The organism is Bernardetia sp. MNP-M8 (assembly GCF_037126285.1).
In the GTDB taxonomy this organism is placed as follows: Bacteria; Bacteroidota; Bacteroidia; order Cytophagales; family Bernardetiaceae; genus Bernardetia.
The window spans coordinates 2822056-2879726 of sequence record NZ_CP147012.1; the positions used below are offsets into that span (position 1 = coordinate 2822056).

At 31.0% G+C, this 57671-nt stretch carries 53 protein-coding genes (2 of these 53 only partly in view); 25 read left to right on the top strand and 28 right to left on the bottom strand.

From position 1 onward, the window contains the following. The 4 genes from V9L04_RS11590 to V9L04_RS11605 form a co-directional block, all read left to right on the top strand. Window positions 1-617 carry the 3' portion of a porin family protein gene (locus V9L04_RS11590; RefSeq protein ID WP_338789968.1) on the top strand. It extends 115 nt beyond the left edge of the window, so the window shows 617 of its 732 coding nt (coding positions 116-732); its start codon lies beyond the left edge, outside the window; the stop codon is at window positions 615-617. 162 nt (window positions 618-779) lie between these two features. Next, window positions 780-2621 carry an MXAN_6640 family putative metalloprotease gene (locus V9L04_RS11595; RefSeq protein WP_338789969.1) on the top strand — a complete coding sequence of 614 codons (1842 nt, stop codon included), beginning with the start codon at window positions 780-782 and terminating at the stop codon, window positions 2619-2621. A 280-nt stretch (window positions 2622-2901) separates the two neighbouring features. Beyond that, window positions 2902-3282 (top strand): Hsp20/alpha crystallin family protein, encoded by a 381-nt coding sequence (locus tag V9L04_RS11600; protein ID WP_338789970.1) that lies wholly within the window; start codon window positions 2902-2904, stop codon window positions 3280-3282. Between the two features lie 97 nt (window positions 3283-3379). Next, window positions 3380-3736: a hypothetical protein gene (locus V9L04_RS11605; RefSeq protein WP_338789971.1), complete on the top strand. Its 357-nt coding sequence runs from the start codon at window positions 3380-3382 to the stop codon at window positions 3734-3736. 15 nt (window positions 3737-3751) lie between these two features. Here V9L04_RS11605 and V9L04_RS11610 read toward each other — a convergent pair whose 3' ends face one another. Together V9L04_RS11610 and V9L04_RS11615 are read right to left on the bottom strand one after the other, a co-directional pair. Beyond that, window positions 3752-4804: a TraB/GumN family protein gene (locus V9L04_RS11610; RefSeq protein WP_338789972.1), complete on the bottom strand. Its 1053-nt coding sequence runs from the start codon at window positions 4802-4804 to the stop codon at window positions 3752-3754. A gap of 170 nt (window positions 4805-4974) precedes the next feature. Next, entirely contained in the window at window positions 4975-5556 is a 582-nt protein-coding gene (locus V9L04_RS11615) for a 7-carboxy-7-deazaguanine synthase QueE (RefSeq protein ID WP_338794197.1), read from the bottom strand. An 893-nt stretch (window positions 5557-6449) separates the two neighbouring features. Here V9L04_RS11615 and V9L04_RS11620 point away from each other — a divergent pair. Next, window positions 6450-7604: a hypothetical protein gene (locus V9L04_RS11620; RefSeq protein WP_338789973.1), complete on the top strand. Its 1155-nt coding sequence runs from the start codon at window positions 6450-6452 to the stop codon at window positions 7602-7604. An 83-nt stretch (window positions 7605-7687) separates the two neighbouring features. Here the strand turns inward: V9L04_RS11620 and cysD are convergent, their stop codons facing one another. From cysD to V9L04_RS11635, 3 genes are all read right to left on the bottom strand, one after another. Further along, window positions 7688-8590, bottom strand: a complete 903-nt coding sequence (gene cysD / locus V9L04_RS11625; protein WP_338789974.1) for a sulfate adenylyltransferase subunit CysD — start codon at window positions 8588-8590, stop codon at window positions 7688-7690. A gap of 26 nt (window positions 8591-8616) precedes the next feature. Next, window positions 8617-9888 carry an ABC transporter ATP-binding protein gene (locus tag V9L04_RS11630; protein ID WP_338789975.1) on the bottom strand — a complete coding sequence of 424 codons (1272 nt, stop codon included), beginning with the start codon at window positions 9886-9888 and terminating at the stop codon, window positions 8617-8619. A 114-nt stretch (window positions 9889-10002) separates the two neighbouring features. After that, window positions 10003-10890 carry an ABC transporter permease gene (locus tag V9L04_RS11635; RefSeq protein WP_338789976.1) on the bottom strand — a complete coding sequence of 296 codons (888 nt, stop codon included), beginning with the start codon at window positions 10888-10890 and terminating at the stop codon, window positions 10003-10005. Between the two features lie 864 nt (window positions 10891-11754). On the opposite strand from V9L04_RS11635, the gene V9L04_RS11640 reads away from it, so the two are divergent. The 5 genes from V9L04_RS11640 to V9L04_RS11660 all read left to right on the top strand — a co-directional run bounded on the left by V9L04_RS11640 (window position 11755) and on the right by V9L04_RS11660 (window position 17119). After that, window positions 11755-12456 carry a porin family protein gene (locus V9L04_RS11640; protein WP_338789977.1) on the top strand — a complete coding sequence of 234 codons (702 nt, stop codon included), beginning with the start codon at window positions 11755-11757 and terminating at the stop codon, window positions 12454-12456. Between the two features lie 187 nt (window positions 12457-12643). Beyond that, a complete protein-coding gene (locus tag V9L04_RS11645; RefSeq protein WP_338789978.1) occupies window positions 12644-13678 on the top strand; it encodes an acyl-CoA reductase in 1035 nt (344 codons plus the stop codon). A 213-nt stretch (window positions 13679-13891) separates the two neighbouring features. After that, a complete protein-coding gene (locus V9L04_RS11650; protein ID WP_338789979.1) occupies window positions 13892-15034 on the top strand; it encodes a DUF3298 domain-containing protein in 1143 nt (380 codons plus the stop codon). A gap of 65 nt (window positions 15035-15099) precedes the next feature. After that, window positions 15100-15969: an RsiV family protein gene (locus V9L04_RS11655; protein WP_338789980.1), complete on the top strand. Its 870-nt coding sequence runs from the start codon at window positions 15100-15102 to the stop codon at window positions 15967-15969. Window positions 15970-16096: 127 nt separating this feature from the next. Further along, window positions 16097-17119, top strand: coding sequence for a radical SAM/SPASM domain-containing protein (locus V9L04_RS11660; RefSeq protein WP_338789981.1), 1023 nt, complete (start codon window positions 16097-16099; stop codon window positions 17117-17119). A 6-nt stretch (window positions 17120-17125) separates the two neighbouring features. Here V9L04_RS11660 and V9L04_RS11665 read toward each other — a convergent pair whose 3' ends face one another. The 6 genes from V9L04_RS11665 to V9L04_RS11690 all read right to left on the bottom strand — a co-directional run bounded on the left by V9L04_RS11665 (window position 17126) and on the right by V9L04_RS11690 (window position 23224). After that, window positions 17126-19177, bottom strand: coding sequence for a SpoIIE family protein phosphatase (locus tag V9L04_RS11665; RefSeq protein WP_338789982.1), 2052 nt, complete (start codon window positions 19175-19177; stop codon window positions 17126-17128). 129 nt (window positions 19178-19306) lie between these two features. After that, window positions 19307-20056: a DUF697 domain-containing protein gene (locus tag V9L04_RS11670; protein WP_338789983.1), complete on the bottom strand. Its 750-nt coding sequence runs from the start codon at window positions 20054-20056 to the stop codon at window positions 19307-19309. Between the two features lie 318 nt (window positions 20057-20374). Next, window positions 20375-21604, bottom strand: coding sequence for a tetratricopeptide repeat protein (locus tag V9L04_RS11675; protein WP_338789984.1), 1230 nt, complete (start codon window positions 21602-21604; stop codon window positions 20375-20377). 179 nt (window positions 21605-21783) lie between these two features. Beyond that, window positions 21784-22305, bottom strand: a complete 522-nt coding sequence (gene xrtK / locus V9L04_RS11680; protein WP_338789985.1) for an exosortase K — start codon at window positions 22303-22305, stop codon at window positions 21784-21786. 2 nt (window positions 22306-22307) lie between these two features. Continuing rightward, on the bottom strand, window positions 22308-22571 hold the full coding sequence (locus V9L04_RS11685; RefSeq protein WP_338789986.1) for a hypothetical protein: 264 nt from the start codon (window positions 22569-22571) through the stop codon (window positions 22308-22310). Between the two features lie 5 nt (window positions 22572-22576). After that, entirely contained in the window at window positions 22577-23224 is a 648-nt protein-coding gene (locus V9L04_RS11690; protein ID WP_338789987.1) for a MarR family winged helix-turn-helix transcriptional regulator, read from the bottom strand. Window positions 23225-23421: 197 nt separating this feature from the next. On the opposite strand from V9L04_RS11690, the gene V9L04_RS11695 reads away from it, so the two are divergent. The 5 genes from V9L04_RS11695 (at window position 23422) to V9L04_RS11715 (ending at window position 28348) form a co-directional block, all read left to right on the top strand. After that, the gene (locus tag V9L04_RS11695) at window positions 23422-23544 is read left to right on the top strand and encodes a hypothetical protein (RefSeq protein WP_338789988.1); all 123 of its coding nucleotides are present in this window, start codon (window positions 23422-23424) and stop codon (window positions 23542-23544) included. 212 nt (window positions 23545-23756) lie between these two features. Continuing rightward, entirely contained in the window at window positions 23757-26273 is a 2517-nt protein-coding gene (locus V9L04_RS11700; RefSeq protein WP_338789989.1) for a TonB-dependent receptor, read from the top strand. Between the two features lie 185 nt (window positions 26274-26458). Then, window positions 26459-26881: an STAS/SEC14 domain-containing protein gene (locus V9L04_RS11705; RefSeq protein WP_338789990.1), complete on the top strand. Its 423-nt coding sequence runs from the start codon at window positions 26459-26461 to the stop codon at window positions 26879-26881. A 132-nt stretch (window positions 26882-27013) separates the two neighbouring features. Beyond that, on the top strand, window positions 27014-27703 hold the full coding sequence (locus V9L04_RS11710) for a methyltransferase domain-containing protein (RefSeq protein ID WP_338789991.1): 690 nt from the start codon (window positions 27014-27016) through the stop codon (window positions 27701-27703). Window positions 27704-27769: 66 nt separating this feature from the next. Further along, a complete protein-coding gene (locus V9L04_RS11715) occupies window positions 27770-28348 on the top strand; it encodes a YdeI/OmpD-associated family protein (RefSeq protein WP_338789992.1) in 579 nt (192 codons plus the stop codon). 125 nt (window positions 28349-28473) lie between these two features. Here the strand turns inward: V9L04_RS11715 and V9L04_RS11720 are convergent, their stop codons facing one another. The 4 genes from V9L04_RS11720 to V9L04_RS11735 all read right to left on the bottom strand — a co-directional run bounded on the left by V9L04_RS11720 (window position 28474) and on the right by V9L04_RS11735 (window position 32493). Next, window positions 28474-28788 carry an HPF/RaiA family ribosome-associated protein gene (locus tag V9L04_RS11720; RefSeq protein ID WP_338789993.1) on the bottom strand — a complete coding sequence of 105 codons (315 nt, stop codon included), beginning with the start codon at window positions 28786-28788 and terminating at the stop codon, window positions 28474-28476. Between the two features lie 138 nt (window positions 28789-28926). Continuing rightward, window positions 28927-29619 (bottom strand): YggS family pyridoxal phosphate-dependent enzyme, encoded by a 693-nt coding sequence (locus V9L04_RS11725; RefSeq protein WP_338794198.1) that lies wholly within the window; start codon window positions 29617-29619, stop codon window positions 28927-28929. Window positions 29620-29674: 55 nt separating this feature from the next. Beyond that, on the bottom strand, window positions 29675-30253 hold the full coding sequence (locus V9L04_RS11730) for a hypothetical protein (protein WP_338789994.1): 579 nt from the start codon (window positions 30251-30253) through the stop codon (window positions 29675-29677). Window positions 30254-30285: 32 nt separating this feature from the next. Then, window positions 30286-32493, bottom strand: a complete 2208-nt coding sequence (locus V9L04_RS11735) for a 7TM diverse intracellular signaling domain-containing protein (protein WP_338789996.1) — start codon at window positions 32491-32493, stop codon at window positions 30286-30288. Window positions 32494-32646: 153 nt separating this feature from the next. Between V9L04_RS11735 and V9L04_RS11740 the strand changes: the two genes are divergently transcribed. The 3 genes from V9L04_RS11740 to V9L04_RS11750 are packed head-to-tail and all read left to right on the top strand — an operon-like array spanning window position 32647 to window position 36520. Further along, window positions 32647-33501 (top strand): glycosyltransferase family 2 protein, encoded by an 855-nt coding sequence (locus V9L04_RS11740; RefSeq protein ID WP_338789997.1) that lies wholly within the window; start codon window positions 32647-32649, stop codon window positions 33499-33501. Between the two features lie 14 nt (window positions 33502-33515). Further along, the gene (gene asnB / locus V9L04_RS11745) at window positions 33516-35432 is read left to right on the top strand and encodes an asparagine synthase (glutamine-hydrolyzing) (protein ID WP_338789999.1); all 1917 of its coding nucleotides are present in this window, start codon (window positions 33516-33518) and stop codon (window positions 35430-35432) included. 17 nt (window positions 35433-35449) lie between these two features. Next, on the top strand, window positions 35450-36520 hold the full coding sequence (locus tag V9L04_RS11750) for a glycosyltransferase family 1 protein (protein ID WP_338790000.1): 1071 nt from the start codon (window positions 35450-35452) through the stop codon (window positions 36518-36520). A gap of 24 nt (window positions 36521-36544) precedes the next feature. On the opposite strand, the gene V9L04_RS11755 is transcribed toward V9L04_RS11750, so the two are convergent. The 9 genes from V9L04_RS11755 to V9L04_RS11795 all read right to left on the bottom strand — a co-directional run bounded on the left by V9L04_RS11755 (window position 36545) and on the right by V9L04_RS11795 (window position 48582). Beyond that, on the bottom strand, window positions 36545-37120 hold the full coding sequence (locus V9L04_RS11755; RefSeq protein WP_338790001.1) for a sigma-70 family RNA polymerase sigma factor: 576 nt from the start codon (window positions 37118-37120) through the stop codon (window positions 36545-36547). Between the two features lie 240 nt (window positions 37121-37360). After that, on the bottom strand, window positions 37361-38536 hold the full coding sequence (locus tag V9L04_RS11760) for a hypothetical protein (protein WP_338790002.1): 1176 nt from the start codon (window positions 38534-38536) through the stop codon (window positions 37361-37363). A 162-nt stretch (window positions 38537-38698) separates the two neighbouring features. Further along, the gene (locus V9L04_RS11765; protein ID WP_338790003.1) at window positions 38699-42265 is read right to left on the bottom strand and encodes a CHAT domain-containing tetratricopeptide repeat protein; all 3567 of its coding nucleotides are present in this window, start codon (window positions 42263-42265) and stop codon (window positions 38699-38701) included. A gap of 201 nt (window positions 42266-42466) precedes the next feature. Then, window positions 42467-43066, bottom strand: a complete 600-nt coding sequence (locus V9L04_RS11770; RefSeq protein ID WP_338790004.1) for a hypothetical protein — start codon at window positions 43064-43066, stop codon at window positions 42467-42469. Between the two features lie 9 nt (window positions 43067-43075). Further along, window positions 43076-43708: a hypothetical protein gene (locus V9L04_RS11775; RefSeq protein ID WP_338790005.1), complete on the bottom strand. Its 633-nt coding sequence runs from the start codon at window positions 43706-43708 to the stop codon at window positions 43076-43078. 3 nt (window positions 43709-43711) lie between these two features. After that, window positions 43712-44194, bottom strand: a complete 483-nt coding sequence (locus tag V9L04_RS11780; protein WP_338790006.1) for a hypothetical protein — start codon at window positions 44192-44194, stop codon at window positions 43712-43714. Window positions 44195-44352: 158 nt separating this feature from the next. Then, entirely contained in the window at window positions 44353-47247 is a 2895-nt protein-coding gene (locus tag V9L04_RS11785; RefSeq protein ID WP_338790007.1) for a class I tRNA ligase family protein, read from the bottom strand. Between the two features lie 221 nt (window positions 47248-47468). Further along, on the bottom strand, window positions 47469-47636 hold the full coding sequence (locus V9L04_RS11790) for a hypothetical protein (RefSeq protein WP_338790008.1): 168 nt from the start codon (window positions 47634-47636) through the stop codon (window positions 47469-47471). A 139-nt stretch (window positions 47637-47775) separates the two neighbouring features. Next, entirely contained in the window at window positions 47776-48582 is an 807-nt protein-coding gene (locus tag V9L04_RS11795; RefSeq protein ID WP_338790009.1) for a nicotinamidase, read from the bottom strand. Between the two features lie 193 nt (window positions 48583-48775). On the opposite strand from V9L04_RS11795, the gene V9L04_RS11800 reads away from it, so the two are divergent. The 3 genes from V9L04_RS11800 to V9L04_RS11810 all read left to right on the top strand — a co-directional run bounded on the left by V9L04_RS11800 (window position 48776) and on the right by V9L04_RS11810 (window position 50053). Further along, the gene (locus V9L04_RS11800; RefSeq protein ID WP_338790010.1) at window positions 48776-49189 is read left to right on the top strand and encodes a hypothetical protein; all 414 of its coding nucleotides are present in this window, start codon (window positions 48776-48778) and stop codon (window positions 49187-49189) included. Between the two features lie 95 nt (window positions 49190-49284). After that, window positions 49285-49704 carry a hypothetical protein gene (locus V9L04_RS11805; RefSeq protein WP_338790011.1) on the top strand — a complete coding sequence of 140 codons (420 nt, stop codon included), beginning with the start codon at window positions 49285-49287 and terminating at the stop codon, window positions 49702-49704. A 13-nt stretch (window positions 49705-49717) separates the two neighbouring features. Beyond that, on the top strand, window positions 49718-50053 hold the full coding sequence (locus V9L04_RS11810; RefSeq protein ID WP_338790012.1) for a hypothetical protein: 336 nt from the start codon (window positions 49718-49720) through the stop codon (window positions 50051-50053). A gap of 1 nt (window position 50054) precedes the next feature. Here the strand turns inward: V9L04_RS11810 and V9L04_RS11815 are convergent, their stop codons facing one another. Next, complete coding sequence (locus tag V9L04_RS11815) at window positions 50055-50396, bottom strand: MGMT family protein (protein ID WP_338790013.1); 342 nt, start codon at window positions 50394-50396, stop codon at window positions 50055-50057. An 18-nt stretch (window positions 50397-50414) separates the two neighbouring features. Beyond that, window positions 50415-52535 carry a LysM peptidoglycan-binding domain-containing protein gene (locus tag V9L04_RS11820; RefSeq protein ID WP_338790014.1) on the bottom strand — a complete coding sequence of 707 codons (2121 nt, stop codon included), beginning with the start codon at window positions 52533-52535 and terminating at the stop codon, window positions 50415-50417. A gap of 203 nt (window positions 52536-52738) precedes the next feature. Here V9L04_RS11820 and V9L04_RS11825 point away from each other — a divergent pair, with 203 nt between their 5' ends. After that, window positions 52739-53431, top strand: coding sequence for a DUF2461 domain-containing protein (locus V9L04_RS11825; RefSeq protein WP_338790015.1), 693 nt, complete (start codon window positions 52739-52741; stop codon window positions 53429-53431). A gap of 70 nt (window positions 53432-53501) precedes the next feature. Here V9L04_RS11825 and V9L04_RS11830 read toward each other — a convergent pair whose 3' ends face one another. Both V9L04_RS11830 and V9L04_RS11835 read right to left on the bottom strand, forming a co-directional pair. Beyond that, entirely contained in the window at window positions 53502-55007 is a 1506-nt protein-coding gene (locus V9L04_RS11830; protein WP_338790016.1) for a hypothetical protein, read from the bottom strand. A gap of 188 nt (window positions 55008-55195) precedes the next feature. Next, entirely contained in the window at window positions 55196-55789 is a 594-nt protein-coding gene (locus tag V9L04_RS11835; protein WP_338790017.1) for a hypothetical protein, read from the bottom strand. A gap of 339 nt (window positions 55790-56128) precedes the next feature. On the opposite strand from V9L04_RS11835, the gene V9L04_RS11840 reads away from it, so the two are divergent. From V9L04_RS11840 to V9L04_RS11850, 3 genes are all read left to right on the top strand, one after another. Then, on the top strand, window positions 56129-56557 hold the full coding sequence (locus V9L04_RS11840; RefSeq protein WP_338790018.1) for a hypothetical protein: 429 nt from the start codon (window positions 56129-56131) through the stop codon (window positions 56555-56557). Window positions 56558-56778: 221 nt separating this feature from the next. Next, window positions 56779-57384, top strand: a complete 606-nt coding sequence (locus V9L04_RS11845; RefSeq protein WP_338790019.1) for a hypothetical protein — start codon at window positions 56779-56781, stop codon at window positions 57382-57384. Window positions 57385-57481: 97 nt separating this feature from the next. Beyond that, window positions 57482-57671, top strand: the beginning of a protein-coding gene (locus tag V9L04_RS11850; RefSeq protein ID WP_338790020.1) for a quinone oxidoreductase. The gene runs 794 nt beyond the window's last position; only the first 190 of its 984 coding nucleotides appear in the window; it begins with the start codon at window positions 57482-57484; the stop codon falls past the right edge of the window.

The window sequence follows — 57671 nt, forward strand, 5'->3', positions numbered from 1 at the left end:
TTATCTCTGAAAATGAGGATGATGAATTAGATACAAAAATGTTATTTCGTTATCATGTGGGTGCTACAGCTAACTATGATATAAATGAGGTTTTGAGTTTACAACCTAGTTTATTATTTAGTGTCAAAGGGTTTAGAGTAAATGAATCTGCAAAAGATGATTTTTCTGAGTCTACACTGAAAGGTCATGGTAGTTTTTATTATTTAGAAATTCCTATTAATTTAGCATATAAAATTAATAATTTTCAAATATATGCAGGTCCTTATGCAGCTTTTGGAATAGGAGGAAACGGTAAATCAGAAACTACTCAAAAAATTAATTTTGGTGGGCTTGTTTCAGAACAAACTATAACTGATAAAATTACTTATAAACCTTATTACCGAGAAATTACTCAAGATGATGACTTTAAAGACAATGAAAATCCCTATAGTGGACTTGATTATGGTCTTAATATTGGAGTTGGCTACAAGGTAAATAATCTTTTATTTAATGTAGGATATTCGTATGGGTTAGGAAACTGGCTTCCTAAAGCAGAAGGAAACAATGATTATAGAAAAGACAATAAAATTCAGAATCGTGTAATTACACTTTCAGCTAGTTATTTCTTTGGAGAATAAAAAAAACAAATTTTAAGAGCCTATGAAACTTACATTTTCATAGGCTTTTTTATTTTATATAATTTTTTATGTAAAACAATAGTAAATTTTATATCTTAGAGTATTCGTATGTACTTTGTGCATTATTTACTATTTCATTACTCTAATAAAACTATCCACAAAATGAATTTTTACTCTACTTTTAAAACCTCACAACTCCCTATTTGGATATTCGTTTTGGGTTTTATCGGATTATATAGCATTTCAAACTCTTTATTTTCTCAAAACAATAATTTAGCAGAAGATATAGAGTTCTCCAAAAAATGGGAAGCACGACTAAATCAAGCTCTTTCCCCTAATCATTCTCATACCAATAGAGGTGATAAATCTCATCGTTCTTGCTTGTCTATGGTTCTTTTGGAGGGTAAACAAAATAAGCACAAACTCACAGAGCGTCTTCAGAAAGTTTTAAGAACACATGCTATACGTCCAGATCTTGATTTTTCAGTAGATTCACGTCATTTTCGTTTTCATTATGACAAAACAGGAAGCAATGCCGTCTCTTCTACAGATAATAACAATAATGATATTCCAGATTATGTAGAGTTTATGGCTTCTGAATTTGAGAGTGTTTATAAAAAAGAAATAGAAGAACTAGGTTATATAGCTCCTCCAAGTGATGGTGATGAAGGAGGTGGAAATGGTTTTTATGATATTTATATTCAGAATCTACAACAAGGGTATTATGGTGCAGTAAACTATGAGCAAAAAGTGGGAGATAATCCAAATTCCTCTGTAGTAGAAACAGAAGCTGCTACAAGTTGGATGGAAGTGCGTAATAATTATGATGGTTTTGGTTTGCAGAATGATGCACTTAAAGTAACGGCAGCACATGAGTTTTTTCATGCTATTCAGTATGGTTATAACAGTAGTGATTCGCCTTCCTATTTTGCTTTTGAAGGCTCAGCTTCTTGGATGGAAGAAGAAATTTATCCTCGTATAGACGATAATTTTCAATATCTAGATGGCGTTTTTGATGCACCTGATGTAGCTGTAAACTATAATGAAAAAGATGCAAATGACCCAGACTATTTTGATTTGCGAATAAACTGGTATGGCTCGTGGATATATTTCCAATATATAGGAGAAAATTATGGGAAAGAAGTAATCAGAACATTTTGGGAAAATTTGCGTTCTCAGTCAGAGTTAGAAGCTCTTAATGCAGCTCTTATTACAAAAGGAACAACTCTTAATACTGCTTGTGAAGATTATTTCATAGCAAATATTGTTCTGTCTGCCAGTTCTGTTTCTCAACCTTTTACGTATAAGAGAGCTGCTGACTATATCAATTATTTGAGAGAAAATACGGATTCTGAAAGAGTAAGAGTGGAAGGACAACTAGATTATTCAGGACAAAGTAAAGTATGGGATAGTAAGCAACAAGGAAATAGACGATTGATGAGATTTTCAGCCGATTATATAGAACTTACCACACAGCAAAGAGATTTTAAGGTTGAAATAACAACTACTGAAGGAACAGGAAGTGAAATAGGAGTACAGTTTGTGGCTTTGAAAGCAAATGGAGAAGTAAAAGTGGTTAAAGATTATCCTAGTGTAGGAGAAGATGCTAAAATTGAAGTACAAGATGTAAATCAGAATGATAAAATGTATTTGATTGTTTACCGATTAGGAAAATTAAATGATGATTTTACTTCTAAGCAATACAAATTGCGTATAGCAAATATCAATGAACCTTTAGGAATAGAAGATAATTTAGGAGAAAATAATTATTTCAAAATTGCATCAAATCCTATTTCAAATAATTTGCGTTTTATATATCAACTAGAAAATCAAAATCTAAAAGACTATAAAGTAAATATAACTGACGTTTTAGGTAGAAAAATGACTCAAAATAACTCAATTGAGAAGACTATTCCTACTTCAAAATGGGCAAAAGGAACTTATTTTGTTACGCTTTTGTATAATCAGAAGCCTGTTGCTGTTCGTAAAATAGTGGTTCAGTAATTCAAAAATAAATATATAAAACTATTTTCTGTTAAAAAGTCAGTTTAGATTCACGTTATTTTTTAAACTGACTTTTTGTCATTTTTTTAAAAATATGTATTTTATTTTACTCTCTTTTTAAATTATTTTTTGTTTTAAAAAATGTTTATTATTTACTTATTTTAGCCGATAAAGAGAAAATTAAAGTTGGTTTGAGTTTTGATTATATTATAGTAATCAACCAACATTTAGATAATAAGCTAGTCTGAACTATTACCAGATACTAAAAATATATACAATTATGATGACCATAGATAAAACCTTAACCAAAAAACTTGCTTTACAATCACAAGCAGAAAATATAGCTAGTGGAGGAACTGTTGCTACAAAGATGTTTCTTTCAGAAGAAGAAAATGGATATTTACTTCGTTTGACAGCAGCTTCTGTAAAGCCAAATTCATATAAAATAGAAATTCGTCAAGGACATTTAATTATTATGTCTCTAGTCAAAATTAGTGAATTTGAAGGTGTACCTCGTTTTATGCAAGCCTTTCCAATTCTGCCTCATGTAGATTCAAATGGAATTGAGGCTCGTTATACCAACGGAGAACTTCATATTTTTGCTCCTTTTAGTGAAGATAATGATAAAGGAGAAAACAGAAAAATTGACATAGATTTTTGAGTCTAAAACAATAACATATATAAACAAACCTTGCTTTTTTAAGAATATTCTTTAAAAGGCAAGGTTTTTTAGTTGTTTTGATAAAACAATTTGAAAAATGACACGACAACAACAACTTATTGCATGGACAGAATCTATACTAGACATTACTCAAAGATGGAAAAACAAAAATATACATGTCAAAATATCTCTAACAGATAGAGATTTTGATAGACACGGAACTAGTTTTACCCATTTTTCTATGATTTTCAACTCTTTTTATATCCGAACAAGTGGAGTAAGAATGATGTTTAGTGGAAAAAATAATGAACTTGTAGAAGTTTCAACAGATTTTTTGACACAAGTCGAAATCATAGAAAACAACCTAGAAAATCTAATTATTTTCACAGAAAAATTAGGCGAAAGTGACTTAAAACAAACTATCTTTAGAAAGACTACTTTGCTTTTACTATAAAATTTGAATTGATAATTATTTTTTAATTTTTTCCTTTTTATTGAAAAATATTGGTGTTAGTGTATATCCAGCTTCTTTCAATAGATTTACCATTCCTTCTTCACCTCCCAAATGACCAGCACCAACGGCTGCAAAAATAATATTTTTCTTACTCTTTTTATCTTCTTTAGTTAGTTCTTTTTTCATTTGTTCTTCCATTCGTTTTACCATCACAATATTTCTTCTAATAATAAGCGATTGATAAGATTCCTTTTCAAACTCACCTGAAATTTGGTTGTGCAAAAGCTCTATGTTTTCACTCAAATAAAGTGAAATTAAGGTTTCCATTGGGTTAGGAGAGTTTTTTAATTCGACTAAAGTGGTGTCATTTTCTTCTATAACAGCGACATCAATTTCTATATTTAGAGAATCTTGAACATTAATATTCTGCTTTGCTTTATTTTTTTCTACAATATAATTATATAATTCTCTTGCTTGTTTATTGATTGGTGTAGAGTTCAGAGCAGTCATTTGTTCCTTTACAGTTTCTAATCCAATTACTTTTTGTTCATTTTTCCTTGCTCGGTTTTGTAGGTACATATCTAAAGCTGGAAATTTCTCTATTGTGGCATTTTCTTTAGTGGTATGTGCTGATTGGGTAAGTTTTTCTTGTTCTTTTTCTTGCAACATTGCCATAATAAAAATAGGACGAACCATATCTAAAAAGGGAGCTAATTGTCCTATATTTTCTGCTAGATAAGGCTTTATTTCTTGATATTCTTCTTTTGTGAGTAGTTTGGAAAGTGTCGAATCTGATGGTGACATAATATAACCAATCGCCAAAATAGAAGTCATAAAATTCAAATCTAGCTCGCCAGCTACTGTCAGAGAATTATCCATATAAGGATAAACATTAGAAGCATAATCAATTACTCTTTCGTCACCTACATGCACAGTTCCAAAAAGATAAGATTTTTGTTTGAGATTGTTTCCACTTATTTCCCAAAGAAGTTGAGCCTTTACAAATGTAGAAGTAAAGAAAAATAGGATAGAAAAGAGTAAACCAATTAGATAGGAAGAGTTCGGCATAAGTAGAGATTTAGATTTGTAGTAAACTATTAAAGTTCATTATAAACTGACAAAAAAATAATTCTGTTTTTTTAATAGAACGGATAATTATGTTTTGTGTTCCCTACTTTTTTAAAAATAATGTTGATTTTGTTTTTCTACAAGTATAGATTGGTAAGTTTATAATGCAGTTAAGGAATATCCATAAACTTATGTGTTTGTAGTGATACTTGCCACCTAGGATTGTTTTTTACAAATTCTATCAAAATAGGTAAGTTTTTACTACTCTTACTCCATTCTGGTTGAATAAGTAACTTACAAGTATCAGAAACTTTTTCGGCTTCTTCTTGTGCCCATTCCAAATCACTGAGTGCATACACCACCATTTTTAGCTCATGTGCTTTCTGATAAATGTCCTCTAACGGTTTTTTGAATCTTTTTGGAGAAAGAGTAATCCAATCTAGAGTTCCTGAAAGTGGATGCGCTCCCGAAGTTTCAATATGAACTCTAAAACCTTCTTGTTTTAATGCTGCTGTCAGTTCATCTAAATTGTGCATCAATGGCTCTCCTCCTGTAATAACTACTAAACGAGCAGGAAAAGAACTAGCTTCTTTTACAATTTGAGTAATAGATTGTTGTGGGTGTGCTTCTTTGTCCCAAGATTCTTTTACATCACACCAAAAACAACCTACATCACAGCCTCCCAAACGAATAAAATAAGCTGCATGTCCCATAAAAACACCTTCGCCTTGAAGGGTATAAAATGCTTCCATTACTGGAAGAATAGAATCAAAAGGAGCTATAGATGGCTTTTGGGAAGTAGATAATGATTCAAAGTTTGGTTTAATCTGTTTTTTTGATTTCAAAATTGAATTTGATGGTTTTGATGAAGATATAGTACGCATTTTGATTTCGTAATTTAGAATGATAAAATGAAATAGAATACGGCGAAGGTGTGCAAACTCCACAGCGCAAAAAGAGTGCAAAGGTAGCTTTTTTTTTATAAAAAATTAAATAGTATTACTTACAGTCTCATAATATAGTTTTATATTTGTTTTATATTCTAGTTTTTTTAGCAAATAATGCTGTAGTAAAAATCCTTAATCTTAAAAATTAGGAATAATCCTAAGGGATAATGTTATTTATCAATATATATTTGTAATAATTATTTTATAAGAATTATGAAATAATTGCAAATTTTAAATTGTTGATTATCAGTTTATTAAAAGTAAATAAACTACTATTACGAAACACTCAAATATTTGATAATCAGTGGACTAAATTTGTAATTTTTAATTAGCTTCGCTGCTTTAATAGGTCGTAATTGTTCCTAAGGTATATAATTTGTTAGAGCTAATTATAAGATAAATTTGATAATTAAAACAGATAAAATTTTATCTAAATTAAAGTATTACTGACCGAGATAAATTAGATTTTAATCGTAAAAAACAAACTCTATACGTAACTCTACGTATTTAAAACTAATAAAGGCATAAAATTTGGCTATTATCTATATAAATTAACTAATATAAATCTTATTGTTTATAATCAAAAATAAATATATAGTAATTTGATTTTTAATTAAAAATAGATTTTGATGAATTGCAAGAAGTGTAAAAAACAGAGAAATATATTTAATAGAAAAAATAAATCATTTATTTTAACCATGCTAACAACCTTACTTACAACCATTCTTATTACACTTTCTTCTTTTGCTCAAAACATACAAGAGAATGATGCTACCCTTGCCTACAAACAAGGAAAGCAACAGGAAAAAAGTGCTTCTACAACAGCACATTACGAAAAAGCATTTCAATTATATGAAAAATCTGCTGCTCTAGGCTATGATTCAGCACAGGTTGCACTGGCTCAGTTTTATGAGCTTGGTATAGGCACAAAAACAGACTTCTTGAAAGCTGCCGATTTGTACCAACGTGCTTTAGAACAAGGAAATGCACAAGCAGCTTTTCGCTTGGGAAATCTGTATGAAAAAGGAAATGGTGTTGAACAAAATATGGCACAGGCTGCTCATTGTTATTTGCAAGCTTGGGGAGGAAAGTATCCTCGTGCTTCGGAAGCTCTAGAACGCATAGATGCAAAACGTTGGTTGTCTTCAGACTTGCCTACCTATCGTTTTTATTTGGCCATGAATAATGATGAAAAAGCACAATATGAATTAGGAAAGATGTATTTGGATACAAAAACAACAGCAAAGCCAAATTGGATAAAAGCAAAGTATTGGTTAGAAAAAGCTGCAAAAAATAATTTGGTAGAGGCTCAACTTCTTTTAGCAAAAACGTATGAAGAAGGACAAATTATAGAAAAAAATACTGATATAGCAACTAGTTATTATAATCAAGCTGCAAGACAGAATAATAAAATAGCTTTATTATGGCTAGAAAATCAGCAACTTCAAGAGAGTACTGAAAATATTAGGCTTACAGCTACTACAAATCACTCAATTCAAAATGAAGTTGTAGTAATTAATCATTTTGCAGAAGGTGTAAAAGCGTGGAATACTAAAAATAATAAAGTTGCATATACTCATTTCCAAAAAGTATCTTCTAAAAAACAACCTCAAGTTTTGAAATATTTAGCCATTATGCATAAAGATAATTTGATTGCAACAGCAAATTTATCAGAAGCAATTTTGTATTTGAATGATTATACAGCAATTTATCCAGAAGATGCAGAAGCTTATAAACTCTTAGGAGAAGTTTATCTTGCCAAAAAGCAAAAATCAGAAGCAAAATATTATTTTGAAAAAGCAGAAGAAAAAGGAATCAAGATAACAAAAGAAGTTTGGGCTTCTTTAGATTAACACACTCAGTTGGAATTTTTACATAAGAAATCAAAGCCGTTTTATTGATGTTTTTCAATAAGACGGTTTTTTATTTTTTTGACTTAGAAATACCCTTCTTTTTTACGATCTTCCATAGCTGCTTCCGAACGCAAATCATCTGCTCTTCCTGCTCGTTCAGTCAGACGCATGGCTGCAACTTCAGTCACTATTTCAGAAATAGTAGAAGCAGGAGATTCTATTGCTCCTGTACAAGTAGCATCACCTAATGTGCGAAAACGTACTTTCATCATTTTCTTTTCTTCCTCTGGGCGAAGTTCCATAAAATCTGTAACTCCCATAATTACACCATCTCTGACAAAACACTCTCTTTGATGAGTAAAATAAAGTGAAGGAAGTTCTAAATTTTCTCGTTCTATATATTGCCAAACATCTAATTCTGTCCAATTGGAAAGAGAAAATATTCTAAAGTTCTCATCGTATTGTTTTTTTCCATTAAATAAATTCCATAACTCTGGACGTTGATTCTTTGGATTCCACTCTCCAAAACTATCTCTATGGGAAAAAAAACGCTCCTTTGCTCTTGCTTTTTCTTCATCTCTTCTTCCCCCTCCAAAACAGGCATCAAGTTTTAATTCTTCAATGGCATCTAAAAGCGTAATACTCTGTAATTTATTTCTACTTGCATTATAACCTGTTTCTTCTTTTGCTTTTCCTTGATTAATAGAATCTTGAACATAGCGCACAATGAGTTTAGTATTTGTTTTCTTGACTAAATAATCTCTAAAATCAATCGCTTCTGTAAAATTATGTCCTGTATCGATGTGCAATAATGGAAATGGAATTTGGGCAGGATAAAATGCTTTACGAGCTAAATGAAGAAGTGTAATTGAATCTTTTCCTCCTGAAAAAAGCAATGCTATATTTTCAAATTGAGCAACTGTTTCACGCATTATATAAATTGCTTCTGCTTCAAGTTGGTCAAGGTGAGAAAAGTTATAATTCATTGTAAGAAAATTAAAATGAGATTAAATTAGTTTGCTGCGATAACATGTGCGTTGATGTCAAAAAAGCCGTATGGAGCTGCTGGATTATAAGCCAACTCATCTTCATCTTTATTAGTAGAAATTTGAAGGGGAGGTAAAATAGCATCTACCACATCAAAAAACTTTTCAGGAGTTTCTCCTAGCCAAAAATACATATCGTATTCTCCTGCACGAAAAGGTGTATTTTCTAGTACAATAGAAAACGAAATGGTATAGTCTTTTTCATTTGGACGAAGAAAGACAGAAACATCTTGTTTTCTTGTATTGGTTATAATTTCTCCAGTAGGAGACTTGAAAATAAAAGATGCAAAAAGCAAAGATAAAGGTTCATTAATTTTGACTTCAAAGTTAAATTTAATATCCTGTCCACTCAAAAAATTAGGTGATTCGATGTTGTTTGTATCAGTAATTACAATTTTACTAAAACGAGCATTTCCATTTCCTCTTCTGTTCAGACTATTATGGATTTCACTATTTTCATCAAAAACTTGATCGTGCATAGAAGATAAATAGTTATTGATTACTTCACTTGTTGAGCCTGTCTGTTTAATTTGTCCTTTATCTAACCAAATTCCTTTATTACAAAGACTTCTAACAAATGTTGTGTTATGACTAACAAATAAAATAGTTCTGCCTTGACTAGAAACCTCTCCCATTTTGCCCAAACATTTTTTCTGAAATTTACTATCTCCTACTGCCAATACTTCATCTACAATCAAAATTTCGGGTTCTAAGTGTGCAGCTACAGCAAAAGCCAAACGTACATACATGCCTGATGAATAGCGTTTTACAGGAGTATCTAAAAACTTTTCTATTTCAGAAAAATCAACAATTTCATCAAATTTAGATTTAATTTCTTTTCTGCCCATTCCTAAAATAGCCCCATTAAGAAAAATATTTTCTCTACCAGAGAGTTCTGGATGAAAACCTGTTCCTACTTCCAAAAGACTGGCTATACGTCCTTTGATAGAAATACTACCTGTTGTTGGTTCTGTAATACGGCTCAATACTTTCAAAAGAGTAGATTTCCCAGCCCCATTACGACCAATAATTCCTACTCTATCTCCTTGTTGTATATCAAAACTAACATCTTTTAATGCCCAAAATTCTGCAAAATCATCTTTTTGTTTTTGTTTAGAAAAAACAGATTTTACCTTATCTGTAATTACATCACGTAAAGACTGATAATTTGCTTGTTGGTCATTTCCTATGATATATTTTTTTCCTAAATCTTCTACACGAATAACACTTTGACTCATTTTAATTTTGATTTTAAGAACATAAATTCTTTGATTCGTTTGATTCTACGCCTATTTTTGTAAGATAAAAATGTATGTGTAGATTAATTCTGATGTACAAAATCTGACTTTAATTTAAATTACATCTGCAAATGTTTTTTCTGTTTTTCGGAAATAATAAATTGCATAAGTCAAAATAAGTAAACACATAAGAATAGAAACACTAAACATACTCCAGTTCATCTGAGCATTACCAATAATAGACCAACGAAAACCATCAATAACTCCTACCATTGGATTAAGAGCATAAAGAGTAACCAGATAATCAGTTAGCCAAGCCAGATCCATTTCTATCATTTTTTTGCCTAGCTTCTCATAAACAATATTGCTACTAAATCCAACAGGAGAAACATAAACTCCAAACTGAATAATAAAAGGAATAATATACCTAAAATCTCTGTATTTTACATTCATAGCTGTCAGTAAAAGTCCTACACCAAAAGCAGCCAAAAATGCAACAAGTAAAAATAAAGGTAGAAAAATGATTTTCCAACTTGGAACATACTGATAAACAGCCATCAGAATGAGTAGAAGAACAAATGAAATCAGAAAATCTACACAAGCTGTAATAATGGAGGCTGTTGGAATAATCAAGCGAGGAAAATAAACTTTAGAAATTAGATTAGCACTACTAACCAAACTATTACTACTTTCTGAAAGTGCATTAGCAAAAAATTGCCAAGGTAAAAGACCTACATAAACCATAACTGCATAAGGAGCATTTCCCTCAGAAGGAAGACCAGCCACACCACTAAAAACAATTGTAAATATTATCATAGTAAGAAGTGGACGAATCACACTCCAAGCAACACCCAAAACAGTTTGTTTATAACGAACCTTTAAATCTCTCCAAGTTAGGATATAAAAAAGCTCTCTGTATCGCCAAAGATCTTTCCAATAATTCCCTTCTGTCTGACCTGCTTTAATAAATAAATCGTAATCTGAGGAGTCGTTTTTTTTCACAAGAAATATATAAAAGGATAAATGAAAGAGTTTGATAGACTCTTGTTAAAAACACTAAAAATAGATGAAGAACAATTTCATTATATGAATTATCTCAAAAATAGATTGCAAATATACAAAGGTTGATTGAAAATAGTAATAATTCAGAAAAATCAATTTTATTTTCCACCTTCTCCAATTATGAAAAATTATTGAACAAAGTAACTAGAAAGACATTATATACGTATAGAAATTAATTAATCTTTTCTGAAAAAAAGATGGTTTTTTGATTTAATTCTTAATGATATAGATATACTAATTTTAAAACAGATCAATTTTATCTCACTTTTTTATCGAAAAAATAATTTTTGTCTATAATTTTTAGTATTTTTGGGTTCAAATTTATTTTTGATCAATTTTTAATAAAAATTCCAAAAAGAAATAAAATGTTTTGGGAAAATCATTCTGATATAAAAACGAACTATTTCGTGTTTTGATGAAATTTTCTTGAAAAATCTTTTTAAGAGTAAAAACAAAGTGTAAAAACAGCAATTATTTTTTATTCAGAACAAATTTTTATTACTTTATTTTTTTATGTAAATTAACCTATTAATCTACTGTATTTCTTGCTCTATTTGACTTGTCAGCCAATAATCAAACATGGTTAGATAAGTTGAATTTGTATAGAAATAGAGACAAAATAGAATTCAATAGCTTTATTCATTCAAAATAAGTGAATAAAATTTGCGAAAAATCAAAAAAAATGCTTTCCTTTGCAGCAAAGTTTTCTATTTTGGAGAAAATTTATTTTTTTCGAACAAAATCCGTTATCTTACAACAACAACCTTTTAAATTATGAAAGTACCCTTTAACATTGAATTCTCTTTGAAACGTTCAATCCGTGCTATCGCTACTGCAGTATGTGCAGTTGTATTAACTTCAGGCGCAGCCTTCGCTCAAGACGGAGCTGGCGAAACTGAATCTAAACTTATGGTCGGCTTTAAAGCTGGTTTTAATCTTGCTGATATTCGTATTGGTGCTGATACAGAGTATTGGCAAGGACAAGAGGGAGCTGGAAAAAACTTCGGTCCTCAAATCCATGCATTTGGTCGTTATAACTTTACTAAATGGGTAGGTGCAGAATTGGAATTAGGCTGGACTCAAAATGCCTTCACTACTTTCACTGATAAAACAACTACTTACCGTACAAACAATTTTCAAGCAAATGCTTTATTGAACGTACGTATTCCTGTTCTTTCTGTATATCACCCACGTATTTACATTGGACCTTCTTACAACTACAATGCTTATACATATAGCCGTACAACAAGTAACGTATATGGATACAATGTTGATCAAACATATGATGTAACAAACAGCTTTGCACCTCATGATATTGGTGCGATAGTAGGTTTAGGTTTACAGTTTGATGTAAAATTTGCTACTTTATTAGTTGATGCTCGTTACCGTCACGGATTCTCAAAATCTGTACGTAGAGCAGGTGATATTACTAGTGTTACTCCATTAGTTCGTCAGGCAAGTTTTAGTGATGTTGCTTTTATGGTAGGTTTAGGTTTTGGTCTATAATCTAACCATTTATATCAGATTGATATAACAATAAGAATTTATAAAAATCCTGTTTGAGTAATCAGACAGGATTTTTTGTGTTATATAAAATTAGCTAAAGAAGGTTTATACTCAAATATATGCTATATAATTTTTATATCTTTGTAAACTATTTCAAATTTATACAAATTATTTTTCTGTATTAGTAATGACACTTTCTCATCGTAAAGCTGCTTTAATCGCACTTGGTAATTTTATAGACTCTCTTTCAAAAGAAGAAAAACAACCTATTTTTCATCAAGCCTATATTCATAATAATTGGTTTACACCTGAAAATACAGAGTTTGCATTAGCTTCTATTCGCAGCATGCTTACAAAAGAAAGTTTAGAGGGTTGGCTCAAAGACTATGATACCGATAAATTAAATAAAATAGGAGTAGATTTTCCTGCAAAAAATATAGGATTAATACCAGCAGGCAACATTCCTTTTGTAGGTTTTCATGATATTCTGTCTGTACTTTTGAGTGGACATAAAATATGGATAAAGCCAAGTCAAAAAGATACAATTCTGATAGAAAGTTTAATAGAATGGGCTTTCGAAGTAGAACCAAAATTTAAAGACTATATTTCTCTTCGTCCAAATCTAAAAGGTGCTGATGCCTACATTGCAACAGGAAGTAATAATACTGCACGTTACTTTGAGTATTATTTTGGAAAATATCCAAGTATTATCCGTAAAAATCGTTCATCGGTTGCTATTATAAAAGGAGATGAAACTGGGGAAGAGTTAGAACGTTTATCAATAGATATCTTTCAATATTTTGGTTTAGGCTGTCGCAATGTATCAAAGTTATATGTGCCAGAAGGGTATGATTTTGGAAAGCTATTAGATACTGTTTATTTACAATGGAATTCTATGAAAAATCACAATAAATATGCTAATAATTATGATTATTACAAGGCTATTTATTTAATGGAACAGATTCATCACTTTGATGCCTTCAATATTCTGCTTACAAAAGATACTTCTATTTCTTCGCCTACTGGAGTTTTGTATTACGAAGTTTATCAAGAAATAGAAGAAGTAAATCAAACCATAAGAGAAAAAGAAGAGCAAATACAGGTAGTGGCTTCTGCAAATGCTTGGTTTGAAAACAGTATTGATTTTGGTCAAGCACAACATCCTAAAGTGTCAGATTATGCTGATGGTGTAGATACAATGGATTTTTTAATAAAATTATAATAATAAGATAGTTTAATATAAAAATACTTATATTTTTGTCTTACGTGTTTTAAATAACTTTTTTTTGTGAGAGTATAAGAGTAATATTAATCATGTCTAAGTCTAAAATTTTAATAAAATCTTTAAATATTTTCCAAATAAAATTTAAGTATTATAATAAACTGCTACACAAACATTTCATATACTAATTCAAACCCTATTATTTTACTTTTTATGAAAAAAGAAAAATTAATTATCTCGTTTATTCATTTTTTATTTATTGTTTTATTTGTATTTTATTCTTCCCTACTCTTTGCTCAAAAACCACAAACCTCTACAAATACAGATTATTGTCATTTTAAAGGCACAATAAATGGAAATTTATCTATCATAATGGATTTAATCCAAAATGGAGATTCTTATTCAGGAAGCTATTATTACACAAAATACAATTTACCAATAAATTTGGAAGGCAAAGTTAATGATAAAGGTGAACTAGAATTATTTACAATGGATAGTGAAGGGAAAAAAACAGAATTTATAACAGGAAAGATAAATCAAAATACTTTTGTTGGAAATTGGAAAAATCAAGACAAAACCAAAACACTACCTATTTCTTTAGTAGAAGATTATTCAAAAAGTATTGCGTTTGATTTTGTTGCTATAAAAGACAGTGTAAAGTTATTCAAAAATAGAAAAGATACACCTCAAGCTACTTTTTCAGATATAATTGTAGAAGTAAAACAAGTCCCACAAGGAAGTAGTTTAGCCAAAATCAAAGAACTTCTAATAAAACATCAATCAGTACAGAATGAATCATCTTCCCAAACAGCTAAACAAATAATTGAAAATAATAAAAAATCATTCTTTAAAGAGTATTTGGAAGTAAATAAAGACCAAAATGAAGACTACTTATATGCAGCAAATTGGATCAATCAAAGTGATGTAGAAGTCGTTTTTAATGATAATTATTTTGCTACTATTGCATTTTCTAATTATCAATATTTAGGAGGAGCGCATGGAATGTTTGGAGAAACCTATCTTGTTATCGATACAAAAAGTGGTAAAGAATTAAAGTTGAGTGATATTTTTGACAAAAAAAATCTTGCCATTTTAGAAAAAAGAATGATAAAAAAAGCCTACGCATATACAGGCTTTGAAAATCCTGTTTCATTACAAGATGCTGGTTATTTAGTAGAGAAAATAGAAGTTACAGATAATTTTTCATTGACAGCCAAAGGAATAACTTTTGTTTATCAACCTTATGAAATTGCACCGTATGCAGCAGGAATGCCTGCTTTTTTGTTTACTTGGGAAGAATTAAAAGAGCTTATTAAATCAGATTCTCCTGTAAATTTATTACTTAAGAAGCAATAAAACGAATTATTTTTGAGTATTTTGGAGGGATTAAAATTTCTTTACACTTACTTACTCCTATAATTATGAAAAAAAATAATTCTTTGCTTGTTTTCTCATGTCTTGCTGTTTTTCTCTTTGCTTCTTGTGGTGGAAACACAAATGCTAAAGCAGAGGAAAATAATGTTGATTCTGTTACAACACAAACAAATCAGAATATCGAAACAGATAATAGTATCAAAAAAATAGCTTTTGAAATCTTTGCAGATAGTGGAACAATCGAACTTGCAGCAGGAGAAGAGGATTCGCCTTCAGCTCTGTTCAAAGAAGAGATTTTGGTAGTTACAGAAGTGCCTAGTCAGACTAATTTGGAAGAAATTCAAGCTATTTTACAGAAAAAACAGAATTATAGTGGAGATGCAAAACAAGCCTTAGCCAAAAAGAAAAGAGAATATTTGGAAGGCTATGTAGATGCAAATTCAGAAGAGGTAATAGGAATGTCAGCAGAGTGGGACAGAGATTTATCAGTCCAAGTAATTTTTAATGATGATGATTTTACTACCATTGGTTTTTACCTTGATGAATATGGAGGTGGAGCGCATTCTTATTCTATGGCTTCTTTCGTGATTTTGGATTTGAAAAATAGTAAGCAAATTACTTTGTCTGATATTTTTGATGAAAAAGGACTTGTTTTACTCAAACAAAAAATGTTAGATAGGGCTTTAGAAATAGCAAAGAATAATAATGCATCTTCTTTAGAAGAGTATGATTTTTTTGTAGATGCAATTGAGCCAACTGAAAGTTTTACAATTACAGAAACTGGTATTGAATTTTCTTATGACCGTGGGGAAATAAGACCTTATAGCAGTCCTGCACCGTCTTTTTCCTTTAAGTGGAATGAAATAAAAGATATTATCAAAACTGAAGCTTCGGTTCGTTCTTTGATTGTAGAATAAATTAAAATATCATCTTTGATAAATCCTTTTTTTGAAAATTCTTCTTTCAAGAAAAGGATTTTTTATTTTAATCAATTAAGATTGATATTTGTATGATTTAGGCAAACACAGATAAAATCAATTAGTAATGAATAAAAGTCAATTTATAGACGGAATAATTTACCTCAAAACGCTTACTTTCAGACGTTTTTGGAATGGTGTTTTGCTATTGTTTAGTTATTACCTTTCCAAAATCACAAAGAAAAACTATCAAAAAGGATTTCCGATAAGTATCGCCTTTGAGCCTACAACAACTTGTAATCTGAAATGTCCTCATTGTCCGTCTGGACTTAGACAATTTTCTCGTCCTACTGGAAATGCTACAAATGCTATTTTTGAAAAATTATTAAATGAAGTTTCGCCTTATCTGACCTATCTTATTTTTTATTTTCAAGGAGAACCGTATATCAATAAACACTTTTTGGATTGGGTAAAACTAGCCAACGAAAAAAATATCTACACAGCTACTTCGACAAATGCTCATTATCTGACAGAAGACGTAGCAGAAAAAACGGTTCTTTCAGGTCTTTCTAGGCTTATTATTTCTTTAGATGGCGCAAATCAAGAAACCTATCAAAAATATAGAATTGGAGGAAATATCGATAAAGTTTGGAAGGGAATTGAAAATGTAGTTGCTTTTAAGAAAAAACACAAAAGCAAAACGCCTTTTATTATGCTTCAATTTATTGTCTTCAAACACAACGAACACGAAATCGAACAAATAAAAGCAATAGGAAAAGAATTAGGAATCGATAAAGTGGCAATAAAGACAGCACAGATTTATGACTATGAAAATCAAGCTGATTTTATTCCAGAAAATTCAACATATAGCCGTTATAAAAAGGAAGAAGGTAAAGTAACTCTAAAGAATAAGCTAGAAAATAGCTGTTGGAAAATGTGGCATTCTTGTGTCATTACATGGGACGGAAAAGTAGTTCCTTGTTGTTTTGATAAAGATGCAACCCATCATCTGGGCGACTTAGAGAAATATTCTTTTAATGAAATTTGGCAAAATGAAACCTATGCAGCCTTTAGAAATTCATTATTACAATCAAGAAAAGAAATTGAAATTTGTAAAAACTGTACCGAAGGAACGAAGGTTTGGGCATAAAAAAACTTATTCTATTTTGAATCCCATTACTAAAATATCATCTATTTGATTGTAGTTGCCTTTCCATTTTTCAAATGTTTCTTCCACATGTTTATGCTGTATTGCAGAAGGCAAATGATTAGTTTTGTAGAGTAAATCATATAGATTTCTGCTGCCAAATTTTAAGTTTTGTTCTCCTCCAAACTGGTCTTGATAGCCATCAGAAAACATATAAAACTGTGTGGGAGTATCTACTTTTATTTTGTGAGTAGTATAGTTTCGTTCTCTATCTATCATTAATCCACCAATAGGCAAATTGTCGCCTTTTATGATGTGAAACATGCTTTTCTGTACATATAAAAGTTTGTTTTTAGCTCCTGCAAACCAAACTTCTTTTTTGTCCTTGTGATGAATACAAATTGTGGCATCCATTCCATCTCTATTATTAGTTTTCTTTTGTTTGAGCGTTTTGACAGTTCCTTTATGAAGCAAATCTAATAACTGAGCAGGATCTTCAATAGTATTATTTGTAATGATAGCTGAAAGTAAATTAAAAGCAATCATACTCATCAAAGCACCAGGGACACCATGACCTGTACAATCGATAGCTGCAAGTATGGTTTGTTCTTTTGTGGTATGCAAGAAATATAAATCTCCTGAAACAACATCTCTAGGTTTGAAAAATACAAAAGCATCTGAAAAATTTCGTTCGATACTTCGTACATCAGGCAACATGGCTTCTTGAATGCGCTTTGCATAGGTTATACTATCAATAATTTTGCTCTGTTTTTTTCCAATTAACTTGTTGATAGAATGAATTTCTTGTAGTTGATTTTGTAATGTTTTTTTATGATTATCAATTTCCTTTTTTTGAAATTCAAGGGCATTATTTTTTTCTAGAACAGATTTATTGGTTTGTTCTAAAAGGTCTCTTTGAGAAATTATTTTTTCTTGTTGCTGTTCTAATTCTGTGTTTTTCGAAAGTAAATCATCAGCTTTTTCCTGAATGTCTAGCATATATTGCTTCAACGAATTGATAAGAAATTGAACATCTTTTGAAAGTTGGCTTAGTTCATCGTTACCTCTAAGAACTACACTTTTACTTTCGCCTTCAAAATTATTATTTACTAACGTATTAATCAGTCTAGATAATCGGCGAATAGGTCTACCCATTTTTTGAATAACTAACCCAGCCAAAAGTGCATTTACTAATAGAGCAGCCAGTAATATAGAGCCTAAAATAACTCTCATTCTATCACTTTCTTGTTCACTTTTTTTATTTAATTGTTCTCTAGTAGTATCTAATTTGGTGTTAAGTTGTTCGGATATTTGATTGAGTTTGCCTTTTAATCCTGTAATATTGGTATAGCCTATAATTAGTTCTAGCTCTGCCATTTCTCCAAAATGATAAGCATACTGGTCTAACCATTTTATATAAAGCTCTCTTTTGTCTTTATTATAGACTTGTTGTTGTATTGTGTTTTTTAGTAGCTCAACAGCTTGAGCATGTGTAGTAATATACTTTGTGTTTTTTCTGATAATGAAGTCTTTTTCATGTCTTCTTATCATCAATATTTTATCTAATGGAAGAGTAGGATTTTGAGCATTTTCTATATAATGAATTAGTGTTCTCATTTTTCCTGTTATACCAAAATCTTCAAATCCTTTTTTATAAATGAGCTTAGAAGCCGAATCAAATGTATTTTGATATTTTTTTGTTTGGATAAGAAGTGCTTCTAGTTCTGAATCTATCTCTTTTTCTTTACTAATTAGTTCTGTGTTTTGGACTTTTTTTATATTTTCTTCAAATTCTTTTATTAGGAAATTATTATCTGTCAAGAACTTACTTTTTCCACCAGAATCATAAAAACGAGGATTAATAGATTCATAACTAAAGAAATCTCTTTGTAATTTATCTATTTTTTGGAGTTTTAATTGAGCATTATTTAAGCTCATACTCAAATCTGTTAAGCTATTTATCTGCCTGTCATACCAAAAAATGCCTATCAAGATAGATAAACTAGTAAGAGCCAATAAAATAATAGAAAATATGAGTTTTGACTTGATGGAAGAAAACATAATGTAAAAATGCTAAAAAATAGAACTTGATAACTTTTTTGATAGTCATCAAGTTCGCATTCTGTTTCTTAAATGATTTGATGTTAGTTATTCTATAATAGAAAAACAGAACATTTTGTTTTATATAATTTAAGACATAATTTTCTTTTTCATGCGTTCATATTCTTCGTCTGTCAAGATTCCTTTCGCTTTTAGGTCATTGAGTTCTGCAATTTTGGCTTCTTTTAAAGCTTTTTCTTCTTCATCTTCCTTTTGTTCTTTCGATTCTTTTGTAGATTCATTTTTAGGAGCTTTCGTTTCTCCTGCTTTGTTTTGAAACTGATGTTCATATTTTCCGTCTTTGGGTGCATTTGGGTCAGTTTCCATGGCTGGCTTACCTTTTTTACCTAAATCTGTGTTTACTTTCTTCTCTTCATTATTCATAGAATTTTTTGCTTTGTCTTTCATTTCAGCAGCATATTCTTTTCCTTGTTCGAATTTTTCTTTGTAGAAATTTTTGAATTTTTCGGTATCAATATCAAATAAATCTCCTCCAGATTCAAAATGCTGAACAAATACACTTCCAATGGCATAAGTAGAAGCTCCTGATAAAACGACCATTGCGCCACCCCCTAAAAAAGAACCAATAATAGGAATCGTTTTGACTGCTGATGCACCCATTCTGACAAGCGTACCACCTGCAAGCATTGAAATAAGGGATTTTCCCATATTTTCGCTCATTTCAAAACCATATAAATTAGAAATTTGCTTTAACATTTCGTACTGCATAGCAGAAACAGCAATCGTATCTAAAAAAGGAATTGGAATTGCGCCCATTCCCATAGACCATAAAACATGTTTTTGAACGATTCCTTCGGCTTGAACTTTAGCTTGACTCATAATATTTTTGTGATTGATAATTTTTTGATGAAATTTTTTATTGACAGTATAATAAATCCTTAACGGAATATAAGCAAATGATGTTTTGCTTTAATGAAAAAAAGGAAAAAGCATATCTCTTTTCCTTAAATATCAATTATTTTATAAACTGACGTTACGCAACGATAAAAATTCTTGTATAAAAGGAAACCCACGATTAAAATCGTGGGAAAACAAGCACAGAATAGTAAAAAATAGCATGTTTTATTTTCCCCATAACTAAGTTATGGGTTTCGTTTTTGCCGTTATTGGTGTCTAACCAACGACCTTATCACCTAATTATTTAAATAATTTTCTGTTTTCTTTCAAATATTCTTTTGCTTCTTTTTTTGTTGGGTGTTTACGGTCTGCATGGTCTTTTATTTTTTCGTAATAACCTTGTGCAGCTTTGTAATCTTTTTCTATGTGTGCAATTTGTCCTAGATATGACAAAGAATATAAGTAATAACCTGAATCTTGTGCATCCGAACTTTCTCCAAATTGTACAGCTTGTTCCAAATATTTTTTGGCTTCTTCATAATTTTTCAATGCTCTAAAATTATGTGAACCCAAAAAGAAAGCTGCATAACGTCCGATTGTACCTTCATATCCAAAAGCTTTTTGTTCGATAAGTTCTAAGGCATTTTTAGATTCCTCAATGGTTTTGTTTCCATCCCCTGTCATATATAAAAGTTTTAAGTATTGACGATGAAAAAAGGCATTTTTTGGATAACTTTGATGTAAATATCCTGCTAAATTCAATGCCTTTTCTCTGTATATTGGATTTTCTTTTGCTTCGCCATCATAAATACGAATCAGAAAAGTTTGTGCTTCTGTTTTGGTATAAAATCCTTCTGCTGTTACTTCTTCTAATTGTTTTATTCCTTTTGCTTTATCACCATCTTTGAAAAACCAAAAGATAGGTTTTAGTTCTCCATAATTTTCTGGAATCCATTCTACATAATAGTTGTATAAACCATCTCCAAAGAGTAATTCTGGACTCAAATCACCATATCCTCTAGCATCTTCTAAGTAATTCAATGCTCGTTTTCCAGCAATAGTGGCAGCCGTCCAATTTCTTCTATTCGATTCTAAACGTCCTTTAAAGGCATAAGCAGCTGATAAAAAGAAAGCTGCTTCTATCTGTTTTGGAGATTTTTTTTCTGCATTATCATATATTTTTTCTGCATAGGTGATTGTAGTATCCATATAGTTATTAAAAACACCATCATAACTTTTGTCGTCTTCATTAGGCATCATTTTCCAAAAATTACTTAATCCCATCAAAAAATAGCCAAGTGGATGTTTGGGATAATGTCTTTTAATCCATTGAAACTGACTTTCAGCACTTCTAAAGTCAAAATTGTACATATCATTTAATCCTTGCGTTGCTTCTATCTGAATCGCCATGCTGTTGATGAGCATTTCGACACTATCTGGGTGAGGCAAATCTTGTGCTTTTGCTTGTTGCAAAGAAGAACTGAAAAATATTGAGAATAATGGAATGAGAATATAGAGTAAATTTTTCATTGCTTGATATTAGTGAGTGAGATAGGAATTTTAATATAAATTGTTTTTACTTAAACTCTAAAAAAGAACTTTAGATAAAGTAAAATCATTATTTATAACTACTCTAAATAACAAAATCATACCAAGTTTTTCAGTTAGTAATTATCAGTTACCAGTAATTAGTAGAATAAAATACAATTTTATTTATATTTATTTTTAACTCCTATTGCCCATTTTAATCCTAAATAATAAAGAATCAGCATTGTAATATAAATAAAAATTCCTAGCAAAAGATGACTTTGAGAATAGTCAATATAAGGAATCAAAAGAGGTAAGAATTTTATTGAAATAACGATTCTACCCGTATTTGCAATAATGGTAACCAGCCAAGCCAAACCAAAAACAGCTATAAAAGAATAGAAAAATTGCCACAAATTAGTTACTTTTTTGTACAAAAGAAAAGTTCCCAACAACAAAGCCATCAGCCAAAAATTAAGACCTGAACAGCTTTTATCAATAATTGTAATCGGCAGAGTGTGAGTACAGACATAGCCTTCATTCTGCAAAAAATCAAAATTTAGTCCTGTAATTTGTTCTACCCAAATCGTCGTAGGTTTCAAGAGCCAAACCGAATATTCTACATCAAGATTTGTAAAATACCACTTGAAAGCAAAACCAATACAGAAAACTGTGAATAGGAAAGTTAATCGTAGTTTTTTCATCTTTAAAATGAATCTTCTTCTTCGATAATATTTATTTCTGGTTGAGTTAAAACTTCTTTGCGAACCTCACTCAAATCTTCTGTATGTAGAATTTCATAAACCTCATGAATCCATTTCTCAAATTCTTTGTCTTTAAATTCATATTGTCTGTAATCTCCACATAAAATACGATGTCCATTTCTAGCAGCCCAAACTCTTGGAGTAAAATTCATATTATGAATTGAGATAAAATATTTTTCATCTTCTAAGGTAAAAGGTTCTTTCATTAAAATTACTGTTTTCTAAAATTTAAAAGTATTTCAATACTTTCTTTCTTATTTTCATGATAAATAGGCTGATGAAAATCATTAAGACGATTCAAAAGTGAAATAAGCTGTCGTTTTTCATCTTCTTGCAAATCTCCCACAATAAGTTCTCCTATCTTTTGCATTCTTTCTACATGAGCAAAAAAGATTCCTCTTCCTGCTTCGGTAATGAATAAAGACTTGCTACGCTTATCTGTAAGTGATTTTTGTTCTGTTATAAAACCATTCTTTTTGAGGCGTTTCAAAATTTCTATCCCTGTTGTTTTTTCGTGAATATGATAATCAATAATTTCAGTTTTGGTGCTTCCTGCTTTCAAAAGAATACTTCCCAAGTAAGTAAAATCATCTAAAGTAGTCAAAAGACTATCTTCTAAAGCTTTTTTTGTATAAAATTTTGCAAAACGATACATAAAACCAATAAACTTTCCGATGATACTATCTAAGGTTTCACCTGTTGGTTCTAGTTTTATTTCTTCTTTAGACACATGGCTGTGTGTCTTTTCATACAACCACTTTGAGAAAATAGCTAAGTCATTTTTTTCTAATTTTTGCCCTGTTTGGGTTTCGTATTCTTGAGCTTGATTTATAAGCTGATGTAAAATATCGTAGTTCATTTTTTTTACTGTGTATATCGCTCGTGGGGACACCATAGCGGTTAAGCTATTGTTTATTCTACCATTATCAACGTCTTGTTATCTTCGATAACTGACGATTGCTAAGGTAAAATAAACAAAATCAGCACTTTTCTCCCTTAGCAATCGTGTATTTTCGAAGAACTTTTAAGTCGGCGAAGCCAAAATGGACGTTGATAATGGGAAAAATAGAGTACAGTTTTCTTGACTTGACGGCTATGGTGTGGACACTAGCAATGGATAAGTCTTTTTCTGCTTTTTCAAGAAAAGCTAACCCTACCGTTGCTCGTGTCTCTAATTAGTTAACTTTAAAATAAAATTTAGTATATTAACGTACTAAATTGAAAATAGTTTTCTATAAATTTAAGAAAATAATTATTCAAATCTAAAACAATTCTCAATTATTGAGGTTAGATTTGCATTCTGAAAAGAAAACACTTTCTGCAATTCTCTTATTTAATACGTAAACATACTATAAATTTAAAACTATTTTTTTATTTTATCAAAAATTCGAATGACTACTTCAAAATTTTACTATTTATTTTTTGCACTATTTTTTAGTGTTTGTATTTCTACTTTTGCACAAGACAATTCAACAGAAAATATAGTTGAAGAAGAAGACCCAACTAAAAAACAGAAATCAGTAAAAAAAGGAATTGTACAAGGAACAGTTAGAGATAAAGACACTCAAGAACCACTCATTGGCGTTTCGGTTATTGTTTTGGGAAGCGATCCTATTATTGGCGTAGTTACAGATTTGGAAGGAAATTATAAATTAGAAATTCCTGTTGGAAGTTATAATTTGGAGGCTTCTTATGTCGGTTTTGCATCGCTCAAAAAATTTAATATTGTTGTCAGTACAGGTAATGCAAATAATGTCAATTTTGAGCTTTCTGAATCAGCTTCTAATTTGGAAGGTGTCGAAATTGTAGCACGAAAAGCGACTTCGGCTTCTCCTACAACCGTTGAAAGTCCACTTTCAACACAAAGATTGACGACAGAAGAAATAAAAAGCAATCCGGGAGGGAATTTTGATATTTCTCGTGTTGTACAGGCTCTTCCAGGGGTGGGAAGTACAAGTGGTTCGGTTGGTGGTTTTCGCAATGACATTATTATTCGTGGTGGTGCGCCAAATGAAAATATCTATTATTTAGATGGAATTGAAATTCCTGTTATCAATCATTTTGCGACACAGGGAAGCGCAGGAGGACCTACTGGAATTTTGAATGTGTCTTTTATTGAAGATGTAACGCTTAGTTCGTCGGCTTTTGAAGCTCGTTATGATAATGCGCTTGCTTCTGTCTTTACATTCAAACAAAAAGAAGGAAATTCGGAGCGTTTGCAAGGAAATATCCGTCTTTCAGGAACAGAACTAGCAACTACTTTTGAAGCTCCTTTAGGAAAAAAAACGACTATGCTCTTGTCTGCTCGTCGTTCGTATTTGCAGTTTTTATTCGAAATTATTGACCTTCCCATTCGTCCAAACTATTGGGATTTTCAATATAAAGTAACCCACAAATTCAATGAAAAAACTACACTTACAGCCATTGGAGTTGGTGCGATTGATGAATTTACCTTTGAAGAACCAAGAGAATCTACACCAGAAAATGAATATGTTTTGCGTTCAAACCCAAGTATTAATCAATGGAATTATACGACAGGTTTTGCGCTTAAAAGATTGGTGAAAGATGGTTATGTAAATGTAGCCTTGAGTAGAAATATGTTTGATAATCGCCTTGACCAATTTGAAGACCGACAAGAAACCGAAGAGTTTAGAACGCTACTTTTAGAATCTCAAGAAATTGAAAATAAATTGCGTATTGATGTAAATAAGTCAAAAAATGGCTGGAAATACGCTTATGGTTTAGTCGGTCAATATGTAAAATTTAATAATAATATTTTTAGCAGAGTAAGAAAGGAATTGAGAGATTCGACAGGAACTATTATTCAGCCACAAGTTTTGCTCAATTATAATTCTGCGATTGATTTTTTTAGATATGGAGCTTTCGGACAGGTTTCCAAAACGGTTTTGAATAATAAATTAGGTTTATCTTTTGGTGTTCGTACTGATATGAATACCTTTACAAAAACAGGAAATAATCCATTAGAAACACTTTCGCCTCGTTTTTCGGCTTCCTATTATCTGAACGATGAATGGTCAATTAATGGTTCTGTGGGTCGTTATTTCAAACTTCCAATTTATACTGTTTTGGGTTTTCAGAATGAAAATGGCGATTTTGTCAATAAATCAAATAAATATATTTCTTCTACGCATTATGTTTTGGGAACGGAGTTTTTGCCACGAGCAAGTACACGTTTTACAGTAGAAGGTTTTTATAAAAATTATGCAAACTATCCTGTTTCGGTGCGTGATGGCATTTCACTTGCCAATCAAGGAGGAAATTTTGGTGCAATTGGCAATGAGGAGGTCGCAAGCATTGGAGAGGGAAGAGCCTACGGAGTAGAATTTTTATTTCAACAAAAACTAATTAGTAAAATCTTTGCTGTCTTTTCTTATACATTTGTAAGAAGTGAATTTTCAGGAACAGATGGGCAGCTTATTTCTTCGGCTTGGGACAATGGACATTTGATTTCGGCTATTTTGGGGCGAAAATTTGGCAGAGGTTGGGAAATGGGTTTGAAATACCGTTTTGCAGCAGGTGCGCCTTATACGCCTTTTGATTTGTTGGCTTCTCAAAGAAATTACTTGACAACTGGAAATGGAGTTTTGGATAATTCTCGTCTGAATTCTGATCGACTAGGAAATTTTAGTCAGTTTGATTTTCGTTTAGATAAAAAAATCAATTTCAAACGATTGACTTTAGATTTATATATTGATATTCAGAATGCTTTTGTACAGGCTTCTCCTGCTTTTCCTCGTTATACATTTGCCAGAACAGATGATAATTCAGGTTTCCAAACTACCGACGGACAACCAATAAAAAATGACGGCTCAAATGCAATTCCTACTATTTTAGAAAATAGTGATCCAAGTGTTTTGCCTACTATTGGATTTATTTTGGAGTTTTAAACTTTTTAATGCAGAAAATAATATATAGAAATGTTATTTTATATATTTAAATTTAATATATTTTTTTATGGAAAAATGCTAATTCTAAATTAATCGTAATAATATTTAATAGTAATACTTTTTTTATAGAAAATGATGTATATTAGTTACTGTAAATATTTTTTTATAACTAAAATTACTTTTTTATGATTATTTATGAGAGCGTTTTTTCACGTTTAGAATTTTTTAAAGATGATAACTTCATAGAAGCAACTTGGTTTGCTACAACTGAAGATATGACACCAGAACAATATAAAGAAGCAATGACAAATTATTTGAAGTTTGCCTTAGAATTCAAGCCTAAGAGAGCGTTGGTGAATCTCCAAAACTTTTTATTTACTGTTTCTCCAACATTGCAAGAGTGGACAGAGAGTACTATGGCTAAGTCTCTTTTGAAATTGGGATGGAAAGAAATGGCAATGGTAGTTAGTCCAGAATTTATATCACAACTTTCTGTAGAACAACTTATGGAGGAAAAACTACATCAGAATTTTACCACAAAATACTTCCCAACTAAAGAAGAAGCAAGAAAGTGGATTATGAGTTTGTCTGATAGTAAGTCGGTATAAATTATTTGGCTCTTCCGACTTTTTAGCGAAACATCGTGTGTTCACTTCCTCAGAACTGAACACACAATTTTTATTTTCATGAACATTACCTGTATTTTATATTCAAATATAATTAGTGCCAAAAAAAATAACATGATAAACTTAAAAAATGACGATGAACTCTCGTGGTCATCGGTTGTAGCGAATAACACAATGAATAGAAAAAGAGTAGCTTTAGGTGTGAACAGCTATGAGAAAGACATCAAAATTAATATTGAATCGTATTTGAAAGGGATTAAAAATGAGCAAGAAGTTCGCTGGATAGATTTATGTTGTGGAGAAGGGAATGCCTTATTAGAAATTGCAAATATTCTCAAAAAAGAAGCTAATAGTTCTAGGTATAAGTTAGAAGGAATAGACTTAGTTGGATATTTCAACCCATCTGTTTTCGAAGTTGAAAATATATTAGAAATTAGCGAAATAAACTTATCAGATTGGACAACAGATTTCAAATATGATTTGATTACCATTGTACACGGATTGCACTACATTGGAGATAAAATGAAGTTGATAAGATACGCAGCAAGTAGATTGAAAAGTGATGGAATATTATTGGCTAATCTTGACATAAAAGATATAGAAATTACAAATGAAGCAGATAGTAAAAAGGCAATTCAAGAATATTTTCAGAAAGAAGGTGTAGATTATAATTTAAAAACTAAACTTCTGAGCATAAAAGGAAATAAAAATATGCAAGATGATTTTGTATATTTAGGTGCAGATGATAAAGCTGGAGCAAACTATACAGGTCAAGACATCGTAAAATCATACTATAAAAAATAAAATCAATCAAAGAATAAAACTAATATTGGTAGTAGTGTTATTTTAGTAGCAATGAAATAAATTTTAATGAGAGAAACAGAAACATATTATCCACAAACCAAACAGCAATGGAGAGAATGGTTAGTTACAAATCATATTCAAAAAGATGCTGTTTGGCTTATTTTTTATAAAAAGAAGACAGGAAAACCAACTCTAACTTGGAGCGATGCTGTAGATGAGGCTTTGTGTTTTGGTTGGATTGATAGTGTCAAAAAAACGTTAGATGAAGAAAGGTATATTCAATATTTTTCTAAACGAAAACCAAAAAGCACTTGGTCTAAAGTCAATAAGGAAAAAGTAGAGCAGCTTATAGCCAAAGGATTGATGCTGCAAGCAGGCTTGGACTGTATAAAAATTGCAAAACAAAATGGTAGTTGGGAAATTTTAGATAGTGTTGAAGCATTACTTATTCCAAAAGACTTGGAAACAGCATTACAATCAAATGAAAATGCAAATGCAATGAACTTTTTTAAGAGTTTAAGTAAATCAGTTAGAAAAACAATGTTATATTGGGTTGTATCTGCCAAAAGACAAGAAACAAGAAATAAGCGAATTACTCAAATTGCAGAACTTGCCAGTAAAGGATTGAAACCCAAACAGTTTTGAGAATAAAAATTTAATCTACAACTATTTGAAATAGTGTCATAAAAGATTAAAATTTGCCAACTAAAAAGGCTTAGTCATATCACTAAGCCTTTTCAATTCAATAATAGAATAGGTAACTTTACTTTTTAACGACTCTGTATTTTCCCTAAGAAACTATCTAAAGCAGCTTTCATTTTATCAATAGATGCTGAAACTGCTTTTTCGATGGTATCTTCTTGAGCTGAAACAGCAATAGGTTGTCTGCCTTCAAACCTCGCTTCTAATAAACATTTTATATCGTTTAAACCTTCTTTTTTGCCATTTTCATCAGACAAATGAACTTCTACTCTAGTAATATGAGAATCATATCTATTAAGTTTTTTTGAAATCATATCAGAAAAGAACGCTTCAAGCCTTGCGTCTCCGTCAATAGTATTGTCTGTGTTAAATTGAACTTTCATAGGAGTATTTTTTAGGTTAATAGTAATTAATTTTATTTGCTTTACAATCTAATAAATTAGCGACATAATCCAAGTTGTATATCATTCAAAGTACAGAAATGGAAATATTAATCAAATCAATTTAATCTCTCTTTTTCTTTATCTTTTTCCAAAAATAGCACTTCCGACACGTACAAGTGTTGCTCCTTCCTCTATTGCTATTGGATAATCGCCACTCATTCCCATAGAAAGCTCTCTAAAGGCTATATTTTTTGTTGTATTATTTTTATTAAATGAATCTTGATTTGCTTTTACTTTATCAAAAAGAGATTTTAGTTTTTTAAATTCTGAGCGAACTTGTTTTTCATTATCTGTAAAAGTTGCCATTCCCATCAATCCGACTAGTTTTATGTTTTCAAAGGTCTTTACTTCTTCATTTTCTAAGATTTCATAAAGTTCCTTTTCATCCAAACCAAATTTTGTATCTTCTTCTGCAATGTGCATTTGTAAAAGACATTCAATTACTCTTTTGTTTTGCTTTGCTCGTTTATTTATTTCTTTTAAAAGTTTAAAGCTTTCTACTGAATGAATCAGCGAAACGAAAGGTGCAATATATTTAGTTTTGTTGGTTTGAAGTGTGCCTATTAAATGCCATTCTATATCTTGTGGAAGTTTTTCTTGCTTTTCGGTAAGTTCTTGTACTCGGTTTTCTCCAAAAACTTTAAAACCCAAATCATACAAAGTTTGTAATTTTTCTAAAGGATGAGTTTTGGTAACAGCAATTAATTTTGCTTCTGTATTTTCTAAGTTTGATAAAATTTCATCTAAGTTTTCTTTGATAGATTCTTTCATTTCTAATTCGTAATTTTTAATTAGCTTCGCTGCTTTGGCAGGTCGTAATTGATTTTTATTTTCCATATTTTTCTAAAAAATCTTCCCAATGTGTTGGAATATCTTGAAGAGTAGCATCCTCCAAAGTAGCAGGTGAAGTGTGTAAAAAACCAAGTATAAATTCTACTTCATTTTTATAATCAAATTGCAAATCTGGGTGTAATTTGAGGATTTTTTTTAAGACAAAATCAGTTCTTTTGCAGACATAACCTCCAAATTTATCAGCCCGATAAGCATATTTTGTTAGAAAACTTTCTTGTCTTTTAAATGTTTGAGAAAGCAAATATAAAGTGAGTTCTATTTCTCCTGTCTTATCTTTTGTAATTTTGACATGTTTAGTAATTGCTCCATTTTCTGTTCGCATTGCCATCATAAGCCAACCTGGTGTTCCATGATTGAAACTTGTCATATTGTCAATGTCTTCTTTTATCTCTTCAGCTAATGCTTTCGTTTCGTTTTCATCTCCAAAAAGGTCATGTTCTAGCCTTGCAATAAGCATTTGGTCTTTTGCAATCAGACGAAGTAATATCTTATCTTTTTCTTTTTGAGGCATCTGACAAATTGCCTCCTTTAATTCTTTTGCGATTTTTGCCATATTTTTAATAGTTCTTTATTTTTCTAATTGTTTTACATGCGTATTCCAGCCAAAATCACATCATCCGTTTGTGATTGTGTGCCTTTCCATTCTAAAAATTCTTTATCTAAAATTTCTTTTTGTGTACTCATTGGAAAATTAGAAATTTCTACGAGCTTTTCTCTGAATAGTTTGCTCATATATTTCATTCCATCTTTACCTCCAAATTGGTCTTGAAAACCATCTGAATAAAGGTAAAAAACATCTCCTTTTTGATAAGTAATTTCATGCATAGAAAATGATTTTACCTTTTTTGAAGTGCCTCCAATAGCAGATGTAGAGCCTTTTGTAAGCAAATATTCATTTCCTCGTATATGAAAGAGAGGATTTTTTGCACCTGCAAAATAGGCTTTATCTGTTCCTTCTTCAAAAACCAAAATTACAATATCCATTCCATCACGAATTTGCCTTCCTGTACTTTGGCGTTGTGTGGTGGCTGCCGTAATTCGTTGGTCTAGTTTGTAGAGAATTTCATGAGGCTGCCATATTTTTTCATGTCCGACAATTTCTTCTAAAGAATCAACACCCATAACAGTCATAAACGCACCTGGAACTCCGTGTCCTGTACAATCAGCAACAACAAATATTTTATAGCTTCTTTCTTCTATTGTTATTTTTTTGAGCCAGTAAAAATCACCACTTACAATATCACGAGGACGGAAAAGTATAAAGGCATTTCCCAATTCTTCTTCTAACTGATTGATATCCCCCAAAATAGCAGCTTGTATTCGTGCAGCATACGTAATGCTATCAGTCATTTTTTTATTGGTCTCTTCAAGTTGATGATTCTTCTTGTTGATTTGCTCTTTTTGTTGTTCTATTTCTTGTGTTCTTTCTATTACCTTTTCTTCAAGTTCTTGATTGAGAGTTCGTTGAAGAATTTCGTTTTCTTGAAGTTGAATAATTAGTTTTTCTTGGGCATCTTGTTTTTCACGCTCATTGAGTTTCATTCTATATCCCAAGCCCATTGAAAAAAGCAATATTTCAGCTACAATTCCTACTTGGATAAATGTTCCTCCTACTGTTCTTGGCGCAAGGTCTAAAAAATTCATTACATTTCCAGTGGCTGCGCCTACAATCAAGGCAAACGAACCAGCGACAAAGAAATACATTAGTTTTTTATTAATTTTTTTTGTTGTCTTTTTCTTATTTAGGATGACTAAAAGCCAAACTAAAAGAACCAAAATAAATAGAGCTTGCAGACCGATAGAAAGAAAATAAAGGATAGCAATCAGCTTTATATCTTTTGTAAAATGATACAGCATTACAAAAGCAACTACCACAAATTGAATATAGATAGCTACTTTAATTGCCTTATCCATTTTTGGAAATAGCTCATCTGTCCTTAGAAAAGAACGCATAAAGAGAAAATAAAACGCCACACACAATCCTGCAAAATACCATATATAATGAAATAATTCGCCATTAATTCCATCTAAAGCAAGGCTACTCATGACAGCCAAGAAAAGACCTGTTCCAAGCAGATATAAGGAATAATAAAGATAAACTTTTTCTCTATTGAGTATAAAAATCAAGAAGTTATAAAAAACCATTATCCAAATAAGACCTTGAAAAATACCTTGAGAAAGGTTACGGTATTTTACCTCTTGTTCAAATTTATCCTTTTTTATCAATTTTAAATCTACCTTTATCGGACGATTATTGATATTTTGATAGCGAATAAATAATGTTTTCTTTGATTTAGGTAAAAAATTTATTCTTACTTTGGTTTGAGAAACTATTTCATCAATATTTCTTTCGGAGGGAGGAACAAAAATGCCATTTATCTTATGAGAATATTCATTGAGAGCAGGAAGAGGATCAAAAACATCGACCAAATTCAAATCTTTACCTAGATTCAAAACCCATTCATGTTCGTGAGGAAGCGTATTATTGATTGTTATTTTGACCCAATAAATACAATTAGGACTCCAAGTAACTGTATCTGAATAGGGTATAAAATCATTTTGTAGATTTATGATTTCTTGAAAAGGCTTGTTCTTGCTACAATCTACATATAAGTAAGCATAATTGAGCAAACTATCGTGAACTACTTTTTCATTTTTTATGTCAAAAATAGCCTTTGGTGTTGTATCAAAAGAAGCATCAATAATTACCTTCTCTATTTTCTCTTTTTGTGAAAAAGCAAAATTGAGAGTGAAAATTAAAATGCAAGAAAAGATTAATCTAAACAAGGTCATTAAAAGAGAAGGTAATTCTTAATAATAGAAAGATACGATACTTATTTATTACTGCAAAATCAAAAAAAAAAATTAGTTTTGTACTTAATTTATAATCTAGTGTGCTAATTTTTTGTTTTTGCTTATTTTATTGAGTTTCAATAGTTTTATTCTATGTCTTATTTTTCATTTATTATTCTTACTTTCAATGAGGAACTACACTTACCTCGCTTATTAGAATCCATTAAAGATTTGAATGCACCCATTTTTATATTAGATTCAGGTAGTACAGATGCAACTTTATCAATTGCAGAAAGCTATCAAGCAAAAATTATTTATAATAAATTTGAAAACCATCCGAAACAATGGGACTTTGCTTTAAACAACTTTGATATTCAGACAGAATGGATTATTGGACTTGATGCAGACCAAATAGTAACTCCAGAACTAAAACAAAAATTAGTATTATTCGATGAAAACACAGTTTCTAAAGAAGTAAATGGAATTTATTTCAATAGAAAAAATTATTTTAGAGGTCGTTGGATAAAACATGGAGGTTACTTTCCAAAATATTTACTCAAAATGTTTAGAAAAGGGTATGGACATTCTGACCTCAATGAAAATATGGATCATCGTTTTGTTATTGAAGGCAAAACACAGATTTGGAAAAAAGGTTTTTTGATAGAAGAAAACACAAAGGAAAATGACATTTCTTTTTGGCTTGCCAAACACAACAAATATAGCGACCTTGTAGCACAAGAAGAAGTAGAACGTATTCAAAAACTACGTTCTCAACACACTACACGCAAACTTTCTGGTAATCCTGATGAAAAAATTGCATTTTTGAAAAACATTTGGTGGAAATTACCTCTTTATTGGCGACCTTGTATTTACTTTATCTATCGTTTCTTTTTTCAACTTGGTTTTTTAGATGGAAAAGAAGGACGAATTTTTCATTTTCTACAAGGTTTTTGGTTCAGAATTATTGTAGATATTAAAATTGAAGAGTTATTGAGAAGTAAAAAATAATTAAAAATAGGCTTATGTGTGGAATAAATGGAATTATAGATTTTTCGCTGCAAAATAATATGCACAGAGTGGCTGCTATGAACAAAGCTATGGCACACCGAGGGCGAAATGATGAGGGAATTTGGCAAGATGAAACCACAAATAGTGTAACATTAGGACATAGAAGATTATCCATTATTGACCTTTCTAATGCAGGACATCAACCAATGCACTCTCATGATGGACGTTATACATTAGTTTTTAATGGGGAAATTTATAATTATAAAGCACTCAAAAAACAGCTTGATTATCCATTCAAATCAGACTCAGATTCAGAAGTCATTTTGGCAGCTTTTGCAGAGTGGGGAATAAATTGTATCAAAAAATTTGAAGGCATGTTTGCCTTCGCTATTTGGGATAATTTAGAGAAAAAACTTTTTTTAGTACGAGATAGATTAGGTATAAAACCTTTGTATTACTATAGAGATGAAAATAAATATGTTTTTTCGTCTGAAATGCGTGCCATGTTAGCTTCTGGATTTATTCCAAAGAATTTAGATCACCACGGCTTAGAAGATTTTTTACGTTATCAGACTGTACATGCACCTCGCACAATGATTGAGAATGTTTGTATGCTTTTGCCTGCTCATTATGTAGAAATTTCTGATACAGAGTGGATAGAAAAATGCTATTGGCAAGCACACCATACTGAACAAAAAATAGGGACGACTTATAAAAAAATAAAAAAAGATATTTATGAAAGATTAAATGAAGCAGTCGAAAAGCGTTTAGTGGCTGATGTTCCTTTTGGAGCTTTTCTTTCTGGTGGAATAGATTCTAGTATTATAGTTGGACTAATGAGCCGAATGTCTAACCAAAAAGTAAAAACATTTTGTGTTTCTTTTGATGAAGAAGAATTTAGTGAAGCAAAATATGCTCGCTTGGTAGCCAATAAATTTGGAACAGAACATCACGATATTCGTCTTAATCCAAAAGACTTTTTAGATATTATTCCGAAAGCTCTTTCAGCTATGGATCATCCAAGTGGTGATGGAATAAATACCTATATAGTTTCGAAAGTGACTAAAGAGAAAGGAATTGATATGGCTCTTTCAGGCTTGGGAGGAGATGAGCTTTTTGCTGGCTACGACCTCTTTACAATGCTCAACAAGCTCAATAATAATAAATGGATAGGGAAATTACCTGTTTTTTTGAAATCTAATGTTGGCAGACTACGACAAAAATATCGTCCTTCAGTAGCTTCTGACAAACTTTTTGGCTTGCTTTCTCAAAAAGATTGGAAATTAGATTATACGTATCCACTTATCAGACAAGTATTTTTAGATGAACGTATAAAATCGTTTTTACGTAAAGATGAATTGACTGAAAACAGAGTGCGCTCAGCTTTCAAAAGTTTAGCAAGACAAAAAGATTTTAAAAAACTTCCTTTTTTATCTCAAATTTCGGTAGCAGAGCTTTTTACATATTTACAAAATATTCTTTTGCGTGATTCTGACCAAATGAGTATGGCGCATACTTTAGAAATTCGTGTTCCTTTTTTAGATCACAAATTAATTGAATACGTTCTTCAAGTTCCAGATTCTTTCAAATTTCCTCATTCTCCTAAAAAGTTATTAGTTGATTCAGTGGGTAATTTACTACCATCTGAGGTTGTCAATCGTCAGAAAATGGGCTTTACTCTTCCTTGGCAAATTTGGCTTAAAAATGAACTTTTTAGCTTTTGTGATGAGCGTGTCCAAAATTTAGCAAGTCGTCCAGAGTTTAATGAAGAAGGAATTATGAGAGTTTGGAGACAATTTTTAGATAATGACCCTAGAGTATCGTGGGCAAGAGTTTGGAATTTGGTTGTGCTAGAAAATTGGCTGCAAGAACATCAAATTTCGGCTTCTCCTGTTTCGCTTATTTCTTCTTTTGATTCTAATTTGGTTTAAAAAATAATAAGAGAAATTTGAAAGTCATTTATTTACATAGAAAACCTCGTCAGTTTGGAAATTTTAGTATCGAATCTTATTTTGAAGATATTCGCTCTTATCTGCCTTCTATTTCAAAGAAAGTAGAACCAATTGTTTATCAATCTCCTTTTTTTAGTGATGGAATTTTGCCACGAATAAAAAATATTCTTGATGCAAAGAAACAAACTCAAAATCTCAAGAGCGACATAAATCATATTACAGGCGATGTACATTTTCTGACAATGGGATTAAATCCTAAAAAAACAATTCTGACTATTCACGATTGTGCTTTTTTAGAACAACACACCAACTCTGTAAAGGATAAATTAAAACGAAAATTTCTGAAAACCTTTTGGTTAGATATTCCTGTCAAGCAATCTCGTTTTGTAACAGCTGTTTCGGAAGCAACAAAAAATGAAATCATAAAGCATACAAATTGCGACCCTAATAAAATAATTGTCATTCCGACAACCATTTCACCAAAATTTGAAGAAGCATCAAAAAATTATATTCCTAAAGAATTTAATTCAGAAAAGCCTATTATTTTACAATTAGGGGCAGCTTTTAATAAAAACTTAGAACGTCTTTTTGAATCTTTAGAAGGGATTAATTGTAAATTACATATCATTGCTCCACTTTCAGAACATCACTTCAAATTACTCAAAAGATATAAGATTGATTACAAACATGAAGATAAAGTAAGTTTTGAGCAGCTCATTTTGGCTTATAAAAATTGTGATTTAGTTTCTTTTGTCTCTACCATTGAAGGTTTTGGAATGCCAATTATAGAAGCACAGACTTTATCAAAACCTATCATTACAAGTAATATTTCTTCGATGCCTTGGGTGGCAGGAAAAAATTCATGTTTGGTAAATCCCTATTCTATTACAGAAATCAAAGAAGGAATTTTGAAGATTATAAATGATGAAAATTATAGAAATGAACGAGTACAAAATGGATTAGAAAATGTAAAAAGATTCAATCCAAAAACAGTTGCTAGTCAGTATGTTGAATTGTATGAGAGAATGGAAGACAGGAAATTGGGAATTAGAAGTATCTCTTCCTAGCTGTTGTTGTTGTCTCCCCAACGATTATACAACATCCTGTTTGAGTTGATTATACAAATAGGCTTTTGCTACATTCCAATCTCTTTTTACAGTTGCAGGCGAAATTTGTAGTGCATCGGCAGTTTCTTCAATAGAAAGTCCTGCAAAAAAACGACATTCTACTACTTTTCCTTGTCTTTCATTTAAGTTTTCTAGTGTAATCAAGGCTTCGTGAAGTCCTAAGATATGCTCTCCAACTTGCTCATCAGGGATTATATTTTCTACTTTCTGAATATCTACATCAATATCCTTTCCCCCTCGTTTTTCGGCTGTTTTCATTTTGGCATAATTTACCAAAATATGACGCATTGCCTTTGCAGCCACAGCAAAAAAATGTCCTTTACTTGAATAGTTTTTACTGTCTTGGTCAGCTAGTTTTATGTAGGCTTCATGTACAAGTGCTGTCGTATTGAGCGTGTAATTTGCTTGCCAACGCACCCTCAAACTATGTGCAACCTTGACAAGTTCATCATAAACCAAAGGAAAAAGTTTTTCCATTGCCTGTGTATCGCCAGATTGTGCAGCTGAAAGAAGTTGAGTAATAGGAGGTTGATTATTCATATTGTATCAGTATACTTTCTATTTTTAAATAGATATAATTAAATTTTACGTTGTTTTATCTATTTTATTAACGATAAAACTTTTAATAATGATACTATGAAAGAAGATGAAATAGCATTTTGTTTTCATGTTTTTTGAAATAAAATGCTATTTCTAGCAATTTCATCTTCTTTAATTATTTCTAAATTTACCTAGCTTTTGGTAGGCATGTTACTGTGAAACTTCCAATCAATCAAGATTTTAATACCTACTATAAAATCTTCTCATATTTCCTGTGAGTTGGTCATAAATAGGCTTGAATAATTCTACAAATAAATCTTGTGGTGGTGGTGGTGCAACAGGGCGAACTTTAACAGCCTTTTCTTGATCATTATCTAAAGCACGTTTGTCGCCTTGGTATGTTCCCCATTCATTTCTCCACACAAATTCTCCAGGGTATTTATCTTGCATCAAAATTCTGTTTGTCTTTGCGTCAATGACACGCACATCTAAACGTCCATTTGAAACTACATATTGCTCATGATGTGTATAATCTGCTTTTACAGCATCTGTAATAGTTTTGGTAGCACCATCATCAAGACGAACTGTACGTCTAACACTGTCTACTGCAGTTGTGGTTTTTTCCTTCATAAATACTTGTCCAACCGTAAATTCATCAAAGCTCATCATTAAAAGCTGGTCAGCACAACAATAATTAGGTGTTTCCCAAGACAGATAAAAAGTTACAAACTCATTCATTCTACGATTTGTGTTTAGATACTCCATTACTTGACTTTGCACAAAGTCTCTTCCCAAACTAAATGAGTTTGGAACTTGAATAGGCTGAACCAATACCTTTAAAGTAGCTGCATCTTTAGCTGTCGGAATCTGAACAGCAACATCTTTATAATTTTTGACCCATTGATTGGCTCTTACAAAATGATAATAGGCTTTTTTTGCATCTTCTCTATTTTTTAAACCCATTAGCTTTATTCCTTCATTATAATTTGCTTCGGCAGCCTTGTCTTTCGCTTTTATTTCTTCAGATAAATAACTTGTTGGGTTTTTGACAATTTTTAAAGCAGCAGGACTTTTACGAATTTCGTTACCCATTTCGTTGATTCTGCCATAGCTTTCTGCTACTTTTTCCCAGTTAAGAGGATTTACTTTTGTATCTAATGTACGTGTTGTTCTCAAATTCTCTTCTACTGCTCTATAATAAGCCTCTCCAAGTGTATGACGTGCTTTTTTGTTGTTTGGGCTCTGACGCAGTCTATCAACAGCTTTTAGAGTTGCGTCGTAATAATCTCCTCTTTGTAGAGCTTTCTTTCCAGAAGAACACGCAGAGATTACAAGTAATAAAATAATCAAAATAGATAAAGAACTATAAGTAGATAGTTGCCTTGTTAATTGATTGAGTAGTAGATGAGGTTTCATGATTTTGAATAGATTAAATGAATGATAGTTAAATTAGTGATTATAATGTGTCTTTTACTTTTGTAAAATATAAGTTAATCATTTACAAAACCTATTCAAAAATCTGTGCCAAAATGTACTTTTAGTTACATAAAATAATTATTTTAACAAAAATAATTATTTTTATTCTCCAATTAATAAAATACCTGCCCAATAAAAAGGATTTTTGAATTTCTCAGATTTTGATAATTTCTGTTTGGCAAGTTGCAGAGATTCTGAATAAGATTTGCCTTCAGAAACAGATTCATAAAAGAATGTCATAAGTTCTTTAGTAGCTAAATCATCTATTTGCCACAGCGAAAAAAGAACATTTTTTGTTCCTGCGTTCAGAAATGAACGAGTAAGTGTAATTACGCCCTCTCCTTCTACTACTTGTCCTACACCTGAACGACAGCTACTCAAAACTACTAGTTCGTTAGGAAACGACATTCCATACAAATCACTTGCATAAAATTTTTGTGGAGTTTCTTTATCTTTTGTAATAGAATCTTTTCCAAATAACCAAATATGAGAATTGAAAGGTGTTTTTGTAAACGTCTGGCTATGTGTAGCTAGATGCAATCTTCGTGTTTTGGTTGCATAGCTTTTCAAGTTTTCTTGATTTGCGTTTAGATTTACAAAAGCCAAAGCATTTTTCTCTTGATTAGTAAACAAATTGGCAATTTCTTCTACTTCTTGTTTGCTGTATGGGAGAGAACTCAAATTACTTCTATTATTTGCCACTAAATTACTATTGTTTTCTTTTTGGTCTTCGAAAACAGGAGCAAATCCCACAAATTCATATTCATAGTTTATTTGATTTTTGCTTTGTCTTTGAGCTGCCCAAAGTGAAGATGAATAATGAAAAGAAATTTCCTTTCTTAATAATGGATAATTGATATTTTGATTAGATAGGTTACTTTCTTGTTGAGATGTACTTAATAATGTAGAAAAAGGAATTTGTTGTAAAATAGCATCAGGAATGATAATGAGCTTTTGACTTATTGTGATATGGGATTCAATAGGTTGAATTAGAATTTTATAGAGTGCATCGCTTTGCACTACAAATTTTTCTATGCTACAATCTTTAGCTAAACAGTTTCTATATTTTTTTAGTGTTTCTTCAAAATCAATTGGCTTTATTCTATAAAATAATTGTTTGTCTTTACTAATGATTTGAACAAATAAATAAGGTTCAAACCATTGATAAACAATCATTTGTTCGTTTTCTTTTAGATTTTCTTTAATAGTTTGAGTAGTAGCTAATTGATTAGGTTCTTGAAGGTTTTTATAACTTTTGAATTTCTCTGATAATTCATTTTTAAGTTTTTGATTTTTATTTCTTGTTTCTAAAATTTGCTGATTGTAATACGCTAATTTAGCTATTTGACTTTCTGATTTTTCCTGACTATCTGTATTTTCAAGTTCTTCTATTTCACGCTGATAATAATCAATTAGCGAACTATAATTTACATCTAACTTTCTCAAATTTTCAGGAACTTGTGTCATTACAAGAGCTTCCTGAGTTTGTTTTCTTAGCAAAGATGCACGATTTTTTTCTGCAAAATAAAAGGCATCTTCATAAATTTGTTCCTCTACAGTTTTCATTTTTGTAGCTTCAAAACAAGTAGAAAGAGCCTTTCCATAAATTTCTGTTGTCAGTTTGCTGATAAGTAATTGGTCATTATCTGTATGCAATTGAGAGCGCATTTTATCAATTATTTCATCTGCCTTTCTGTAATAGTTTAGTTGTTGAGCAAAAGGAAACTTATTTAAGGTAGCTAAACCTTTGTAAGAATCTAAAGCAATTTCTATATCTGCATATTCTTGTCCTAATACGTTTACTTCAAGTGATTTTCTATAATTACTTTCGGCTTTAGTAAAGTCTGAAATGGCTGCAAAACAGTTTGCTAAGTTATTCAAAACATTTGCACTCGTCCATGTTTTTTCATTGTTTTGTTTTTCTATCAATGCTTTTTGATAATAATAAATAGCTGAATCATAATTTTGATGTTTTTCGAAAGCATATCCTAAATTATTATAGGCTCTTCCTATATTAGCATGATTTCTGTTTTTTTCGGGTAAATCATTTTCGGCAGCCAAAGATAAATGATAATAATGGTAGGCAGAATCGTACTTTTCAAGACTTCTATAAACTATTCCCAAACTACTATACGTTTGTCCAAGAATATAAAATCTGTCTTTTAAAAATAGTTCTTCTAATATTTTTTTAGCTTGCAAAGAGTGAAAAAGAGCTTTTTCATTTTGTTCTAGTTTTAGATAAACCCTTGAAATAACTTGATGAGAACGAGCAATAGCTGTCGGAAAATTTTTCTGTTCTTGTGCTTCATAAATTTCAATTGCACGTTTAGAATACTCTACCGACTGCTGTAAGTTATTTTGTTCACTATAAATACTGGCAACTAAAGAGTAGACATTTGCAACTTGTACATGACTTTCTCCTAATGCTTTCTTTGTTAGCTCTAAATATTTTTCAGCATAAAAAAAAGACTTATCATAATTATTTATTTTTGAATAGGCAATTGCATTGATTTTATATACATCAATTTCAAGATAAACCGAAGCAACAGGATTTTGAAGTATTTTATCTGAATAATCAACTGCTTTTTGATAGAAATTTTGATAAAAATAAAGAAGTGATTTGTGAGCATAAAGCTGTTGAACTTGATGTGATTCTTGAGAATATAACTTTGAAAACTGTTCTATATATTCATCTAATAATTTTTCTTCTTCATCCCATTTGCGAGTTTCCAAAAGCATAGCACTTCGCACCCGAATATGGTCTTGAAAAACAGAATTAGTAGCAGGTGTTTTTTGACAAAGTACCCAAACAGAATCACTAATTTCTACGACTTCTTTCATTTTGCGCTCAATAAATAATTTGGTCATAGATAAGACATGAAAACGTAATTCTAATTCTGTTTGAGGAGCATATTTAGCCACTTTTTCTTGAATTTCATCTAAGTAAACTTGACTTTCTCTTACTTTTAACTGATAAAGCAACAAAACTTTTGTGTACTGAATTTGAGCATCTACTTTTTCAATTTCGTTGGCAGTTTGTGGAAGATAATCAATAGATTTTTGAGCATAAGAAAGGGCTTCATTAGGCATTCCGTAGGAAGTAAAAAGCTGGCTAAGAAGCTCAGTTTGTTCGGATGCTGTTTCAAATTTGGAATCTTCAAATGTCTCTATTTCTAAAAAGTCTAAATTTATATCTGATACGTTTGCATACCGATTGGCTAACTGATAACTTTTGAGTTCTTGATAATTTGGAATCTGTTTGAATAAATTAACTGCTTTTTGATAGAATCCTTTCCAATACTCGTACTTTGCTTCTTGAAATATAATCTGATGAGCTAATTCAGTTTCTTTTTTATCATTTAATTTTAATTCTTTTAGCTCTTGAATAGATTTTTCTATGACTTCTATGTTTCCAACTAAGTAAGCTATTTTGAGTCGTTGTATTTGAAAATTGACATAGTTACTTGTTTCTTTTTTTGGATTCAACTCTGCTAAATATTCGCCATAAGCAATTAAAGTGCTATCTATTTGATTGTTTTGCCAAAGAGAATTTATTCTACTCTGATAAAGAATATCACTTTCTGAGTTGTTTTGAGCTTTTGAGAAAAATGAAAAACTAAAAAAAACTAAAAAGAAAAATAATAAAACAGAATTGATTTTAATTTTCATAGTAGAGTTGTTTTTTTGTAGATATTATAATCTTTGAATAAAACAAATCTAATGAAAAATTATATTAGATGGAATGAAAAATAGTATTTTTTCTAAGGCTTGATATGCGAAATTACATTACAGGTTGCATAAAACAATGATGCAAGCCATTTTAAAATAATGAAAGTTGTGGTGTATTAGGGTCATTATTTTTGACAAGTATTATGAAAGAAAAGGATTTGGAGTATACTTTGACATCAAGCCTTTTTGCAAAATTTTATCTTGAAATTCCTTTATGCTCTCATTGTGTTTAGCTATTTCTCTACTTTCTGTATTAGCATCATAAATTCTATCTTTCGAAAAATATAAAACTCCCTCATGATGAGAATTAAGAACCCAGTTTAAAGTTTTATCCCAAATTATTTCATCAGAAGCGAAAAAAATGCCGTCCCAAAATTTGATTATCATTTTCCAAGTCAATACAAAGGCATGATTTTTTGAGGAAGTCCAAATTACTTTTGTATCGAATTTAATTCCTCGTTGATAAAGCCACTTTTTCACCTCTTCACTTGTCTTTGCATCTGCAAATATACAATCTGTTTCTTTGAAATAATCACTATTATCCAAGAATAAAAATTTTTGAGAGAATTCAAAATCCCATAAAAAAGCAGACGCTTTATCGTTCAATGGAATAATTTGGTCTTCAAATTCCTTATATAATTCTCGTTCATCTTCTAATTCAAATTTCCATTTCAAAACATGAGTAGAAAGAGGAACAGCAAATTCTTCAATATTTTCGAAAGTAACTTTCTTGTATTTCATAGTGTTATTTTAGTTTTCAATTTCAAAAACCATATTATCACTTTCATAGAAGTTTATAAAAATACTATCATTTGATACATTAATATTTTGTATATCCTTTTCCATTAAATATTTGTATGCATCACGTTTAGTAAATTCCACATCATTTCCTTCACTTATAACCTTTACAGAATGACCAGAATAAAAATATCCAATTCTAGTTTTAAAAATAAAATAATTTTTGTCTAAAAAGTAATAACCAGATTCAATACCACCACCACAACTACTAAGAAAACTTAAAACACCTTTTTTGTCATAATTGTAAACTTCATAATCAGACTGTTTATATACAGGCACATGTATTCGTAGTGGCTCATAAAAATCATACGGAAATACGAGACTAGGGTGTTTATCAGTATTACAAACAACGAATGATACTAATAAAGCAACAGCAACATAAAAGGTAGAATATAATCTTATTAAAAGTTTAAATACTGGTTTGACATTGAGAGCAAACATTGAAATGCCACTTCCAAAAAGAAGAATTAGCAATGTCATTTTTGCATAGCTATTCAATCCAAAATTATAGCCATCAATGATAAATAAATTTACCACTAAAATAAGAAGTATAATGATGTGAAATTTGATGAGTTTGGCTTTCATATTTTAATAAAGTTTGAACTTTCTAGTATAATTATCTTTAAAATCTATAAAAATGCTGTCATTTTTTACACCAATATTTTCTATTTCTTTTTTTATTAATGGTTCAGAAAATGTAAACTCTGCATCTTCATAAACAGAATGAAAATAGCCAAGTCTAACTTTAAAAATAAAATAATTTTTGTCTATATAGTAATTACTAGAAGAACCAGAACAAGTGTTTAAAAAATCTAAAACACCTGTCTTTTTATAAATCTCATAATTATATTGTCTATAAATAGGTGTATCTGTGGATAATGATTGTGTGAGATGGTATTCTGTTGAGTTACTACAAGAGTGATCAAAATTACAAATAAATAAAACTAATAAAGGAATAGTCATATAGAGTGTAGAATACAGTTTTAGAAATGTAAATGGTTTGAATAATCGCTTGAAATTTAAAGCAAATAGTGAAAAACCACTTCCAACTAAAAGAAGTACTAATAACATTTTTGCATAACTATTTAATCCAAAGTTAAAAACATTAGTAACAAAAATATTTATCACTAAAATAAGTAGAATGATGAAGTGAAATTTGATGAGTTTGGTTTTCATAGGTGTTTCATAAAACGAACGGTTCGCTTTGAGCGAACCGTTCGGTAAAAATATTAAATCACAATATTTACAATCTTCTTAGGAACTAAAATAAAACGCTTCGGAGATTTTCCTTCTAACCATTTCTGAACTATTTTAGCATCCAAAACTTGCTTTTCGATATCTTCTTTTGGAGTTTCTAAAGCAAAGGACATTTTAGTACGAACTTTTCCATTTATCGAAATTGGATATTCAAATTCATCTTCTTTCAAATAACTCTCATCATAAACTGGAAATTCTGCTTTTACAATAGAAGTTGTTTTTTCTAAAGCAAGATGCCAAAGTTCTTCTGTAATATGTGGCGCAAAAGAAGAAAGAATAACCAAAAAAGGCTCTAAAATCTCTCTTTTGTAGCATTTCATAGCTGTAAGTTCGTTTACACAAATCATAAAAGCACTTACAGAAGTATTCAGAGACAAACGTTCGATGTCATCTTCTACTTTTTTGATGGTTTTGTGAAGTGTTTTGAACTCTTCTTTTGTTGGTTTTTCGTCATTCAAAACCAAATCGCCATTATTGTCATAGAATAAACGCCAAACTTTTCTCAAAAACTTCTGAACGCCATCAATTCCACTTGTATCCCAAGGTTTTGAATATTCCAAAGGCCCTAAAAACATTTCATACAAACGAAGAGCATCGGCACTATATTCTGAAACGACATCATCAGGATTGACAACATTATGAAGACGTTTAGACATTTTTTCTACCTGCGAACCACAAACAAAATTGCCGTTTTCTTCTTTTATAAATTCTGCATTTTCTGTTTCTGGTCTGAATTTTTGATATTTTTTAATATCCAAAATATCATCTTTTACCATACTTACAGGAACGTGTAGAGGACTAATACTGATTGCTATATTTGCTGGAATAGCTTCATGTCCTGCTACTTGATTGATTCCTTCTATTTTTTCGGCATCAGAAGTTAGTTTTTCTACTTGGTGATAAATTCCTTCACTCAAATATACTTGGAAACCACTAATACGATAAATCAAACTAGATTTTCCTTGAATCATTCCTTGGTTAACCAATTTTTTAAATGGCTCATCAAAATTCAAAAATCCTTTATCGTGTAAAAACTTTGTCCAAAAACGAGAATACAGCAAATGACCTACTGCATGTTCTGCTCCACCAATATACACATCAACTTGATTCCAATAATCTACGGCTTCTTTTGATGCAAAAACACGCATATTTTGAGGGTCGGTATAACGCAAGAAATACCAAGAAGAACCTGCCCACCCTGGCATTGTGGTAAGCTCATAAGGATATTTTCCTTGATAAGTAAATGCTTCTGCACGTCCTAGAGGTGGTTCGCCTTCTGCTGTTGGTTTGTAACTATCCACTTCTGGAAGCATTAAAGGCAATTCAGAATCTGGTAATGTATGAGGAATTTCGTCTTTATAATAAATCGGAATCGGTTCTCCCCAATATCTTTGACGACCAAAAGCTGCATCACGCAACCTAAAATTTATTTTTCCTGTTCCAGCTTTTTTCTCTTCTAATTTTTTGATAGCTGCTTGAATGGCATCTTTTATAGATAGTCCATCCAAAAAGTCAGAATTCATTATATGTCCTTCTTTTTCTGTGTAGGCTTCCAAAACATTTCCGTTTTCGTCTGTTTGAGTTTCTTTGATGACTTGAATAATATCCAAACCAAAATGAGTAGCAAAACGAAAATCACGTTCATCAGATGAAGGAACACCCATCACAACACCAGTTCCATAACCCGAAAGAACATAATCAGCCACCCAAATAGGCGTTCTTTTTCCAGAAATTGGATTGATTACATAACTTCCTGTGAAAACTCCTGAAACTGTTTTTACTTCTGTTTGGCGTTCACGTTCCGAACGGTTTTTAGCAAATTTTACATAATTTTCTACGGCTGCTCGTTGCTCTTTTGTGGTAAGCTCATCAATGATTTCAAGCTCAGGTGCAAGGGCAATATAAGTAACTCCGTAAATAGTATCAGGGCGAGTCGTAAAGGCTATAAGCTCTTTTAATTCTTCACTCTTTCTATTATTTGGATTTTCTTCAGTTTTGAAACTAAGTTCTGCACCATACGATTTTCCAATCCAGTTTTTTTGCATTTCTTTGAGCGCATCCGACCATTCTACTTCTTCCAAACCATTCAAAAGACGATCTGCGTAGGCTGTTGTACGCATCATCCATTGAGGCATTTTTTTTCTTTCTACTGGATAACCACCACGTTCTGAAAGTCCGTCTTTGATTTCGTCGTGAGCCAAAACAGAACCTAATTCTGCACACCAGTTTACGATAGCTTCCGATTTATACGCCAAACGATATTTTAATAAAACGTCTGATTTTTCTTTTTCTGTAAAATTATTCCATTCCTCTGCTGAAAAAGAAGGTGTATCATCATCACAAGCTGCATTTATTTTTTTGTTTCCCTCTTTTTCAAAAATGGTAATTAGTTTTTGAATTTCTTCTGCTCTTTCTGTATCGTTATTATAAAATGATTCGAAAAGCTGTTTGAAAACCCATTGTGTCCAACGGTAATAATCAGGATTTGAAGTGCGAATTTCTCTTGACCAATCAAATGAAAAACCAATTTTATCAAACTGTGATTTGAATGTTTGAATATTTTGAGCCGTTGTAATGGCTGGATGTTGTCCTGTTTCGATGGCGTACTGCTCAGCAGGTAAACCAAATGAATCAAAACCCATTGGATGAAGAACATTAAAACCCTTCAAACGCTTAAACCTACTCAAAATATCTGAAGCAATATAACCGAGTGGGTGACCAACATGAAGCCCAGAACCAGAAGGATAAGGAAACATATCTAACACATAATATTTTGGTTTTGTAGTATCATTTTCAACTTTATAAACCTCTTTTTCTTCCCATTGCAATTGCCACTTGGGTTCGATAAGGCGTGGATTGTATTCCATTTTGTCGTATTTTTTCTGTTTGTTAAGAGTAAATGTCGTTGGTGAGGACACCAACAACGGCAGGTAAAGATTATTTTACCTTATATACCTCAAAGGTACTAAGATTTTCAAACATACGAGTTTTTGTTTAGATTCGTATGATAATAAAAGACAACAAAAAAAACTGTTACTTTTTACAAAAAGTAACAGTTTTTTTAGATTTATTTATTGAATGGTTACTATTAATTACCCTTACAACACTCATATTCAGGACTACCTGGCTCTGGTTGATATAAATAATTTCTTTTAGGACAAGCGACATAAGTGCAATTATAATATCCACCTTTAATTTGTTTTACTTGTGCTGTTGAAATAGCAAATTTTCCGAATTTTTTCTTGAGATTTTTCATTAATACTAGAGTTAAGTTTATGAATTTATTTAGGTAAAAGCTACATTGTTATAGCTTGATACAATAATAGGTATAATATTTTTAATGTTGAAATAATTACATTGTTTTTAACAGTTAGATCTATAATTTTTTTTATTTTCTATAATTGTACATCATCACTTTTCACAAACTTAACTCCTAATTTCTTTGCTTTTTGATAAATAGGTTCTCCCAAATGCCCCAAATTTGGAATATCAGACATACAATCTTCTAAAACGATTATTTTTTTGGCTAATTTTGCTGCGTAATCCATAATCTGTTTCAAACTTGTTGCAACACAATGTGACTTTGCTTGTCCTGCTAAATACACATTTTCATACTCATTTAAAGAATCTAAAAGTGATTGATTAAGCTGTGTTTCTGGTTGGTCTTTGACAGGAATTTGAGCTTGAAAAATACCAAAATGTTCGGTAAGTGGGTATGTTCCTTTTGTTACAGCTTGATATTGTTTGTACTGATTGTTTTCTTTATTTATTTTTATCCATTTTTCTAATGCTTTTGATAGAGTTTCATCTAGTGCAGCTCCTTTTGAACCAATCAAACAATGAGTTGTCCAAATAAAATGAGGAAATTCACCTTGTGCTTCTAAGTTTTTTAGGTATTCTTTGGTTTCCTTTGGGTAAAAATTAGGAGTCCATTTTCCATCTTCTACTTCTTTGAGCGTAATTTGAGTAAAAGGATTTGGTTCATCTCCAGTTGCATCTCTCCAAAAAGAAGGATGTGAAATATCGTTTACTGGATGAGTATCAAGTGTTACACAAATATGGTCTAATTGTGTTGCATTTGTTGTGATAAAATCAGAAAGACGCTGAATGTCATTTTCTGCATTGGGAACATATAAAGCACCAGCAGGATTACAAAAATCATATTGAGCATCAATTATCAAAAGTGCATTTTGTTTTTTCATTTTTGAGAAATTTAAAATAGTTTGTAAGGGTAAAAACAATGATTAAGAAATACTTTTATTTAGGATAACGTAAAAAATACACTAAGGTTTTGGCTACTTTAAAAAAACGGAATATTTTTTTTGTAGACTTACTTGCATAGTTTTTGAGATTCAAAAAAGAAACTTAAATCTCACTATAATCCCTTTTAATGAAATGAAAATAGAACTAAAAGATGAAACACAAACTGTTTTTTTTCAAATTGAACATTTGAGTGATAAAAATATTATTCAGACAACTTGGATAGCAGATGGTATAACAGTAGACCAAATAAAAGATGGAGCTATGATAATGTTAGAACAACTAAAAAAGAATAACACATCTTTGATTTTGAATGATAACAGGAAAATTACAGGGGCTTGGGATGAGGCAAATGAGTGGATTGCAAATGAGTGGATGCCCAAAGCAATAGAAATAGGAGTGAGAAAATTTGCTCATATTATTTCAGATGATATATTTGATCAACTATCTGCTGAGTTTATGCAAGATAACAGCAAAAAAGTGGAAGGAGAATTTCAAATGCGTTTATTTGATAATTTAGAAGAAGCTGAAGAATGGCTGTTAGCATAATTTTTGTATGCTAGTTTTTGTGGCAATATTATACTTGCATTTATTAAAAAATATACTTATTTTTCATTTTATATATTAACTTCAATTTTATCGAAATGAAAAAAGAACTAAAAGACGAGTCCCAAAAAGTCTTTCTGCAGATTGAACAATTTACAGATAGAAATATTATGTACTCAAACTGGATTGGTACTGATTTGACAATCGCCCAAATAAAAGAAGGTGGAGCATTAATATTAAAAGAATTGGCACAACATCCTACTCCTTTGATTTTAAATGATAACAGACAAGTAGTCGGAGGTTGGGATGTGGTTGTGATAGATGCTTGGATTGCAGATCATTGGATGCCACAAGTAATAGAAGCAGGTGTGAAAAAATTTGCTCATTTATTACCTAATGAACTATTTACAGAACTCTCTGCCGAATTTATGAAAGATAATAGTGAACAACTAGAAGGAGATTTTAAGTTGCGTCTATTTCATAATCAAGAAGAAGCTGAAAAATGGCTCGCAGAATAAAAAATAACAAACTATGACAAATAAATCTCAATTTCTTTCTTATTATTTTAGAAAAAATATTTCTTTTCTATTCATTATCTTTTCATTGTTTCTCTTTAGTGGAACTTTAGTTTCGTGTGGAGGAAGTAAAAAAGGCGCACAAGCCAGCGAACAAGAAGCAGGAAAGAAGAAAAAAAAGCCCAAAAAGTGTAAAGACGAAGGCTGTAGAGTAAGAATGTCACACTATCACGAAGGTTCAGAATTTAAAGGTAAACGAGGCAACTTCTTTATGCGACTTTTTACACCTAAAGAATCCAAATACGGACAGGGAAGATATAGAAATCATGGTTGGAAAAAAGGAAAAAAATAGCTTATAAAAGTTCCATTTGAGGATTCCAAAATATTTTGTCAAAATCCTGTATTTGGTCGTTTTCTACTTTTATATTTTCAGCTTCTAAAAGCTCTTGCATTGTAGTAGGTGTTTCGAAATGATGTCTGCCTGTCAGAAGTCCGTTTCGGTTTACTACTCTATGTGCAGGAATTTTTATATCTTTTTCTTGATTAATTTTTACACAATTATTCATTACCCAACCTACCATTCTTGCACCTCGTGTATGTCCCAAAAACTTGGCAATCGTTCCATAGGAAGTTACTCTTCCTTTTGGGATTTGTAAAACTACATCTATTACGTCGTCTTGGAAAGTGGTTTTCATAAATACAATGTTCTATTTCTAACTAAAACTAATCCCAGCGTCTAATACTTTTTGAGGACGAGTACGAACTCTTGCATCGGTTGCATTGGCTATAATTGTTTGGATTACTCGTTTTTCATCAATATTTTTAAGAGCAGTTAGTGAAGTAATTCCTGTTTGTCTAGCTACCTGTTCCATTGCAGGCGCAAAAATACGTAATGCCCCTGTAAGTCCTTGGTTTACAGCTAAATCTATCAATACGGTTATTCCCCCTGCTGAATTGATGAAATCAGTTACAGGTTCACGATTTACATCAACTCCATTTGCATTGAGTGAAATTTTGGCTCTAAGTGCAGGTTTTACATATTCTTGTACGGCTGCCAAAACTTGTAATTTTGCTACTTCAATATTTTGTCCTGCTCTTACAAATATGCCATGTAAAACTTTATCAGCACGAATATATTTTTCGGCATCTGTTCCTACATAACGTTTTCCATCTGGTGTAAAGACTACCATACTTGCAGGTTCGTATTTATCGTTTTTGTAAGTATATTCTACATCAATTCCGAATCTTCCGAAGGCTTCTTCAAATAAAGATGGATTTCTGTCTTTAATAAGTGCCATCATATTTGGAAATGTTCCTCCACCTGTTTCTCCAGCAAATTGAATGAATCCAAAAGAAAAAGCAGCTTTATCATAACTATTGATAGCATCAAACTTTCCTTCATTTTTAGATACAAATTCTAGAGCCTCAGCAAGCTGACGAGACAAACCAACACTTTCATAATAAGCAGCAGGAATGTCATGAACAACTGTTCCTGAGTACGAAATTCCATACGGATAAACACTATAATTACTTCTGACAAAGTTAGAAAAACTAACTTTTTCTAGATTTCCTCTATGGTCTTTATAAGTAATATCGTATTTAGTATATTCTCTCAATAATTTATAGGTTACATCATTTGGATTGATAAGTCCATTAGAATAACCTGAAGCTCCAATTAAAGAAGATTTTCCTGCCCACCAATCAATTTTATTTCTTCTTTGGAAATTATCAATTGCTGAAATGGTAGCTTGAATTTGTGAAAGACCATCAACAGAATTCATATAATCTAACTGCACAAAACGTCTTTGTACTTTCTCTACATCAGCTTGACGGTTTGCACCACCACGTCCAACGCTTGCAGAAAGTCCACTTCCAAAAATTTGAACGCCATTTATTGCATCAAGATTAATAACTTCTTTTTTATTTTGTTCGTATTTTGAAATATTTCCTGTTTCGGGAACAGAAGAAGAGTTATCTCCTTGTCCATTACCCCCTCCACTACTTGAGTCTCCATCAGAATTATTATTTCCTCCACTACCAGAATTATAATTTGTTGTTTTGACTTCTTTAGTAATCATCAAACGCTGACCTAATGAAAGGGCATTTGAGCTAAGTCCATTACTTTCTTTAATGTCTTGAACAGAAACATTATATGCCATTGCAATTCTATACAAAGAATCTCCTGATATAACTGTATGATAAATAATTTTGGGGGCAGCTTGCGTAGGTTGAGGATTTTGAACAGGAGCAGCCTGAGAAGCTACTTCTGGTTTTTCTTCCAAGTAAAGCATCTGTCCAATACGCAAAATGTTACTATCTAAATCATTGATACTTTTCAAATCATTTACAGAAACACCTACTTTTTGAGAAACTCGCCACATGCTATCTCCAGTCTGTACAACATAACTCGGACGAGGTGTAAAAACAGGAGCTTTTACAACTGTTGGCGAATTGGTTTGAACAGTAGGCGTAGCAACAGGTGCAGTATAGTTACTTCCACCACTTACTCTAAGTTGCTGACCAAGTGAAAGCGAATTTGAAGAAAGATTATTTAAAGCCTTTATCTCATTTACAGAAATATTAAATTTTGTAGCAATTCTCCAAAGTGAATCCCCAGCCTGTACAGTATAAACAGAAGTATTTGGCGAAGAAGCTGTAGCTGTATTTCCACTTCCATACGAAGGAGAATCTACACTTACTTGCAAACGCTGTCCTAATGAAAGACTAGCATCTGACATATTATTAAGTCTTTTAATTTCATCTACTGAAATTTGATATTGCCTAGAAATTCCCCAAAGTGTGTCTCCACTTTGTACTGTATGATAATTTGCCATTCAAAAAGAAGTATAATGCTTAAAAAGTAAGAGTTAGATAAATTTTAATAACTCTGATGGTAAGATACGTATTTTTTTGTTTTTTGAGAACAGAATTTTCAAAACTTATTTTATTTCATTAAAAAAGATATGAATCTTAAACCTAATTGTTTGAATTCTGTTTTGAAAAGGTAATCTATTAATTGCCAACTAAGCTATCAAAAATGAAACTTACCCTTGATTTCCTCAACCAACTACATCAAAACAACGATAGAGATTGGTTTAAAGAACATAAAAAACAATATGAAGCTGCAAAAGCAGAATTTGCTGTCTTGATTACAGCCCTTTTAGAACACTTTACAAACAAATTAGATCCTGCTTTTTCTACACTTACAGCAAAAGATTGTATTTTTAGATTAAACAGAGATATTCGTTTTAGTAAAGACAAAACACCTTATAAAACGTATTTTGGAGCAGTTTTGCATCCAGATGGCAGAAAGACAGAAAAACCTCTTTTCTATTTACATATTGCCCCAAATAATAATTCGTTTTTGGCTATCGGAGTTTTTCAACCCAATAAAGAATATATCAAAAAAATTAGAGAAGAGATTGATTATAATGCTGACGAACTAAAAGCAATTTTTAATAGAAAAGAATTCAAAAAATACTTTGATGGTTTTTCAGAGATGGAAAATGGAGTTTTGAAAACTGCGCCTCGTGGTTATCCAAAAGACCATGAAAATATAGAACTTCTTAGATTAAAACACTTTATTGTAGAAAAAACAATTACAGATAAAGAACTTCTATCTGATGATATTGCTGAAAAACTAGCTGAAATAGCCATTACAGGACAACCTCTGAATGATTGGTTGAATGTGGTTTGGCAGGAAGTAGAAGAAGTTGGAAGTAAGCATTAGAAATACAGTTTGACCACAGAGGAAAGAGAGATTAAAGAGAATCCAAAACTGCAAATTACTGATAGCTAATTCATTCCAATTCCAAATAAATCTTGCGTTCTCTTTCTTTAATATAGGCTCTCAAATCTTTGTAAGGAATATAAATTGGAAAAAAACGTTTTTGGGAACGACTGTAAAGTGTTAATCTCAAATTATCTGGAAGGAAATTATAATGCTCCAAAACAGTAAGCGAATCATAGGGTTCGAATTGCATTTGATGACGTTGCGATTCTACTTCTACATGTCGTTTTGCTCGTAAATGAATACGTGCTTCAAAACTATTTTGAGGATTTTTCTTATCTATTTCAGTAGTAAATAAATGATTTAAATGAAAAACTTCATTCTTTTTAAGGTCATAATTAAAGGCTACATATTCTGTTCTCTTGCTTCCTTGGCGAATAAAAAATAATCCACTAATAAGATTTTTATTGGCAAAAAGGATATTGTAATTAATTTCTATATCACAATTTCGGTTTTGAGAGCCTGTAGTGTCTAGCTTAGCTAAAAACTCTTTTTGCCAAGCATTTACGTGTGATTTGATATAGGTCTCATTAAAATCTTTCAAAATATCTTCGTTTTCGATTCCTGTAATTTGTGGATAATAAACACAGAGTGAACTGCCATCAGAAGTTTTGAAACGCTTGATATGATTTTCTAATGAATAAGGAAGAATTTTTTCTTCATACAAAAAGTCTAGTTTTTGATTTGTTTTGGCTGATTCCCAAATACCTTTAAAATTATAATCATAATCAACAGAACCTTTGAAATATCCCGAAACAGTTTCGGCATCTAAAGCTGCACGCTCTTCGATAATCCATTCAAATTGCTTATTTTTATCATTATTTGAAACTCTATTGCTTTTATAATCTGTGGCATTTTCTAAATAAATATCTCTCCAAAATGTATCATAAAAATAAACACCACGTTGGAATTGAGGAGAACTTACATCGGCTGTTACACAGACATACGCCCAAAGTGAATAGTCTTTTCCTTCAATAGTTCCTTTCATACGTAGCCATTCGCCACGTTCCCACTGTGTTGAAATAGCTGTGTTTTGTTGTTCTTGTTTTTCAAAAGGACGTTTATCCCAAACAAAATAGGCATTTTTGTAAGGTAAAAAAACAGCAGATGGTTCTTGCCAACTCCCTATAGCTGGGTGAGTGGTTTGAGAGTAAGTAAGACGAGTAGTAGTATTTCCACCATTTTCTAAAAGGTAAAAAGTATAGTTATTTTCTTTTTTGATAAGTTTTTGGACGAGCCAAACACGCTGTGTTAAATTGGCTTGATAGCGAATTTGCATGCGTTCATTTGCCAAATCATATTCAAACTTAAACGTTGGATTCATTCCCTCATAAGGTTCTATCAAAATTCGTTTTCCATCTTTTTCAGTGAGAAGAAACCATTCTTTAGGAAAGTTTTCAACAGCTTTTGCAATTTCTTTTGGCTTTTCGAATTCATCAGAAGAAGAACAAGAGGTCAGAGAAAATGAAGCAATAAAAAAAAACAAAACATAGAAGCGCAAAAGATTAACACTCAATTTTTGAGAAGTTGAACTAAGGCAAGAAAAAGAGAAGAGAAAATGGGATAAATACTTCAAGAGAAACAATTATTTGATAGGAAGACTTATTTTGTGTCTAAATTACAAAATACAATTTACAAAAAAATGCTATTTGGATATAAATTTCTCTTTTATGTTTTGAAATCTTGATGTGAACTGGATATATTTTATTTTTTACAAAAAATAGGGTTTTCACATAACTTTTTCAAACGCTCCAAACTTGTATTACTTTCTCTCTCTATTTTAGGCTTGTAATATAAATAACCCAAATAACGTATAAAAGGATTTTCTCCCAAATCAATCTCTAATGTAAAATTTAGTGTTGAACGTTCATTATTTGTATTATTTTCAATTACTGACTTTAATTCAAACTCGCCTTCTATGTGTGTTTGTGAGGTTTTAAAATTAGCAATATATTTTAGTTTCTCAAAGTTTGAGTTTGAGGCGTTTTTGTTGGAAATAGACTGAATATATAATTCTACTTTTTCAATGTTTTTAGAATCATTTTTATCTTTGAATTTCATAAATGCTCCTACTCCTTGTGGAAATTGTGAGTAAATATATTCTGTATCAGAAGTTTCATCCCATTTTTGCCAGTCCAACCATTTTTCCCATTTGGGTAAGTCATATAAGTATTCAGAAATATGAGAAGAAGAAGAATTGATTTCTATTTGTTCATTAATGAGTAAGGTTTGAGGAAGCAAAAGACCTCCATATACAATGATAACAGAGATTACGAAAAGTAAAATAGTAGTTCGCATGAGGTAGTTAAAATTAGGATAGATTAAGTTCTAGGTTTGCTTATGTTGATGTAACAAAGGTAATATCAGACACCGTAAAGGATGTGAGGAGTAAATTATTATAATGTCTTTTTAATATTTTTTTATCAAAAATCACAAACAGATTAACCTTCTAAAATGCTTTTTAATTCATTTTTAAGATTTTTATCAAAAAAACTTCTTCTTTTTATCCAAAAAAAATACATAAATATTTTGAAAACTCACTGATTTTGAGTAACTTAAGAAGGTGAATACAAATATTGAAAAAAATACAAGCCTATATTATCAAAAATACCTACACACAAAAAAAATCACAAAATTATGGTAGCAACTGCAAATCCAGCAACTGACAAGCATGTACAAAATTATCTACGTGGATTGGCTGAAGAAGTCAATGGAAAATACACCGATTATTCTGATGATACAGTTATTGTAACAATCCCTCTTAGTGATGGACGATATCAAAATGTAAAAGGATACATCATTCCTAGAGGTGATGGTGTGATGTTAGAATTTATGTCTAAAGTTTGTAAGCTAGAAGACTATCCAGATATTAGTCTAACAGAACTTTTAGAACTCAATCATGGACTTTGCTATTCCAAAATATTACTCAAAGATGGTTATGTAGAAGTAGGTTCTTCTACAAAATATGAACTGTGTACATACGACCAAGTTCGTTACATGATTTTTGAAGTAGCACGAGTAGCTGATGAACTAGAAAATCGTTTTACAGGTGAAGATGTGTATTAAAATAATATTCAAAAAATAAAAGTTAACCTGTTTTGCTTCTTACTCTACTAACTTACAAATCCTTACCACTATCTTTTTTTTTAAGAAATTGAGTAAGGATTTTTCTTTGAAATACAATTTCATAAATAACCCAAGAGTTTGTAAATTGAGAATTGAAAGCTACTTATAAATTATATCTAGCTAATTTTACAACTTATTTACTCACTATTTTTTTTAGAATTATGAATATTAGAAATTTGAAATTGTGTGCTTTTATTATTGTCTTGGTAAGTTTTTTTTCGTGTGGTGCGAATCAGACAAAAGAAGCAGAGTCTAATGAAGTAACAGACCAAACCAATGAAGAAACAACAGCAACAGAAGCCAAAGAGGAAATCATAGAAGCCAAAGTACAAGAAACGGATGAACTTATCATTTATGAAAAATCTTTTTTAGGACTTTCTTCAGGTATGGAGATAGCAGACTATACAGGAACATTAGAAAAAGGATTGCTACAAACAGGAGAAGGAGATTTTGATATTTTTAATGTCAAAGATAAAGATGGAAATATAGTTGCTTATTTTGATCCGTTTGAAGGAAAAGTAGGAACTATTACAATTACTTCCGAACTTGCCAAAACAGAAGATGGAATAAAGATAGGTGATACTTTCGGAACTCTTTTAGCAAAATATCCAGATTTGAAAGTCTATGGTTCAGAAATAGAAGGCTATACACAGGCTATTGTAAACGAAGGATTAGGCTACAGACTTGATGAACAACATTACAATTATGAACTCAAAACAAGTGAAATTAAGAAAGATGCTAAAATAATTGAAATTACGATTAAGTAGGTTAATTATAATTTTGATTTTAAAATTCTTATTATTGCAAATCCTAAGCTAAAAGCTAGCTTAGGATTTTTTTATACAAAAAAATATTTTTACATAAATGAAAAATACAATGAAAGCTCTTACTTTTTCTGAATTTGGAAGTTCAGAGGTGCTAAATTATATAGATGTAGCTGTTCCTGTTTTAAAAGAAAATGAAGTTTTGGTAGAAATGAAAGCCATTGGACTTAATTACGCTGATATTTATCGTAGAAAAGGAAACTATCATTTGAAAGGTTCTCCTCCTTTTA

Excerpts from the sequence above, each read along its gene's own strand:
- V9L04_RS11595 (WP_338789969.1), top strand. The coding sequence starts at position 780 with ATGAATTTTTACTCTACTTTTAAAACCTCACAACTCCCTATTTGGATA.
- V9L04_RS11600 (WP_338789970.1), top strand. The coding sequence starts at position 2,902 with ATGATGACCATAGATAAAACCTTAACCAAAAAACTTGCTTTACAATCA.
- V9L04_RS11605 (WP_338789971.1), top strand. The coding sequence starts at position 3,380 with ATGACACGACAACAACAACTTATTGCATGGACAGAATCTATACTAGAC.
- V9L04_RS11610 (WP_338789972.1), bottom strand. The coding sequence starts at position 4,804 with ATGCCGAACTCTTCCTATCTAATTGGTTTACTCTTTTCTATCCTATTT.
- V9L04_RS11615 (WP_338794197.1), bottom strand. The coding sequence starts at position 5,556 with ATGGAAGCATTTTATACCCTTCAAGGCGAAGGTGTTTTTATGGGACAT.
- V9L04_RS11620 (WP_338789973.1), top strand. The coding sequence starts at position 6,450 with ATGCTAACAACCTTACTTACAACCATTCTTATTACACTTTCTTCTTTT.
- cysD (WP_338789974.1), bottom strand. The coding sequence starts at position 8,590 with ATGAATTATAACTTTTCTCACCTTGACCAACTTGAAGCAGAAGCAATT.
- V9L04_RS11630 (WP_338789975.1), bottom strand. The coding sequence starts at position 9,888 with ATGAGTCAAAGTGTTATTCGTGTAGAAGATTTAGGAAAAAAATATATC.
- V9L04_RS11645 (WP_338789978.1), top strand. The coding sequence starts at position 12,644 with ATGACACTTTCTCATCGTAAAGCTGCTTTAATCGCACTTGGTAATTTT.
- V9L04_RS11650 (WP_338789979.1), top strand. The coding sequence starts at position 13,892 with ATGAAAAAAGAAAAATTAATTATCTCGTTTATTCATTTTTTATTTATT.
- V9L04_RS11655 (WP_338789980.1), top strand. The coding sequence starts at position 15,100 with ATGAAAAAAAATAATTCTTTGCTTGTTTTCTCATGTCTTGCTGTTTTT.
- V9L04_RS11660 (WP_338789981.1), top strand. The coding sequence starts at position 16,097 with ATGAATAAAAGTCAATTTATAGACGGAATAATTTACCTCAAAACGCTT.
- V9L04_RS11665 (WP_338789982.1), bottom strand. The coding sequence starts at position 19,177 with ATGTTTTCTTCCATCAAGTCAAAACTCATATTTTCTATTATTTTATTG.
- V9L04_RS11670 (WP_338789983.1), bottom strand. The coding sequence starts at position 20,056 with ATGAGTCAAGCTAAAGTTCAAGCCGAAGGAATCGTTCAAAAACATGTT.
- V9L04_RS11675 (WP_338789984.1), bottom strand. The coding sequence starts at position 21,604 with ATGAAAAATTTACTCTATATTCTCATTCCATTATTCTCAATATTTTTC.
- xrtK (WP_338789985.1), bottom strand. The coding sequence starts at position 22,305 with ATGAAAAAACTACGATTAACTTTCCTATTCACAGTTTTCTGTATTGGT.
- V9L04_RS11685 (WP_338789986.1), bottom strand. The coding sequence starts at position 22,571 with ATGAAAGAACCTTTTACCTTAGAAGATGAAAAATATTTTATCTCAATT.
- V9L04_RS11690 (WP_338789987.1), bottom strand. The coding sequence starts at position 23,224 with ATGAACTACGATATTTTACATCAGCTTATAAATCAAGCTCAAGAATAC.
- V9L04_RS11695 (WP_338789988.1), top strand. The coding sequence starts at position 23,422 with ATGGGAAAAATAGAGTACAGTTTTCTTGACTTGACGGCTATGGTGTGG.
- V9L04_RS11700 (WP_338789989.1), top strand. The coding sequence starts at position 23,757 with ATGACTACTTCAAAATTTTACTATTTATTTTTTGCACTATTTTTTAGT.
- V9L04_RS11705 (WP_338789990.1), top strand. The coding sequence starts at position 26,459 with ATGATTATTTATGAGAGCGTTTTTTCACGTTTAGAATTTTTTAAAGAT.
- V9L04_RS11710 (WP_338789991.1), top strand. The coding sequence starts at position 27,014 with ATGATAAACTTAAAAAATGACGATGAACTCTCGTGGTCATCGGTTGTA.
- V9L04_RS11715 (WP_338789992.1), top strand. The coding sequence starts at position 27,770 with ATGAGAGAAACAGAAACATATTATCCACAAACCAAACAGCAATGGAGA.
- V9L04_RS11720 (WP_338789993.1), bottom strand. The coding sequence starts at position 28,788 with ATGAAAGTTCAATTTAACACAGACAATACTATTGACGGAGACGCAAGG.
- V9L04_RS11725 (WP_338794198.1), bottom strand. The coding sequence starts at position 29,619 with ATGAAAGAATCTATCAAAGAAAACTTAGATGAAATTTTATCAAACTTA.
- V9L04_RS11730 (WP_338789994.1), bottom strand. The coding sequence starts at position 30,253 with ATGGCAAAAATCGCAAAAGAATTAAAGGAGGCAATTTGTCAGATGCCT.
- V9L04_RS11735 (WP_338789996.1), bottom strand. The coding sequence starts at position 32,493 with ATGACCTTGTTTAGATTAATCTTTTCTTGCATTTTAATTTTCACTCTC.
- V9L04_RS11740 (WP_338789997.1), top strand. The coding sequence starts at position 32,647 with ATGTCTTATTTTTCATTTATTATTCTTACTTTCAATGAGGAACTACAC.
- asnB (WP_338789999.1), top strand. The coding sequence starts at position 33,516 with ATGTGTGGAATAAATGGAATTATAGATTTTTCGCTGCAAAATAATATG.
- V9L04_RS11755 (WP_338790001.1), bottom strand. The coding sequence starts at position 37,120 with ATGAATAATCAACCTCCTATTACTCAACTTCTTTCAGCTGCACAATCT.
- V9L04_RS11760 (WP_338790002.1), bottom strand. The coding sequence starts at position 38,536 with ATGAAACCTCATCTACTACTCAATCAATTAACAAGGCAACTATCTACT.
- V9L04_RS11765 (WP_338790003.1), bottom strand. The coding sequence starts at position 42,265 with ATGAAAATTAAAATCAATTCTGTTTTATTATTTTTCTTTTTAGTTTTT.
- V9L04_RS11770 (WP_338790004.1), bottom strand. The coding sequence starts at position 43,066 with ATGAAATACAAGAAAGTTACTTTCGAAAATATTGAAGAATTTGCTGTT.
- V9L04_RS11775 (WP_338790005.1), bottom strand. The coding sequence starts at position 43,708 with ATGAAAGCCAAACTCATCAAATTTCACATCATTATACTTCTTATTTTA.
- V9L04_RS11780 (WP_338790006.1), bottom strand. The coding sequence starts at position 44,194 with ATGTTATTAGTACTTCTTTTAGTTGGAAGTGGTTTTTCACTATTTGCT.
- V9L04_RS11785 (WP_338790007.1), bottom strand. The coding sequence starts at position 47,247 with ATGGAATACAATCCACGCCTTATCGAACCCAAGTGGCAATTGCAATGG.
- V9L04_RS11790 (WP_338790008.1), bottom strand. The coding sequence starts at position 47,636 with ATGAAAAATCTCAAGAAAAAATTCGGAAAATTTGCTATTTCAACAGCA.
- V9L04_RS11795 (WP_338790009.1), bottom strand. The coding sequence starts at position 48,582 with ATGAAAAAACAAAATGCACTTTTGATAATTGATGCTCAATATGATTTT.
- V9L04_RS11800 (WP_338790010.1), top strand. The coding sequence starts at position 48,776 with ATGAAAATAGAACTAAAAGATGAAACACAAACTGTTTTTTTTCAAATT.
- V9L04_RS11805 (WP_338790011.1), top strand. The coding sequence starts at position 49,285 with ATGAAAAAAGAACTAAAAGACGAGTCCCAAAAAGTCTTTCTGCAGATT.
- V9L04_RS11810 (WP_338790012.1), top strand. The coding sequence starts at position 49,718 with ATGACAAATAAATCTCAATTTCTTTCTTATTATTTTAGAAAAAATATT.
- V9L04_RS11815 (WP_338790013.1), bottom strand. The coding sequence starts at position 50,396 with ATGAAAACCACTTTCCAAGACGACGTAATAGATGTAGTTTTACAAATC.
- V9L04_RS11820 (WP_338790014.1), bottom strand. The coding sequence starts at position 52,535 with ATGGCAAATTATCATACAGTACAAAGTGGAGACACACTTTGGGGAATT.
- V9L04_RS11825 (WP_338790015.1), top strand. The coding sequence starts at position 52,739 with ATGAAACTTACCCTTGATTTCCTCAACCAACTACATCAAAACAACGAT.
- V9L04_RS11835 (WP_338790017.1), bottom strand. The coding sequence starts at position 55,789 with ATGCGAACTACTATTTTACTTTTCGTAATCTCTGTTATCATTGTATAT.
- V9L04_RS11840 (WP_338790018.1), top strand. The coding sequence starts at position 56,129 with ATGGTAGCAACTGCAAATCCAGCAACTGACAAGCATGTACAAAATTAT.
- V9L04_RS11845 (WP_338790019.1), top strand. The coding sequence starts at position 56,779 with ATGAATATTAGAAATTTGAAATTGTGTGCTTTTATTATTGTCTTGGTA.